At 56.0% G+C, this 57,671-nt stretch carries 54 protein-coding genes and 1 riboswitch (1 of these 55 running past the window's edge); of the genes, 35 read left to right on the top strand and 19 right to left on the bottom strand.

From position 1 onward, the window contains the following. Together VV869_RS21190 and rarD are read right to left on the bottom strand one after the other, a co-directional pair. Positions 1-423, bottom strand: partial view of an AraC family transcriptional regulator gene (locus tag VV869_RS21190; RefSeq protein WP_337736932.1) — the 5' portion only. 366 nt of this gene lie to the left of the window's left edge; the window shows 423 of its 789 coding nt (coding positions 1-423); it begins with the start codon at positions 421-423; its stop codon lies beyond the left edge, outside the window. A 108-nt stretch (positions 424-531) separates the two neighbouring features. Continuing rightward, positions 532-1,440 (bottom strand): EamA family transporter RarD, encoded by a 909-nt coding sequence (gene rarD / locus VV869_RS21185; RefSeq protein WP_337736931.1) that lies wholly within the window; start codon positions 1,438-1,440, stop codon positions 532-534. Positions 1,441-1,695: 255 nt separating this feature from the next. Between rarD and recQ the strand changes: the two genes are divergently transcribed. The 4 genes from recQ (at position 1,696) to VV869_RS21165 (ending at position 5,281) form a co-directional block, all read left to right on the top strand. Beyond that, entirely contained in the window at positions 1,696-3,543 is a 1,848-nt protein-coding gene (gene recQ / locus VV869_RS21180) for an ATP-dependent DNA helicase RecQ (protein WP_337736930.1), read from the top strand. Positions 3,544-3,618: 75 nt separating this feature from the next. Continuing rightward, positions 3,619-3,927 (top strand): DUF3630 family protein, encoded by a 309-nt coding sequence (locus tag VV869_RS21175; protein ID WP_337736929.1) that lies wholly within the window; start codon positions 3,619-3,621, stop codon positions 3,925-3,927. Positions 3,928-4,083: 156 nt separating this feature from the next. Beyond that, positions 4,084-4,761 carry a 7-cyano-7-deazaguanine/7-aminomethyl-7-deazaguanine transporter gene (locus VV869_RS21170; protein ID WP_337736928.1) on the top strand — a complete coding sequence of 226 codons (678 nt, stop codon included), beginning with the start codon at positions 4,084-4,086 and terminating at the stop codon, positions 4,759-4,761. Positions 4,762-4,837: 76 nt separating this feature from the next. Then, positions 4,838-5,281, top strand: a complete 444-nt coding sequence (locus VV869_RS21165; RefSeq protein ID WP_337736926.1) for a GNAT family N-acetyltransferase — start codon at positions 4,838-4,840, stop codon at positions 5,279-5,281. A 343-nt stretch (positions 5,282-5,624) separates the two neighbouring features. Here the strand turns inward: VV869_RS21165 and elbB are convergent, their stop codons facing one another. Continuing rightward, complete coding sequence (gene elbB / locus VV869_RS21160; protein WP_337736924.1) at positions 5,625-6,275, bottom strand: isoprenoid biosynthesis glyoxalase ElbB; 651 nt, start codon at positions 6,273-6,275, stop codon at positions 5,625-5,627. Between the two features lie 324 nt (positions 6,276-6,599). On the opposite strand from elbB, the gene polA reads away from it, so the two are divergent. After that, positions 6,600-9,371, top strand: coding sequence for a DNA polymerase I (polA, locus tag VV869_RS21155; RefSeq protein WP_337736922.1), 2,772 nt, complete (start codon positions 6,600-6,602; stop codon positions 9,369-9,371). 194 nt (positions 9,372-9,565) lie between these two features. Beyond that, positions 9,566-9,613 carry a hypothetical protein gene (locus VV869_RS24445; RefSeq protein WP_438616993.1) on the top strand — a complete coding sequence of 16 codons (48 nt, stop codon included), beginning with the start codon at positions 9,566-9,568 and terminating at the stop codon, positions 9,611-9,613. 792 nt (positions 9,614-10,405) lie between these two features. Here the strand turns inward: VV869_RS24445 and yihA are convergent. Next, positions 10,406-11,071 (bottom strand): ribosome biogenesis GTP-binding protein YihA/YsxC, encoded by a 666-nt coding sequence (gene yihA, locus VV869_RS21150; RefSeq protein WP_261601249.1) that lies wholly within the window; start codon positions 11,069-11,071, stop codon positions 10,406-10,408. A gap of 156 nt (positions 11,072-11,227) precedes the next feature. Between yihA and VV869_RS21145 the strand changes: the two genes are divergently transcribed. From VV869_RS21145 to hemN, 5 genes are all read left to right on the top strand, one after another. After that, positions 11,228-11,845 carry a c-type cytochrome gene (locus tag VV869_RS21145; RefSeq protein WP_337736921.1) on the top strand — a complete coding sequence of 206 codons (618 nt, stop codon included), beginning with the start codon at positions 11,228-11,230 and terminating at the stop codon, positions 11,843-11,845. A 187-nt stretch (positions 11,846-12,032) separates the two neighbouring features. Next, a complete protein-coding gene (locus tag VV869_RS21140) occupies positions 12,033-12,674 on the top strand; it encodes a class I SAM-dependent methyltransferase (RefSeq protein WP_337736920.1) in 642 nt (213 codons plus the stop codon). Then, positions 12,674-13,207, top strand: coding sequence for a Der GTPase-activating protein YihI (gene yihI / locus VV869_RS21135; protein ID WP_337736919.1), 534 nt, complete (start codon positions 12,674-12,676; stop codon positions 13,205-13,207). The genes VV869_RS21140 and yihI overlap by 1 nt, the downstream gene beginning before the upstream one ends. Before the next feature lie 3 nt (positions 13,208-13,210). Further along, entirely contained in the window at positions 13,211-13,690 is a 480-nt protein-coding gene (locus VV869_RS21130; RefSeq protein ID WP_337736918.1) for a DUF2489 domain-containing protein, read from the top strand. Between the two features lie 205 nt (positions 13,691-13,895). Continuing rightward, the gene (hemN, locus tag VV869_RS21125; protein ID WP_337736917.1) at positions 13,896-15,269 is read left to right on the top strand and encodes an oxygen-independent coproporphyrinogen III oxidase; all 1,374 of its coding nucleotides are present in this window, start codon (positions 13,896-13,898) and stop codon (positions 15,267-15,269) included. An 82-nt stretch (positions 15,270-15,351) separates the two neighbouring features. Here hemN and VV869_RS21120 read toward each other — a convergent pair whose 3' ends face one another. The 7 genes from VV869_RS21120 to glnA form a co-directional block, all read right to left on the bottom strand. Then, complete coding sequence (locus VV869_RS21120) at positions 15,352-15,480, bottom strand: hypothetical protein (protein ID WP_337736915.1); 129 nt, start codon at positions 15,478-15,480, stop codon at positions 15,352-15,354. Positions 15,481-15,671: 191 nt separating this feature from the next. Further along, the gene (gene add, locus VV869_RS21115; protein WP_337736914.1) at positions 15,672-16,673 is read right to left on the bottom strand and encodes an adenosine deaminase; all 1,002 of its coding nucleotides are present in this window, start codon (positions 16,671-16,673) and stop codon (positions 15,672-15,674) included. A 67-nt stretch (positions 16,674-16,740) separates the two neighbouring features. Beyond that, positions 16,741-19,299, bottom strand: a complete 2,559-nt coding sequence (locus VV869_RS21110; protein WP_337736913.1) for a bifunctional diguanylate cyclase/phosphodiesterase — start codon at positions 19,297-19,299, stop codon at positions 16,741-16,743. Positions 19,300-19,484: 185 nt separating this feature from the next. Further along, positions 19,485-20,900: a nitrogen regulation protein NR(I) gene (gene glnG, locus VV869_RS21105; protein ID WP_337736912.1), complete on the bottom strand. Its 1,416-nt coding sequence runs from the start codon at positions 20,898-20,900 to the stop codon at positions 19,485-19,487. Between the two features lie 51 nt (positions 20,901-20,951). Beyond that, entirely contained in the window at positions 20,952-22,001 is a 1,050-nt protein-coding gene (gene glnL, locus VV869_RS21100; protein ID WP_337736966.1) for a nitrogen regulation protein NR(II), read from the bottom strand. Between the two features lie 122 nt (positions 22,002-22,123). Further along, positions 22,124-22,657, bottom strand: a complete 534-nt coding sequence (locus tag VV869_RS21095; protein ID WP_337736911.1) for a DUF4124 domain-containing protein — start codon at positions 22,655-22,657, stop codon at positions 22,124-22,126. A 146-nt stretch (positions 22,658-22,803) separates the two neighbouring features. Further along, positions 22,804-24,213 (bottom strand): glutamate--ammonia ligase, encoded by a 1,410-nt coding sequence (gene glnA, locus VV869_RS21090; protein ID WP_337736909.1) that lies wholly within the window; start codon positions 24,211-24,213, stop codon positions 22,804-22,806. A gap of 474 nt (positions 24,214-24,687) precedes the next feature. Here glnA and typA point away from each other — a divergent pair, with 474 nt between their 5' ends. Both typA and VV869_RS21080 read left to right on the top strand, forming a co-directional pair. Further along, positions 24,688-26,517: a translational GTPase TypA gene (typA, locus tag VV869_RS21085; protein WP_337736907.1), complete on the top strand. Its 1,830-nt coding sequence runs from the start codon at positions 24,688-24,690 to the stop codon at positions 26,515-26,517. Between the two features lie 128 nt (positions 26,518-26,645). Continuing rightward, positions 26,646-27,176: an AAA family ATPase gene (locus VV869_RS21080; RefSeq protein ID WP_337736906.1), complete on the top strand. Its 531-nt coding sequence runs from the start codon at positions 26,646-26,648 to the stop codon at positions 27,174-27,176. Here the strand turns inward: VV869_RS21080 and VV869_RS21075 are convergent. Then, positions 27,173-27,814 (bottom strand): DUF2959 domain-containing protein, encoded by a 642-nt coding sequence (locus VV869_RS21075; RefSeq protein ID WP_337736905.1) that lies wholly within the window; start codon positions 27,812-27,814, stop codon positions 27,173-27,175. The two genes, VV869_RS21080 and VV869_RS21075, sit on opposite strands and share 4 nt — an antisense overlap. A gap of 102 nt (positions 27,815-27,916) precedes the next feature. On the opposite strand from VV869_RS21075, the gene VV869_RS21070 reads away from it, so the two are divergent. From VV869_RS21070 to VV869_RS21060, 3 genes are all read left to right on the top strand, one after another. Further along, positions 27,917-28,897, top strand: coding sequence for a virulence factor BrkB family protein (locus tag VV869_RS21070; protein WP_337736904.1), 981 nt, complete (start codon positions 27,917-27,919; stop codon positions 28,895-28,897). Continuing rightward, on the top strand, positions 28,869-29,306 hold the full coding sequence (dtd, locus tag VV869_RS21065; RefSeq protein ID WP_337736903.1) for a D-aminoacyl-tRNA deacylase: 438 nt from the start codon (positions 28,869-28,871) through the stop codon (positions 29,304-29,306). The genes VV869_RS21070 and dtd overlap by 29 nt, the downstream gene beginning before the upstream one ends. A gap of 92 nt (positions 29,307-29,398) precedes the next feature. Continuing rightward, positions 29,399-30,319, top strand: a complete 921-nt coding sequence (locus VV869_RS21060; protein ID WP_337736902.1) for a bifunctional GNAT family N-acetyltransferase/hotdog fold thioesterase — start codon at positions 29,399-29,401, stop codon at positions 30,317-30,319. Here VV869_RS21060 and VV869_RS21055 read toward each other — a convergent pair. The 4 genes from VV869_RS21055 to hslR form a co-directional block, all read right to left on the bottom strand. After that, complete coding sequence (locus VV869_RS21055) at positions 30,274-32,364, bottom strand: AsmA family protein (RefSeq protein ID WP_337736901.1); 2,091 nt, start codon at positions 32,362-32,364, stop codon at positions 30,274-30,276. The two genes, VV869_RS21060 and VV869_RS21055, sit on opposite strands and share 46 nt — an antisense overlap. A 168-nt stretch (positions 32,365-32,532) precedes the next feature. After that, positions 32,533-34,164, bottom strand: a complete 1,632-nt coding sequence (gene pckA / locus VV869_RS21050; RefSeq protein WP_337736900.1) for a phosphoenolpyruvate carboxykinase (ATP) — start codon at positions 34,162-34,164, stop codon at positions 32,533-32,535. A gap of 318 nt (positions 34,165-34,482) precedes the next feature. Beyond that, entirely contained in the window at positions 34,483-35,358 is an 876-nt protein-coding gene (hslO, locus tag VV869_RS21045) for an Hsp33 family molecular chaperone HslO (protein ID WP_337736899.1), read from the bottom strand. Positions 35,359-35,384: 26 nt separating this feature from the next. Further along, a complete protein-coding gene (gene hslR / locus VV869_RS21040; protein WP_337736898.1) occupies positions 35,385-35,792 on the bottom strand; it encodes a ribosome-associated heat shock protein Hsp15 in 408 nt (135 codons plus the stop codon). A gap of 287 nt (positions 35,793-36,079) precedes the next feature. On the opposite strand from hslR, the gene gspC reads away from it, so the two are divergent. The 14 genes from gspC (at position 36,080) to cysQ (ending at position 48,907) form a co-directional block, all read left to right on the top strand. Next, positions 36,080-36,964: a type II secretion system protein GspC gene (gene gspC, locus VV869_RS21035; RefSeq protein WP_337736897.1), complete on the top strand. Its 885-nt coding sequence runs from the start codon at positions 36,080-36,082 to the stop codon at positions 36,962-36,964. 28 nt (positions 36,965-36,992) lie between these two features. Beyond that, positions 36,993-39,002, top strand: coding sequence for a type II secretion system secretin GspD (gspD, locus tag VV869_RS21030; protein ID WP_337736896.1), 2,010 nt, complete (start codon positions 36,993-36,995; stop codon positions 39,000-39,002). A 5-nt stretch (positions 39,003-39,007) separates the two neighbouring features. Then, entirely contained in the window at positions 39,008-40,513 is a 1,506-nt protein-coding gene (gspE, locus tag VV869_RS21025; protein ID WP_443147351.1) for a type II secretion system ATPase GspE, read from the top strand. Beyond that, entirely contained in the window at positions 40,514-41,734 is a 1,221-nt protein-coding gene (gene gspF, locus VV869_RS21020; protein ID WP_337736894.1) for a type II secretion system inner membrane protein GspF, read from the top strand. Positions 41,735-41,758: 24 nt separating this feature from the next. Then, the gene (gene gspG, locus VV869_RS21015) at positions 41,759-42,193 is read left to right on the top strand and encodes a type II secretion system major pseudopilin GspG (protein ID WP_337736893.1); all 435 of its coding nucleotides are present in this window, start codon (positions 41,759-41,761) and stop codon (positions 42,191-42,193) included. Positions 42,194-42,217: 24 nt separating this feature from the next. Then, positions 42,218-42,805 carry a type II secretion system minor pseudopilin GspH gene (gene gspH / locus VV869_RS21010; RefSeq protein WP_337736892.1) on the top strand — a complete coding sequence of 196 codons (588 nt, stop codon included), beginning with the start codon at positions 42,218-42,220 and terminating at the stop codon, positions 42,803-42,805. After that, positions 42,805-43,164 (top strand): type II secretion system minor pseudopilin GspI, encoded by a 360-nt coding sequence (gene gspI, locus VV869_RS21005; protein ID WP_337736891.1) that lies wholly within the window; start codon positions 42,805-42,807, stop codon positions 43,162-43,164. Before gspH ends, gspI begins: the two co-directional genes overlap by 1 nt. Then, a complete protein-coding gene (gene gspJ / locus VV869_RS21000) occupies positions 43,151-43,846 on the top strand; it encodes a type II secretion system minor pseudopilin GspJ (RefSeq protein ID WP_337736890.1) in 696 nt (231 codons plus the stop codon). Before gspI ends, gspJ begins: the two co-directional genes overlap by 14 nt. Further along, the gene (gene gspK / locus VV869_RS20995; RefSeq protein WP_337736889.1) at positions 43,846-44,853 is read left to right on the top strand and encodes a type II secretion system minor pseudopilin GspK; all 1,008 of its coding nucleotides are present in this window, start codon (positions 43,846-43,848) and stop codon (positions 44,851-44,853) included. Before gspJ ends, gspK begins: the two co-directional genes overlap by 1 nt. Then, positions 44,822-46,123 (top strand): type II secretion system protein GspL, encoded by a 1,302-nt coding sequence (gspL, locus tag VV869_RS20990; RefSeq protein ID WP_337736888.1) that lies wholly within the window; start codon positions 44,822-44,824, stop codon positions 46,121-46,123. Before gspK ends, gspL begins: the two co-directional genes overlap by 32 nt. Beyond that, the gene (locus tag VV869_RS20985; protein WP_337736887.1) at positions 46,120-46,596 is read left to right on the top strand and encodes a type II secretion system protein M; all 477 of its coding nucleotides are present in this window, start codon (positions 46,120-46,122) and stop codon (positions 46,594-46,596) included. Before gspL ends, VV869_RS20985 begins: the two co-directional genes overlap by 4 nt. 2 nt (positions 46,597-46,598) lie before the next feature. Further along, the gene (locus VV869_RS20980; protein ID WP_337736886.1) at positions 46,599-47,357 is read left to right on the top strand and encodes a type II secretion system protein N; all 759 of its coding nucleotides are present in this window, start codon (positions 46,599-46,601) and stop codon (positions 47,355-47,357) included. A 158-nt stretch (positions 47,358-47,515) separates the two neighbouring features. Further along, a complete protein-coding gene (gene nudE, locus VV869_RS20975; RefSeq protein WP_337736885.1) occupies positions 47,516-48,067 on the top strand; it encodes an ADP compounds hydrolase NudE in 552 nt (183 codons plus the stop codon). 9 nt (positions 48,068-48,076) lie between these two features. Beyond that, positions 48,077-48,907: a 3'(2'),5'-bisphosphate nucleotidase CysQ gene (gene cysQ / locus VV869_RS20970; protein ID WP_337736965.1), complete on the top strand. Its 831-nt coding sequence runs from the start codon at positions 48,077-48,079 to the stop codon at positions 48,905-48,907. 95 nt (positions 48,908-49,002) lie between these two features. Here cysQ and sthA read toward each other — a convergent pair whose 3' ends face one another. Beyond that, complete coding sequence (sthA, locus tag VV869_RS20965) at positions 49,003-50,418, bottom strand: Si-specific NAD(P)(+) transhydrogenase (RefSeq protein WP_337736884.1); 1,416 nt, start codon at positions 50,416-50,418, stop codon at positions 49,003-49,005. Between the two features lie 278 nt (positions 50,419-50,696). On the opposite strand from sthA, the gene fabR reads away from it, so the two are divergent. Both fabR and VV869_RS20955 read left to right on the top strand, forming a co-directional pair. Beyond that, positions 50,697-51,329 (top strand): HTH-type transcriptional repressor FabR, encoded by a 633-nt coding sequence (gene fabR / locus VV869_RS20960; protein WP_261601213.1) that lies wholly within the window; start codon positions 50,697-50,699, stop codon positions 51,327-51,329. Between the two features lie 22 nt (positions 51,330-51,351). Continuing rightward, positions 51,352-51,735: a YijD family membrane protein gene (locus VV869_RS20955; RefSeq protein WP_337736883.1), complete on the top strand. Its 384-nt coding sequence runs from the start codon at positions 51,352-51,354 to the stop codon at positions 51,733-51,735. A gap of 75 nt (positions 51,736-51,810) precedes the next feature. Here the strand turns inward: VV869_RS20955 and trmA are convergent, their stop codons facing one another. Then, positions 51,811-52,917: a tRNA (uridine(54)-C5)-methyltransferase TrmA gene (gene trmA / locus VV869_RS20950; protein WP_337736882.1), complete on the bottom strand. Its 1,107-nt coding sequence runs from the start codon at positions 52,915-52,917 to the stop codon at positions 51,811-51,813. A 149-nt stretch (positions 52,918-53,066) separates the two neighbouring features. Next, positions 53,067-53,290: riboswitch (cobalamin riboswitch) on the top strand. A gap of 39 nt (positions 53,291-53,329) precedes the next feature. Here trmA and VV869_RS20945 point away from each other — a divergent pair. From VV869_RS20945 to murI, 3 genes are read left to right on the top strand one after another with little or no spacing between them, the layout of a single operon-like run. Next, positions 53,330-55,147 (top strand): TonB-dependent receptor domain-containing protein, encoded by a 1,818-nt coding sequence (locus VV869_RS20945; protein WP_337736881.1) that lies wholly within the window; start codon positions 53,330-53,332, stop codon positions 55,145-55,147. A 54-nt stretch (positions 55,148-55,201) separates the two neighbouring features. Next, complete coding sequence (locus tag VV869_RS20940) at positions 55,202-55,897, top strand: ATPase (protein WP_337736964.1); 696 nt, start codon at positions 55,202-55,204, stop codon at positions 55,895-55,897. A gap of 59 nt (positions 55,898-55,956) precedes the next feature. Then, positions 55,957-56,751, top strand: a complete 795-nt coding sequence (murI, locus tag VV869_RS20935) for a glutamate racemase (RefSeq protein ID WP_337736880.1) — start codon at positions 55,957-55,959, stop codon at positions 56,749-56,751. Here murI and VV869_RS20930 read toward each other — a convergent pair. Further along, on the bottom strand, positions 56,732-57,178 hold the full coding sequence (locus tag VV869_RS20930) for an RNA recognition motif domain-containing protein (protein ID WP_337736879.1): 447 nt from the start codon (positions 57,176-57,178) through the stop codon (positions 56,732-56,734). The genes murI and VV869_RS20930 overlap by 20 nt on opposite strands. Between the last annotated feature and the right edge of the window lie 493 nt (positions 57,179-57,671).

Raw genomic sequence — 57,671 nt, 5'->3', positions numbered from 1 at the left:
CAGCGGCATGCTTTCCTTGGCGAGTTGCGGGAAGTGCGGATTGCTGAGCTGGTCGTGCAGCTGGCTCAGTTGGCGAAACAACTGCGGGTCGGTGATCAGGTTGCGCGGAAAATGGATCGGCTGCGGACCGGCCAATTCATACGCCTGGTGATCCAGCCAGTCCGGGGTGATGCTGAACACTTTGACTTTATAGCCGCGCGCATGCGGCTGGCCGTCATGGATTTCATCCGGCGGCATCATCACCATCTGCCCGGCTCCGGCGAGGTGGCGGGCGCCGTGGAAATGATACTCCTGCTCCCCTTCGGTGATCAGCCCGAGGTGGTAATTGAGGTGGTAGTGTCGTTTGAAGGCAAAGCTCTGGTAGTGGGCATCAATCAGATTGATGTCCGCGATGCAGGATTTGCGGTGGTTGACTGTGTTCATCCTGAACCTCGCCCGGGTGATTGTACGCTGACAGCCATTCAGTAGAGCATAAAGCAGCGGGGTGTGCTTGTAAAAAACTGACACCCCGCGGGGAACAAATTGCTCGGCTTAGCTGGTGCGCAGCTGTTTTCTGGCCTGGCGATGGCCTTTGATGCCGTCAAAGCTGAACAGGATCAGCGCCGCCCAGATAAAGGCGAAGGTGTAGCCTTTGTCGAGGCTGAAGCTTTCGCCGTAGACCAGGATCGCCAGCAGGAACATCAGGCTCGGGCCGAGATACTGGAAAAAGCCCAGGGTGGAGAGCTTGAGTTTGGTCGCGGCGCCGGTAAAGCACAGCAGCGGCAGGGTGGTGACGATCCCGGCAGCCATCAGCAGCAGGTTGGTACCGGCCGGATTGGCGGTCCAGTCCGCGGTCGGGCTGTCGGCAAACACCAGCACGTAGACGGCCGCCAGCGGCATCAAGATGCTGGTTTCCATAAAGAGCCCGGTCTGGGCATCTAAGTTAACTTTCTTGCGCACCAGGCCGTATACCCCGAAGCTGCTGGCCAGCGCCAGGGCAATCCACGGCAGCGAGCCGAACTGGATCAGCTGCACCGCCACGCCGCAGGCCGCGAGAGCCACGGCCAGCCATTGCAATGGTCGCAGTCGCTCACCGAGAAACAGCATGCCGAGGAGTACATTGAGCAGAGGATTGATGAAATAGCCGAGGCTGGCATCAAGCATGTAGTTGTGATTCACCGCCCAGATAAAAATCAGCCAGTTGCCGCCAATCAGTACTGAGGAGGCACTCAGCATCAGCAGGGTCTTGCGTTGGCCCAGCACGGTCCGGACCTTGCCCCAGTTTTTCCCCAGCGCAATCAGGCCGGCGAGGAAGAAAAAAGACCAGATCACCCGGTGGCTGAGAATTTCCAGCGGGCTGACCTGTTGCAGGGCTTTGAAATAAATGGGCGCAATGCCCCACATGGTATAGGCAGCCAGGGCCAGGACGACGCCACGCTGCGTCTGTTGTTGTTCGTTCATCGGTACCCAGAATGTTAAGGAAAAGGAGTGGTCGCGTTAAAACGATTTTCTAACTTGTGATGTCCCGGCAGTATAAAACGTGATCCAGAACCATGTCACCCGGAACTTTTTTCGGCAAATGCCGGGCCGGGCAGGGGCAATGATGCCGGGGGATGGCGAAAAACGGGCCGTCGGCCGGGGTGCCGGTGCCGCGACGTTCACATCCATGATCCGAATGGTATAGAATAGCCCGCTCGTTCATCAAAGAGTCCTCTTATGTCATCCAGCAGCGCCGCCGTTTGCCAGCCGGCTTCACTTTCCGCCAGTGCGCAGATCCTCCGGGATGTGTTCGGCTACCAGGCTTTCCGTACCGGACAGCAGGACGTGATTGACGCGGCGTCCGGGGGGCAGGACTGTCTGGTGATCATGCCGACCGGAGGCGGGAAGTCGCTGTGTTACCAGATCCCGGCCCTGATCCGTGACGGGCTGACGCTGGTGATTTCGCCGCTGATCTCGCTGATGAAAGATCAGGTCGACCAGCTCAATGCCAACGGGGTGGCGGCTGCCTGTATCAATTCCACCCTCTCGCGCGAGGCCATCCAGGACACCTTCCGCCAGATGCAGGACGGTGAAATCAAACTGGTGTATGTCTCGCCGGAGCGGGCCCTGAGCCGGGATTTTCTCGAGCGCCTGCCCGAGTTGCCGCTCAGCCTGCTGGCGGTGGATGAAGCGCACTGCATTTCCCAGTGGGGGCATGATTTCCGTCCGGAATATGCGTCGCTGGGGGCACTCAAGCAATATGTCCCGGAGCTGCCGATCATGGCCCTGACGGCGACGGCGGATGAAACCACCCGGCAGGATATTCTTTCCCGGCTGGCCCTGAGCGAGCCGCATGTCTACCTCGGCAGTTTCGACCGGCCCAATATCCGCTATACCCTGCAGGAAAAATACAAGCCGATGTCGCAGCTGACCCGCTATCTGGGGACGATGCGCGGCCAGTGCGGGATTGTGTATTGCAACAGCCGCAAGCGGGTGGAGCAGATCACCGAGAAGTTGTGCGAGAGCGGGATCCGGGCCGCGGCCTATCATGCCGGGATGGCGCACGACGAGCGGTCGCAGGTGCAGGAAAGCTTCCAGCGCGATGATATTCATATCGTGGTGGCGACGGTGGCCTTCGGGATGGGGATCAACAAGCCCAATGTCCGCTTTGTGGTCCATTATGATATTCCGCGTAATATCGAATCGTATTACCAGGAAACCGGCCGTGCCGGGCGCGACGGCCTGCCGGCGGAAGCGGTGATGCTGTACGACCCGTCTGATCTGGCCTGGCTGCGCCGCTGTCTGGATGAAAAGGCCGACGGGGCCCAGAAGCAGGTCGAAGGCCACAAGCTCAACGCCATGGGCGCGTTTGCCGAAGCCCAGACCTGCCGCCGCCAGGTGCTGCTGAATTATTTCGGCGAGTCCCGGGAAGAGCCGTGCGGCAACTGTGATATCTGCCTTGACCCGCCCAAACACTTTGCGGCGCTGGAAGTGGCCCAGAAAGCCCTGTCCTGTGTCTACCGGGTCAATCAGCGTTTCGGCGTCAACCATGTGGTGGACGTGCTGCGCGGGATGCAGAATCAGCGGATCCGCGAGCTCGGCCACGACAAGCTGACGACCTATGGCATCGGTCGCGAGCACAGCCATGAGTTCTGGGTCAGCATCCTGCGCCAGCTGATCCACCGTGGCTACCTGATCCAGAGTATTGTCCACAGCTCGACGCTGCAGCTGACGGAAAAAGCCCGTGCGATCCTGCGCGCGGAAGTGGCGCTGGAGCTGGCGGTGCCGCGGCTTGATATCGCCGCCCGCAGTGCCAAGAACGATAAGCTGGCCAACCGTCATTACGACAAGAAGCTGTTTGCCAAGCTGCGCAAATTGCGCAAGGCGATTGCCGATGAAGAAGACTTGCCGCCGTATGTGGTGTTCAATGATGCCAGCCTGATGGAAATGGCAGAGATGCTGCCGACATCCTCCGGCGAGCTGCTGGCCGTGAATGGCGTCGGCCATCGCAAGCTGGAGAAATACGGTGAGGCCTTTTTGACTCTGATTGAAGAGCACCTGACCGTCGGCGACGGCACCTATTAACGTATCAGTATTAGCGTATCGATAGTTACGAATCGATAGATTCACGCAAGATCACCCATCAACCCAGGAGCCCATATGACCCGTTCGACACCTGACTTTACTTGCCGCGAACTTGACCTTGAGCAGGGGCTGCTGCTGATTGATGGCCCGCAGTTTGATTTTGATGATTTCCCGGGGATTGTCGAGCAATTGCTGCAACAGCTGGATGCAACCGTGATTGAACGCGAGTGTAATGCCGATCTGCACCTCTGGCTGGTGGACTTCGAAGGCTGTCGGTTGATGCTCAAGGGCGAGCACTACAGCGGGGCGCTATGGCTCGAAGGCATGGCTGGCGATGCGGCAGACACCCTGCAATTTCTCGCCACCTGGCTGGGGCGCCGATAGTCCACGGCGGGCTTGAATCGATTACATCGGATGCCGGGCGGATCCGGGGCTAGGCAATCGAAATGGTTAAGGTATAATCGCCCGCCTGGTTGCCGCGGCACAGTGTGCCGACGGTGTTTTGGGTTCCCTCTCCCCCAATGACAAAAAGGTCTCAGTATGACTGCGTCTCAATTTTCTCTCGCGCAACAGCGCAAAGCGCTCCTGTTTCTGGTTGCCTTCCACCTGCTGATCATTGCGTCGAGCAACTATCTGGTCCAGCTGCCGTTTACCGTGTTGGGTTTCCATACCACCTGGGGCGCTTTTTCGTTCCCGTTTATTTTCCTGGCCACCGATCTGACGGTGCGGATTTTCGGCGCCGCGATGGCGCGCAAAATCATCCTGCGGGTGATGGTGCCATCGCTGGCCATTTCCTATGGGCTGTCGGTGCTTTTCTATCAGGGAGAGTATCAGGGTATGGCGCAACTGGGGGAATTTAACCTGTTTGTCGCCCGGATCGCGATTGCCAGCTTCATGGCTTACCTGCTGGGGCAGATCCTTGATGTCTCGGTCTTTAACCGCCTGCGTCAAAGCAAACAGTGGTGGGTGGCCCCGAGCTGCTCGACCCTGTTCGGCAACGCGCTCGATACCGTGGCGTTCTTCGCAATTGCCTTCTACCACAGCCCGGATCCGTTCATGGCCGAGCACTGGGTGGAAATCGCGCTGGTGGATTATGGCTTCAAGCTGATCATCAGTCTGGGCCTGTTTGTGCCGATGTACGGTGTGTTGCTCAATTATCTGATCAAGCGCCTGACCTCCTTAGCGCCACAGTCCGTTCCCCACCGGGAGCTGGTCTAAATTACACTCAAGCCGACGAATGTCGGCTTTTTTATCGATATCCCCCTTGTCTGATGGTCACTGAAAGGAGCATGACATGAAGATCCGCCAGGCCAGTGTGGCAGAAGCTGCCGCAGTGTTGACTCAAATTGAAGAGTTCGCCTATCCGACCGATGAAGCGGGATTGCAGTCCCGGCTCCGGGGCCATACGTCGTTAATCCTGATCGCGGAGGTTGAAGGGCAGCCGGTGGGGATTAAAATTGGTTACGCCCTGTCGGAGACCTGTTTTTACAGCTGGCTGGGCGGGGTGACCGCCGGGGCACGCGGCCATGGGGTGGCGCAGGCCTTGCTGGCCGCTCAGGAAACCTGGATGCGTGAGCAGGGCTATGTTGAAGTGCGGGTGAAGTCCCGCAACCGTTTTTCGGCGATGCTGCGGTTATTGCTCCGCAACGGCTATCAAATCGAACATCTTGAGAAAAAAGACGGGCTGGAAGATTACCGCATTCACTTTGTGAAAGATCTTTCTGTATCAGAAGGTTAGATTTAAATTTGCCTTTGTGGCAGTCGGAGGCCCGGACGGTGTGCGGCGATGAGTGAAATAAATGACAATAATTCTCAATAAAAAGCTTGCATCTCAAATGAGAATGGTTATTATTAACTTGCACTCAGCGAGAGGGAAGGACAAACACTCTCTTGTTTGAAGGCACGACATTGCTCACATTGCTTCCAGTGTACTTCAGCGACGGTTGGGTTTTTAGTGTAGGGCTGAGAACCAATCACCAATTCTGCTGAGCGGCGCATCCGGTTGGACGACCAACCATCAGGAGCGCCGCCTTTTCTTTTTCAGGGACCCGGAAAATTGCATCCGGATCCGCGTTGCCCGCTTACGCCAGCTTGACCAGCTCTTTCACCAGCTTATTGATCCCGCTTGCGGCTTCCGAAATGCTGCCGGCCAGCATATAGGCCGGAGTGGTGAGGATCTTCCGCTGTTGATCCAGCACATAATCATCCACAGGGCAGATCACATGCTCGCCGCCCATCTTGGTAAAGGCGTTGGCGGTGTCCGGATCGTTGCCGATCGTCCCCCGGGCACCTTCACCATAGATCGTCGGGATCAACGTCGGCGCAATGCAGAGATAGGCTGCCGGCTTTTCTTCCCGGGCAAACTCCTGACACACTCGCTTGACCTCGCTGTTGACCTGGCAGTTTGCACCGGCCAGGGCAAAATCAGACAGGTTCTTGGCGACCCCGAACCCGCCTGGCAGCAGCAGGGCATCATAGTCAACGGCTCTGAGGTTGACGATATCATCGATGTTGCCGCGGGCGATCCGGGCCGCTTCGACCAGCACGTTGCGGGTCTCCGGCATCTCTTCCCCGGTGATATGGTTAATCACATGGTGTTGGGAGATATTCGGTGCGAAGCAGTGCCAGCTGGCACCGGCTTGCTCAATGGCGAGGAGCGCCAGGACGGATTCGTGGATTTCTGCACCGTCAAAGACGCCTGAGCCGCTTAAAATAACTGCTATTTTCTTCATGCTGGTCTCCTTTATCATCAATTTTGCCGCTTTCTGCTCTAAGATATGCTTATTTCAGATCGATCTGTTAACTTTTTCCACAATTAATGATCATTTTAGGATCGAGGATCCATTTTATGATGATCTCTTAACGTGATGATTTAAAAGGCTTTGTTTGGAAGTGTATGATTTCATGCCGAATTTGATCCACTCGGCCATTTTAAATACTAACAAAGTTATCCACAGGATGGCGGGGGCGCGTGGACAACAACAGTTAACAGTTGACGGCTGTCGTGGCATTCTAAGGCCCTAACTCTTTCATCCCCCGGATATAAGAATCTCTTTATGGCAACTATTCCAGAAAATCCACTGATCCTGATTGACGGATCCTCGTATCTCTATCGTGCCTATCACGCGGCACCGAACCTCACTAACTCTGACGGTGAGCCGACCGGCGCTGTGTACGGGGTGGTGAACATGTTGCGCAGCCTGTTGCGCCAGTTTTCCACAGAGCATATTGCCGTGGTGTTTGATGCCAAAGGCAAAACTTTCCGTGATGAAATCTACCCGGAATACAAGGCTCACCGACCGCCGATGCCGGATGATTTACGCGGTCAGATTGAGCCGCTGTATGCGATTATCCGGGCCATGGGCTTGCCGCTGATTGCCGTCCCCGGGGTGGAAGCCGATGACGTGATCGGAACCCTGGCGACTCAGGCGTCCAAAGCCAATATGCCGGTGCTGATCAGTACCGGGGATAAAGATATGGCCCAGCTGGTGGACCAGAATGTCACGCTGATCAATACCATGACCGGGGTGGTGATGGACCCGGAAGGGGTGGTGGAAAAATTCGGCATCGGCCCTGAGCTGATCATCGATTACCTGGCGCTGATGGGCGATAAAGTCGATAACATTCCTGGCGTCCCTGGTGTGGGTGAGAAGACGGCGAAGGCGCTGCTGACCGGCGTTGGTGGTCTGGATGCGCTGTATGCCAACCTGGAAGCGATCCCGGCGCTCGGTTTTCGCGGCTCGAAAACCATGCCGCAGAAACTTGCGGATCATAAAGACGCCGCCTATCTCTCTTATGAGCTGGCGACCATCAAGCTGGATGTCGAGCTGGATGTGACGCCGGATGAGCTGCGCAAGGGCGAGCCGGATGCTGACGAGCTGACCCGCCTGTTCGGCAAGTTGCAGTTCCGCCGCTGGCTGGAAGAGATGCTGAGCGGCAGCGATGGCCGAATTGCAGCGGACGAGAAAGTCGCCGCCGCGGTCCCGGAAACCCAGGCAGTGGCACCGGTGATTGATCGCAGCGGCTATGAGACCGTGCTGGATGAAGCCACATTTAACGGCTGGCTGGAGACCCTGAAGTCGGCGGAAGTCGTTGCCTTTGATACCGAAACCGATGGCCTGGATTACATGACGGCCAACCTGATCGGGGTATCGTTCGCGGTGGAAGAAGGCAAGGCGGCCTATGTGCCGGTGGCCCATGACTACCTGGATGCCCCGGCCCAGCTCGATCGCGACTGGGTGCTGGCCCAGCTCAAACCGCTGCTGGAAGATCCGAACCAGGCCAAGGTCGGCCAGAACCTGAAGTTTGATGCCTCGATCCTGGCTCGCTATGACATCGAGATGAAGGGGATCGCCTTTGATACCATGCTGGAATCCTACGTGTTTAACAGCGTGATCGGCCGCCACGATATGGACAGCCTGGCGCTGCGCTACCTCGAGCACAAGACGATCAGCTTTGAAGAGATTGCCGGGAAAGGGAAGAAGCAGCTGACGTTTAACCAGATCGAGCTGGAGCAGGCCGGGCCGTATGCCGCAGAAGATGCCGATATCACCCTGCGTCTGCACAACCTGCTGATCGAGAAAATCAATGCCGACGCCAAGCTCAAATCGGTGTTTGAAACCATTGAAATGCCGCTGGTGCCGGTCCTGTCACGGATGGAGCGTACCGGGGTGCTAATTGACAGCATGAAGCTGAACACCCAGTCGGTTGAAATTGCTGCCCGCCTTGATGAGCTGGAGAAACAGGCATACGAGGTGGCCGGGGAAGAGTTTAACCTCAGCTCGCCGAAGCAGTTGCAGGCGATTTTGTTTGAGAAAATGGGCCTGCCGGTGGTGAAAAAGACTCCGTCCGGAACGCCGTCGACCAATGAGGAAGTGTTGCAAGAGCTGGCGCTGGATTACCCGCTGCCGAAGCTGATCCTCGAATATCGCGGTCTGGCGAAACTGAAATCGACCTACACTGACAAGTTGCCGAAGATGATTAACCCGGCCACCGGACGGGTGCATACTTCGTATCATCAGGCCGTGACGGCCACCGGGCGCCTGTCGTCGAGCGATCCAAACCTGCAAAACATCCCGGTTCGTAACGAAGAGGGCCGCCGGATCCGTCAGGCCTTTACCGCACCGAGCGGCTACAAGATCCTGGCGGTCGACTACTCGCAGATTGAATTGCGGATCATGGCCCATCTGTCGGGCGATCAGGCGCTGCTGGATGCCTTCCGCCACGGCAAGGATATCCACGCAGCCACTGCCGCAGAGATCCTGGGTTTGCCGATCGACTCCGTTACCAGCGAGCAGCGTCGCCGCGCCAAGGCGATTAACTTCGGCCTGATCTACGGCATGAGTGCGTTCGGTCTGGCCAAACAGCTGGATATGGGCCGTAACGAAGCTCAGGAGTATATGAATGTGTACTTCGACCGTTATCCGGGCGTGCTGGAATATATGGAAAGCACCCGAACCACGGCGAGCGAGAAAGGGTATGTGGAAACCCTGTTCGGCCGCCGCCTCTACTTGCCGGATATCAAGTCGCGGAACGGCATGCGCCGCAAGGCCGCCGAGCGTGCTGCAATCAATGCCCCGATGCAGGGCACGGCGGCGGATATCATCAAGCGGGCGATGGTGCTGGTCGATCAGTGGATCCGTGAGCAGCCGGCCGACCGGGTTCGCCTGCTGATGCAAGTACATGACGAACTTGTTTTTGAAGTACAGGAATCTGAGCTGGAAAGTGTCTCCGACAGTATTCGTCAGTTGATGGAATCCGCGGCGGAACTGGCGGTGCCGTTGATCGCAGATGCCGGCCACGGTGACAACTGGGAGCAGGCCCACTAAGGGATGATGCGCCGGGTGAGTACCGAAAATCCTGATAGCTGGCCATAGGCCAGCTATTTTTTTAGGCGAATTAATTGCTGATAAAGTTTCCTGTCATTTAAGTTAGTTACGATATGGTGAAAAAAAACTACAAAAAGGGCTTTTCAAATCTGCGCAATTGATATACAGTTATCGGCGTAGGGTACAGAGGTAAGATGTTCTATCTTTCAGACCTTTTGTTTCACGTTATTGGATTTGGCTGATTCAGCAGCCCTGGTCAATTGGCCGGGGCGTTTTTTATTTCAGCGCCGGAAAAATCCATCCCCACCTGTTTTGACGATCCGTTTGATTTCCCCACCCACGTTTCCGCTGCGCACGGTCATATGCCGTTCCGCTTGATACCGCCGGTATACGTCGATTTTATCACCCATAATTCGAAAGTTGTCGGGAAATAAAGCACCATGTGCTCCCGGGAAGATCCGCTGGAAGATAATGGACTGAGTAAGGGACGAAGCCTCGTGTTGCAGAGCCCTGCCAACTCTGTCGCAGCTTCTTTGAAACAATGTGCAACAAATGTTTAGAGTATTTACTTTAAATATGAGTCCGGATCGGTATAATCATGGTTGCTTCTTGTTCATATTTGTTATTTGCCAGCGGGCTTGAACGCCGGCTGCCAAGCACATCCATGACATGGCCACCTTCTGTTGAGGTGGCTTTTTTTTATCCACTCATTGTCTGTTCCGCTCACCAGAATGTAATAAACTTCCAGCCAAAGGTGACTTACGGCTATCTTAATTTGTGTGATAAAAGAAAGGGCCTTGATGGCATGAACGGGGCAGGGCATGAGTAAGGGTGTTCGGAAAACCGGATCATCGCGGTCGTCGGGTGGTGTCACTGAGTCGGTCGTGGGGGAAAAGAAACGGCGGAGCAGGGCGAAAAACTTGCGCTGGGTGGGGAACTCGACAATCCTTTTGGGACAACAATAAAAACCTTCTATTTCTCTCCGGTTACCCCACCGGTCGGTGGGGTATTTTTCAGACCGGTCGTGGCTCGGGTTATTCCCCGTGTTCCTCGCTGTCGATTGCTTCCATATCCAGCAGTGCCTGCTGGCGTTCCAGCTCCGGGGCGAACCAGTCGTCGAGTTTGCGGCGGACCTGATCGACGCCAATGCCTTTGAGTGATGAGAAGGCTTCAACCTGAACATCACCGCCAAAGGTTTTCACCGTTTCGCGTACTTTCATCAGTTGTTGCTTGCGGGCCCCGCTTTTCAGTTTATCGGCCTTGGTCAGCAGCACCAGCACCGGCAGGCGGCTCTCAATCGCCCACATGATCATCTGCTGATCGAGATCTTTGAGCGGATGGCGGATATCCATCAGCACCACCAGGCCCTCCAGGCACTCACGCTTTTGCAGGTATTCACCCAGCGACTGCTGCCATTTGATCTTCATTTCCAGGGGAACCTGCGCATAGCCGTACCCCGGCAGGTCGATCAGGTTACAACCCGGGATCACTTCAAACATGTTGATTAACTGGGTCCGCCCCGGGGTTTTGGAGGTCCGGGCCAGGCTCTTCTGATCGGTAATTCGGTTCAGGGCACTTGACTTACCTGCATTGGAGCGGCCAGCAAATGCGATCTCAACGCCTGTGTCGTTTGGCAAGTGACGAATAGTCGGTGCACTTGTGATAAAGCCGGTATTTCTATAGTTGAGAGTTTGATTCACTGTTAACTCCGTCAAGTCTTCATGTAGTCGACTGATTACTTTTATGTGAAATGGTGTAAAATGTGCGAAACCGTGCTCGCTATGTGGTCTTATTGTATACCATGTAACTGAGCATTACTTGTGGTACTGGAAGCTCAATAATTATAACGGAATGTCATGAAGAAATTAGCACTGATATTGACTCTTCTTGCCAGTTGCTCAGCCTGGGCCCAGGGAGATGTGGAAGCTGGAAAAGCAAAAGCCGCGACATGTGCCGCTTGTCATGGAGCAGATGGCAACAGCATTATGGCGCAATACCCGAAAATCGCAGGTCAGCATGCTGGCTATCTGGAAAAACAGCTGAAGGATTTTAAGCTGGCGATGAGTACCGGTGGAAAGCAAGGCCGTAACGATCCGGTTATGGGCGGAATGGCGATGCCATTGAGTGAGCAGGATATGGCTGATCTGGCAGCTTACTTCTCTTCGTTGCCTATTTCTGACAATACGACGCCGGAATCTGCGATTGCAATCGGTCAGACCCTGTACCGTGCCGGTGATGCTGAGCGTGGGATTGCGGCTTGTACGGCCTGTCACGGTCCGCGCGGAAATGGCACCAGCCTGTCGGGCTTCCCTAAAATTTCCGGTCAGAATGCTGAGTATGTCAAACTGCAGCTGGAGAAATTCCGTGCCGGCGATCGCAGCAACGACATGAATGCCATGATGCGCGCCGTGGCAGCGAAGCTGACTGATAAAGAAATTGCCGCTCTGTCCCAATACGTTGGTGGCCTACACTAATCCATCCGTTTCCAGTATTCGTGAAATAAGGGCAGCCTCGGCTGCCTTTTTTCATACCTGCCCGGTTTGGCGGGAGGGCGGCGCAAATATGCGCATTTCGTATTCGGATCTGCTATGATACGCGGCTTCATTTTTAAGTCGGATGACGGGCGCGCCGTGTTGTCCGAAGCGTAGGAGAGAGTAAGCCATGCAGACCTGCCCGCTGTGTCATCATCAGTCGGCTGATGTGTTTGTTGAAGATCGGCTTCGTGCTTATTTCCGCTGTCAGGCATGTGCGCTGATCTTTGCGGATCCGGCGGCATTGCTGGCCCCGGAGGACGAAAAGGCGGTCTATGATCAGCATGAGAACAACCCGACCGATCAGGGCTACCGACGCTTTCTCAACCGCCTGGCCGAGCCGCTGAGCGAGCGGTTGGGACCGGCGCCGCTGGATGGGCTGGATTTTGGCTGCGGTCCGGGTCCGACCTTGTCTGTTATGCTGGCAGAAATGGGGCATCGGATGGCGATCTATGACCCGTATTTTGCCGATGAGCCAGCGGTCCTGGAGACAACGTATGATTTTGTCACCTGTACCGAAGCGATTGAACACTTTTATACACCGGCCAGGGAATGGTCGCGGTTACTCAACATGGTCAAGCCCGGCGGATGGCTGGGGCTGATGACCAAGCTGGCGACGGATGCCGAGGCATTTGCTCGCTGGCACTATAAGAACGACCCAACCCACGTGAGCTTTTTCAGCCGCGAAACGTTCTGCTTTCTGGCCCGGCGAGATGGCCTGAGTGTGGAATTTGTTGGAAATGATGTAATTTTGCTGAGGAAAACCCAGTAATGACCCGTAAGAAAAAGAGCCGTAAGCCGGGCTCAGAAGGCCCGGCAGTATATACCCAGAAATCAAGCAACCAGCTGGAGCAGGAAGGGCGTCTGCGCAAGAAAGCACGTAAGCGTAAAGGCCTGAAGACCGGCAGCCGTCATTCCGACGGGTCGGTGGCCGGCAGCCGCGGCCAGGCCCGCGCGAAAGATCCGCGCCATGGCAGTAAGAAGCCGGTGCCGCTGATCGTCGAGGCGAAGAAGCCGATGACCAAGAAAGAGCGTCGTCTCAGCGCCGAGCAGGAGCTGGCCATGCTGGAAAATGACAGCCAGCTGATGGTGCTGCTTGATCGGATTGATGCCGGTGAAAACCTGGGCGCAGGTCTGCAAAAACAGGTCGACCAGAAACTGGATCGCATTGAGCAGTTGATGAATCAGCTGGGTCTGCTGGAAGACGACGAGGTTGAAGTTGCTGCTGCGGCACCGTCCGACGACGATGACGACCTGCTGGATAAGTTCGAAAACATGGATTTTGACGATTTCGACAAGGAGTAAGCCTTGCAGAATTTGACGTTGTGGTTTGGATTGGCCAGCGCGGTGGTTGCCGTGCTGGCGGGGTACGCCGGTTATCTGCTGTTCAAGCTGTATCAGCAGAACCAACGCCATAAGGCCTTTTTGGCCCGGGCGCAGCGGCTGGAAGCCGAGGGCATCAAACAGCGCAATGCCAATATTATGGAAAGCGTGTTGATTATTGCTCAGGCCGGAAAGCAGGATGAGTGCGATGTGTCGGAAGTGACCATCCGCTTGTACAAGCTGATGGAAGTGCTGCAAGGCGATCATCAGGTTGATTTTGCCGATCAGTACCCGGCGATGCATGCGTTGTATCAGGTGGTCAAAGAAATGCCGCGGGGCGAAGCGCGCAAAACGCTGGAAAAGCGTGAGCGCATGCAGCTCGACATGACGCGGATGAAAGCCGAAGCCCGGTTGATGGACGACATCAAACGCGAGCTGGACTTAGTCTTGACCCTGAAAGCCTGAGTCTCCCGCCTCAATGCTGCCCCCCCCGGCAGCACTCGGCCTTATCTATACTGTATGCTGGTACCCGGCGCAGGAAGATAAGGCCGTAAACTCTGAGCGAGTCATCATTTCCGCGCACTGTAATAAGTAAAACATCTACATCTTTATCAAGTTGTGGCACACTTGGCCTTTGCAATTAACCCCAGAACAGTAGTGGAAATACGTCATGTCAAATGAGCAGATAATTTGGGATCAGGCGCTGATAGAAAAGTACAATTATTCAGGTCCCCGCTACACCTCCTACCCGACCGCCCTGGAGTTCCATGAAGCCTTCACGTCGGCGGAGTTTGATATGGCGTGTGCGCAGTATCCGGAGCGTCCGTTGTCGCTGTATGTGCACATCCCGTTCTGTCACAAGCTGTGTTACTACTGTGGTTGCAACAAAATCATTACCCGTCACCAGCACAAGGCGGATCAGTACCTCGACGCCCTGGAGCAGGAAATCCGCCAACGCGCCGGGTTGCTCGGCGAGCGGACTGTCACCCAGCTGCACTGGGGCGGTGGTACGCCGACGTTTCTGACCAAGGCGCAGATCAGCCGTCTGGTCGGCCTGCTGCGCGAGCAGTTTGATTTTGCGCCGGATGCGGAAATCAGCATTGAGATCGACCCGCGTGAGATTGAACTTGATATGCTCGATCACCTGCACAGCGAAGGGTTTAACCGCTTGAGCATCGGGGTACAGGACTTCAATAAAGAAGTGCAAAAGCTGGTGAACCGCGAGCAGGATGAAGCCTTTATTTTTGCGCTGGTGGCACGTGCCAAAGAGCTGGGGTTCCGTTCGACCAACCTGGATCTGATCTACGGGCTGCCGAAACAGGATCAGGCGAGTTTTGCCAAGACCCTGCAACAGGTGCTGACCATGAAACCGGGCCGCCTGTCGGTGTTTAATTACGCCCATATGCCGAGCCTGTTTGCCGCGCAGCGGAAAATTCTGGAAGCCGACCTACCGGCCGCCAACGAGAAGCTGGCGATTTTGCAAGATACCATCGCCACCCTGACCGGCGCCGGCTATCAGTTTATCGGTATGGATCACTTTGCCCTGCCGGATGACGAACTGGCGGTGGCGCAGCGCAACGGCATTCTGCATCGTAACTTCCAGGGGTACACCACCCAGGGCGAGTGCGACCTGCTGGGGCTGGGGGTGTCGGCGATTTCGATGATTGGTGACTGTTACGCCCAGAACCAGAAAGAGCTGAAGAAGTATTACGCCAGTGTCGGCGAGAAACGGGAAGCACTGTGGAAAGGGGTGTCGTTGGATGGCGACGACTTGCTGCGCCGCGAGGTGATTAAAGCGCTGATTTGTAATTTTCAGCTGGATAAAACCGACATTGCCTCCCGCTTTGACCTGGATTTTGACCAGTACTTTGCCGAAGATTTGCAATTATTGCAGACCTTTATCAATGACGGACTGGTGAGCGTGGATGAGCGCACCATCCGGGTGACGCTGAAAGGCCGGTTGTTGATCCGCAATATCTGTATGTGTTTCGACAAATACCTGCGCGATCGGGCCCGGCAGCAGCAATTCTCCCGGGTGATCTAACCGTATTCGCAGTGGTTCGGGCCGGAAACGGCCCTGACGAAAAAGCCCTCATGCTGAATGTTCAGCATGAGGGCTTTTGCGATCAGTTGCCAAATAAATTAAAGGCGGCTAACAGCGCCAGCACACCGGCAGCAAAATGGCCCGGGCCATTGGCTGCCACTTCACTGACGGCAGGAAGCGCCATACTGATAGAAAGAAAACTGTCCAGCATGTGTGTGTCCTGAATCGGGTGGTGGATCGTGAAGTTCTCCCGCAACCTAAAGGTCAGCGCTGAAACCAGTGCAGATCAAAAATGGGTTGGCGGCGGGGAGAAAGTGGGCGTATTTTACGCAAAATCAGCCGGAATGAAATTGCATTTGCGCAAAAAATGCCCAGCTGATTGCGTTTTTTTGAGGGGTGGGATTAGCGTTGTGCTACTTTGTCCCGAAGTGCTTGTTTTTCGGTATCGGACAGGAAGGCGAGCTCCAGGCCGTTGATCTGCGCCTGGCGGATCTGGGCGTCGGTCAGTCCGGCTTTCGGTGCGGCAACTTCGTACTCGTATGGCAGCTCAATCCCTTCGACCGCCGGGTCATCGGTGTTCAGACAGGCCAGGATGCCGTGATCCAGGAATTGCTTCACCGGGTGGGTCGCCAGCGAGGCCACGGTGCTGGTCTGGATGTTGGAGGTCAGGCATGACTCAATCCCGATCTTGTGCTCCGCCAGATAGTCCATCAGGGCTGGGTCTTCGATCGCTTTGACCCCATGGCCAATGCGTACCGCGCCCAGTTCGCGAATGGCCTGCCACATGCTCTCCGGACCGGCCGCTTCACCGGCGTGGACCGTCACCTGCAGGCCGGCATCGCGTACTTGCGTGAAGTGGGAGACAAACTGAACGCCAGGCTGGCCCAACTCATCCCCGGCCAGGTCGATGGCGACCAGGTGGTCCTTCTGGGTCAGCAGCGCATCCAGCTCCTGCTGGCAGGCCTGGGTGCCGAAGGTGCGGCTCATGATCCCGATCAGGTTAGCCTGGATGCCGAAGTCACGGCAACCGGCGCGGACACCATCCACCACTGCTTCAACCACGCCTGCCACCGGCAGCTGGTGCTTCATCGCCATGTAGTACGGCGAAAAGCGCAGCTCGGCATAGTCAATTTGGGCATTGAGTGCGTCTTCAACATTCTCGTAGGCCACGCGGCGGCAGGCGTCCAGATCGCCCAGGACGGCAACGCCCCAGTCAAGCTTGGACAGAAAAGCGACCAGGCTTGGCTCCGCTTCGACAATCTGCACATGCGGGCGCAGGGACTCGACATCATGACCGGGTAAAGCCATGCCAAATTGCTGTCCCAGCTCAAGGATCGTCTGGATACGGATATTGCCATCAAGATGGCGGTGCAAATCGGTTAAAGGAAGGTGCTTGGTAATCATGATACGCGTCATCCCGCTGAAAATTGGTGCGTCAGTATACGCAAAGAACGATTCTCGATCATTATAGTTAGCGCACGGATGATTCGGTGTCGGCAGAATCTGCCGCGACGCTTACCTGAGCTGTTGACCAATCGCTGAGCGGCATGGGTTTGGCGTAGTAATAGCCCTGAGCGTAATGGCACCCGAGTGTTTTCAGCCGCTCGGCCTGTTCGAGGGTTTCCACGCCTTCGGCCACGATCTCGGCCTGAAAATGGCGGGCCAGGGTAATGATGGCGGTGATCACCGGGGTGTAGTTGGTACTGGCGCTCATCTGGCTGACAAAGGCCCGATCGATTTTCAGGCTGTCAAACGGCAGATCGGCCAGGTAGGCCAGCGAGGAGTAACCGGTGCCGAAATCATCAATGGCAATGTGGATCCCGAGCCGACGCAATTGGCGCAGGGTCTGGGTCACTTGCTGCGGCTGGCTGATCAGCCGGGATTCGGTGATTTCCAGCGTCAGGTTGCTCGTGCACAGGCCGGTGTCGGCCAGGATCGATTTGAGCTGCAGCACGAAGTCGGGCTGTTGCAGTTGGCGGACCGACAGGTTGACATGCAGCATGAAGCTGGCCGGCCAGGCGCCGCGCGTGATCATGCCCTGGGTCTCCCGGCAGGCTTGGCGCAGGATCTGATCGCCCAGCTCGTTAATCATGCCGTTCTCTTCCGCCAGCGGAATAAACTGAAACGGCGGGACCAGTCCCCGGCTTGGGCTACGCCAGCGGACCAGGGCTTCGGCGCCGCACAGGGTGCCGCTGTCCAGGGCGATCAGCGGTTGGTAGTGTACCTCGAACTCCTGGTTTTCCAGGGCACGATTGAGCTCGGCCGCCAGCCGGGTTTTTTCCTGGGAGGCTTCAAGCAGCGCCGGGGTGAAATACTGGATCGGGTGGTCGTCCTGCCGCTTGGCAGCATTGAGCGCCAGGCTGGCATTGCGCAACCACTCGGCCATGCCGTGTTGCTGCAAGATACCGTCGATCACCCCGATGCGTGCCGAGACGATGATTTCGATATCGTTGACCCGGTACGGCATCGAGAACGAGGTCAGCAGCAGGTCGGCGATCGATTCGGCATCGTGGTCCGGTCCCAGATCGGGAATGAACACCGCAAACTCGTAGCGGTCGATCCGGCAGAGCAGGGCGGCTCCGGGCAGGTTGCGCTGCAGGCGCTGGGCGATCAGCCGCAGCAGCCGATCGCCGTTGAGGTGGCCGATACTGTCATTGATGTTACTGAACGCCTTGAGGCCGATGATCATCAGGGTGGCCTGTTGCCCGGCGTGGGGCGCTTTGGTCGCTTCCAGCAGCCCTTCCCGGCTCAGGAGCCCGGTCAGGGTATCGTAGAGGACCTGCTTGCGCAGGGTATTGAAAGAGTGCTGCAGTCGCGCCGACATCGCGGTGAAGGCCGAGGTCAGCTGGTCGGTTTCCTGGAGCCGGAACGTCGGGCGCACGTCGACTTGCCAGTGGGTTTCGCTGATTTGTTGCGAGGCCCGGGCAATGTCGGTGATCGGCTGGGTGATTTTCTTCAGGATGAACAATCCGGCGATGAGCCCGCAGCCGGCCAGCAGCATCGCGGCCAGCAACCCGGTTTCCTGCAGTTGCGGCAACTGACCGAGCAACTCGCTTTCGGGCATGATCACCACAATGTGCCAGTTCAGGTTGTATTCGTCATGGTAGGGGGTGATCCGGCTGAAATAGCGGACTTTGTCATGGGTAAATTCAAATGAGCGGGCGCTGTCGCGGCCGGTCAGGCTGGACTTGGCCATAAACTGCTGGCTGGCCGTGATCAGCGCATCGGGCCGTGGCAGATTGGTGATTAACTGCGAATTGCCGGACTGGGCCGAGCTGGCAATCAGCCGATCATGCTGGTCAATAATATAGGTACTGCCGGAAAAATTGCGGCTTTCCCGGTGCAGGAACTGGTTGATCCGGCTGAGATTGATATCGGTGACCATCATGCCGAGCAGCTGCTGGTCGGCGTCGTCAATTACCGGGCTCACGGCGGAGATGGTCAGCGACTGGGTATCATCCTGGTTGGTATAGACGTCGGCCCAGCCCGGCGTTCGGGTCCGGGTAAACGGCAGGTACCAGGGCCGGATGGTCGGGTCGTAATCGCTCACCTGGTAGCGGAGATCGCTGTAATGACTGTCTCCCCGGTAGATGTGTAGCTCGTTGTCCGTGCGCCGATCTTTGAGCATCAGCGACAACTGGCGCTGCTCCTGCTTGCGAAAGCCGATGAAATAACCGTCCTTGCTGCCAAAGCCGATGGTGGTAATTTGCGGCTGGTGGCCATACAGGCTGGCAATGGCATCTTTGAGGTAGGCTTCGAGGCCGGTCAGCCGTGGCGGCTGGTATAGCCGGTGGCGCTGGATACTGTCGGCAATGGTCAGGTTGGTGTTAAAGGGATCGCCGAGAAACACGCGTAAATCATTGCTGATACTGCGGGTGTAGGAGCCCAGCAGCTTGCCGCTGACTTCCTCGAGCATGCGCTCGTAGCTGTGCTGCTGGGCCAGGGCAATAATCCCGACCGTTAACAACAACAGCGCGGTAAAGGGAGCCATTACCGCTAAACGCAATGTCAGCAGACGATGTTTCAGCATTGATTTATAAATGAATAAAAGTTACGCAAATTATATTGAGCAAATAGTCGATGAAATAGCGCGAACATGCAAACGTTATCTCCCGGGAATGTTATTTCAATGCCGATAATCAAATCCCTGACAGGCAGCCTGCGCGGGCTGCGCATCAGGGTATGTTGTAGGGGCATATCTCACCACGTGGCGCGTTAGTCCGCGGTGACATTCAGCTCCTTGAGTTTGCGGGTCAGGGTATTGCGTCCCCAACCGAGCAAGCGGGCGGCTTCCTGTTTATGGCCGTGGGTATGGGCCAGGGCGGTTTCCAGCAGGATTTTCTCAAACGCCGGCAGGGCTTCACCCAGCAGGTTCTGGCTGCCCTGCTGCAGGGTCTCGCGCGCCCAGCGCTCCAGCGCCTGCTCCCAGTGCCCGTCGGCGCTGTCTTCGCTGAGCCGGGGCTCGGCCTGGAGCAGCTCCGGCGGCAGATCGGCCGGCAGGATTTCGTTGCCGCTGGCCATCACCGTCAGCCAACGACAGGTATTTTCCAGCTGGCGGACATTGCCCGGCCAGTCAAGCTCGGTCAGCACTGCCTCGGCGGACGGATGCAGGGTTTTGACTTCAACCCCGAGCTCATCCGAGGCCCGCTGGAGGAAGTGGCGGGTGAGCTGGGCAATATCCTGGCGCCGATCTTTCAGGGCCGGAAGGTGGACCCGGATCACGTTGAGGCGGTGGAACAGATCTTCACGGAAATCGCCCTGGGCGACCAGCCGCTCCAGATTCTGGTGGGTGGCGGCGATGATCCGCACATCGACATTGACCGGCGAATGGCCGCCGACCCGGTAAAACTGGCCGTCGGCCAGTACCCGCAGCAACCGGGTCTGGATATCGAGCGGCATATCCCCAATTTCATCCAGAAACAGGGTGCCGCCGTTTGCCTGCTCGAAGCGGCCCTGGCGGACGCTGTTGGCACCGGTAAACGCGCCCTTTTCATGGCCGAACAGCTCGGACTCGATCAAATCTTTCGGAATCGCGGCCATATTGAGGGCAATGAATTCTTTGTGGCTGCGCGGACTGTGGCGGTGCAGGGCGTGGGCGACCAGCTCTTTGCCGGTGCCGGACTCCCCATTGATCAGCACGGAAATGGAGGAGCGGGACAGGCGGCCGATGGCGCGGAAGACTTCCTGCATCGCCGGGGCTTCGCCGATGATTTCCGGTGCGCTTTTGGTTTCCGTGTCCGGTTGTTGCTGGCGTTTTTGCTCCTGGCTGTGGCTCACGGCGCGCTCAACCAGATTCACTGCCTCGTCAATATCGAACGGCTTGGGCAGGTATTCAAAGGCCCCTTCCTGATAAGCATTGACGGCCGCATCGAGGTCGGAGTGGGCGGTCATGATGATCACCGGCAGCGACGGGTAATCCCGGTGCAGGGTGCGAAGCAGGGCCAGGCCGTCGGTCCCCGGCATCCGGATATCGGAAACCAGGACGTCCGGGACATTGCGCTCGAGGGCATCCAGGACGCTGTCGGCGTCGGCAAAGGTGTCACATTTTAGCCCGGCGGCCGTGAGGGTTCGCTCTAGTACCCAGCGAATTGAGCTGTCATCGTCGACCACCCAAATTAGTCCTTTGCTCATATCACGTCCTCTCTTCATTGTCGTTAAGCACTGCGTCTTGTTGCGGCCGGGTTATTTGATCGGCAGGTAAATTGAAAACTCGGTATGGCCCGGCCAGCTGACCACCTCGATTTTGCCGTGATGTTGATCGACCAGGTTCTGGGCAATCGACAGCCCCAGTCCGGTGCCCCCTTCTCGCCCGGTAACCATGGGGTAGAACAGGGTGTCCTGGATATCGCCCGGGATCCCCGGGCCGTCATCGATGATGTCGATTTTGGCCGCCACCCGGTGGCGGGTACCCTGGATCAGCGTCTGGTGATCGGTGCGGGTTTTCAGGGTGATATTGCCGCCGCCGTGTTGCTGCAATGCCTGGGCGGCATTGCTGACGATATTGAGAATCGCCTGTTCCAGCTGCTCCGGATCCATGGTGAAGTCGGGCAGGCTGGGGTCATAGTCACGGTGAAAGTGGATCTGGCTGGTGCAATCGAGGGCCACCAACTGGCGGACTTTTTCCAGCACCACGTGAATATTGTCAACTTTCCGGGCCCCGGGGCGCTGGGGGCCCAGCAGGCGGTCGACCAGATTGCGCAGCCGGTCGGCCTGCGCGATGATCATCTGGGTGTATTCGGTGTAGCTGGGATCGGGCAGGGTTTTTTCCAGCAGTTGCGCCGCGCCGCGCAGGCCGCCGAGCGGATTCTTGATTTCATGGGCTAGCCCGCGTACCAGCTCCCGGGCGGCTTGTTGCTGGGCATGCTGGCTCAGCTCCTGGCTGATCCGGCGCTGCTGATCGATGGGTTTGAGCTCGAGCAGGATCAGCAGCTCTTTTTGCCACGACAGCGGGCTGGCGTTGACCTCCAGTGTGTAATGGCGACCGTCGATCACAAAGGTGACGTCACTGTCTGCCAGGCCCTGCCCGCTTTGCAGTGTTGCCTGGATCAGCCCGAGGTCCAGCGAGGAGTGCTGGAGCAACGCCGGGAAGTGGGCATGATGGAGCCGGCGCTTACTGTACGACAGCAGCTGCTCGGCCGCCGGGTTGACATAGCGGATCGTCAGCCCTTCATCGAGCAGGAGTATCGCCGTGACCATGTTATCCAGGATCAGCGGTGTAAATGAGGCAGTCACTGTATTCATCCTTGTCAATCCAGTTCTGTTGCGTGCAATGAACTGACATTGCACCATGTTGGTGCAATTAAGTGTAACCTGCCTGTCTGCAATCGTGCACGGAAAATTGTGCGGCGGCGAGTTTATTTGGGCTCAGGCCGGGGTGTGGTTTGCTGGCGCACAGATGCACGATGCAAAAAGACAGTGATGTCTTGAGATGATGCAATAACCTTGCCGTCTTTGAGCACTTGTGCCCGGAGGCGGTGACTGCCGCGATCGATATTGTGCAGTTGCCAGTTCAACGTGGCTTGGGGCGCAGTATAGGGCGCACCATCAAGCAGCACCTGAACTTGCTCACCGGGGGCGAGCGGTCGGTTAGCTGACAGCGTGATCGCGATGATGCCGCGGTTGTCGCGCAGGGTTTGCTGATCGGCTGGCGAATTCAGCGTCAGGGCCAGCGGCGGTAATGCGGTTGGCTCGGGTTGTTCGGGGGGCAGTGCCGGGGCCGGTTGGCTCAGGGTCAGGATTGCCGGTGGGTCGAGGGTGAAGGTCGTTGCACCTGGTTGGGGCAGATCGGAGAAATGGGTGACTCCCTTTGCATCTTGCCAGGTATAGACGGGCATGGCGGCCAGACTGGCAGGCAGACAGAGCAGCATCGCGGCCGTGATGGCTTTCATACAGCAGGCTCCCTGAGTGATGGTTTCCGGGTTGGGATGTGGCGTCTCATGGGCAGGGTGGGGGATTTGGCCGAACCGGGCAAGTATAAAAAGGCCGGCTTGTGAAGCCGGCCTAAAAGTCATGCTGTGGTTACACTGCGTATTGCTTACACAGAGTAGTACATTTCGAATTCCAGTGGGTGCGTGGCCACGTTGATCTTCTGAACGTCCTGAGATTTCAGAGCGATGTAAGAATCGATGAAGTCATCAGAGAACACGCCGCCTGAAGTCAGGAACTCACGGTCTTCGTCCAGTGCTTTCAGTGCGACTTCAAGGGATTCTGCCACTTTTGGAATCTCTGCCGCTTCTTCAGCTGGCAGGTCGTACAGGTCTTTATCCATTGCTTCCCCTGGGTGGATCTTGTTCTTGATCCCGTCCAGACCCGCCATCAGCATGGCTGCAAACGCCAGGTATGGGTTAGCTGCTGGATCCGGGAAGCGAACTTCGATACGACGCGCTTTCGGGCTTGGGACCACAGGGATACGGATAGAAGCTGAACGGTTACGCGCTGAGTAAGCCAGCATCACTGGTGCTTCGTAATGAGGAACCAGACGCTTGTACGAGTTGGTTGATGGGTTCGTCAGTGCGTTCAGTGCACGTGCGTGCTTGATGATACCACCGATGTAGTACAGCGCCATTTCAGACAGACCGCCGTATTTGTCGCCCGCAAACAGGTTCTGGCCGTCTTTAGCCAGAGACTGGTGCACGTGCATGCCAGAACCGTTGTCACCAACCAGTGGCTTCGGCATGAAGGTTGCCGTTTTGCCGAAGGCGTGTGCGACGTTGTGAACAACGTATTTGTAGATCTGGATTTCGTCCGCTTTGGTGGTCAGGGTGTTGAAGCGCGTAGCGATCTCGTTCTGACCCGCAGTCGCGACTTCGTGGTGGTGTGCTTCAACCACCAGGCCCATTTCTTCCATGATCAGACACATGGCTGAACGGATGTCCTGAGAAGAGTCAACCGGTGCAACTGGGAAGTAACCGCCTTTCACACCAGGACGGTGACCTTTGTTACCACCTTCGATATCAGAACCTGTGTTCCATGCCGCTTCGATGTCGTCAATTTTGAAGAAAGAACCAGACATATCGGTTGAGAATTTCACGTCATCGAACAGGAAGAATTCTGGCTCCGGGCCAACCAGTACCGTGTCTGCAATGCCGGTTGAGCGCATGTAGTCTTCTGCACGCTTGGCAATCGAACGAGGGTCGCGATCGTAGCCTTGCATGGTTGCAGGCTCAAGGATGTCACAGCGGATGTTCAGGGTCGCATCTTCTGTGAATGGGTCTAATACCGCGCTAGAGGCATCCGGCATCATCACCATGTCGGATTCGTTAATGCCTTTCCAGCCAGCAACCGAAGAGCCATCGAACATCTTGCCTTCTTCGAAGAAGTCAGCATCAATTTGGTGGGCAGGAATAGAGATGTGTTGCTCTTTACCTTTGGTATCGGTAAAGCGTAGGTCAACAAACTTAACTTCGTTTTCCTGGATCAGCGCGAGTACGTTTTCAACTGACATCTTAAGTAACCTCCGGTGTTAGATTGGGCAACTGGCCGCAATAATAGATGGTGAACCTGAGTGTGTTCACTTGAAACTAGTATAGCGAGAACCGTGCCAACTTTTTAAAGCCCCAAAATCGCCCATTTAGCGTCATTCCGGGTCTCGAAAATCCATTTATTGCACCAATATGGTGATATTGCGCACCAGTATGGTGCAATTATGGATGTCTGGCACCTGTATGGTGCGCGCTTCTACTATTAGCCTACGGCGCAGGCTTGTCAATCGGATGACATCGGGATGACGGTGGTTTGTCCGGGAAATCAGTTGGTCAGCCGGAGGGAGTGACGTCGATGGTCCGGCCGAATCAAAATGCCGGTGATATAAATCACATAATAGGTGGGTTTTGACGTAAAATCTGTTAGATTATGAGCCGTTTTTTTAACCACGTGGCAACCTTCCGGTCGCTGCATGTTCTGAGTGAATGTAAAACACATGTCAAATCCACAGATCGATAACTTAAGAAATATCGCAATCATTGCGCACGTTGACCACGGTAAAACGACCCTGGTTGACAAACTGCTTCAGCAGTCTGGCACGTTAGAGTCTCGCGGCGAAGTTGAAGAACGCGTAATGGATTCCAACGACATCGAAAAAGAGCGTGGTATTACCATTCTGGCTAAGAACACAGCAATTAACTGGAACGACTACCGCATCAACATCGTTGATACTCCGGGACACGCCGACTTCGGTGGTGAGGTTGAGCGGATCATGTCGATGGTTGACTCAGTACTGCTGATCGTTGATGCCGTTGACGGCCCGATGCCACAGACGCGTTTCGTAACGCAGAAAGCATTTGCTCACGGCCTGAAGCCAATCGTGGTCATTAACAAGATTGACCGTCCGGGCGCCCGTCCTGACTGGGTGATGGATCAGGTGTTTGACCTGTTCGACAACCTGGGTGCGACCGACGAGCAGCTGGACTTCCAAGTGGTTTACGCTTCTGCGCTGAACGGCTGGGCGACGCTGGAAGAAGGCGAAACGGGCGAGAACATGGAACCGCTGTTCCAGGCGATCGTCGACAACGTTGCTGCGCCAAACGTCGATGTTGAGGGTGCGCTGCAAATGCAAATCTCTCAGCTGGACTACAGCTCTTATGTGGGCGTAATCGGTGTGGGCCGTGTGACCCGTGGTTCAGTGAAACCAAACCAGCAGGTCACGGTGGTTGGCGCTGACGGCAAAACCCGCAACGGTAAAGTGGGGACGGTTCTGGGTTACATGGGCCTTGAGCGTCATGACGTTGATCAGGCCGCTGCCGGCGATATCATCGCGATCACCGGTCTGGGCGAGCTGAAAATTTCTGACACCATTTGTGACGTGAACACGGTTGAAGCGCTGCCGGCACTGTCAGTTGACGAGCCGACTGTGACCATGACCTTCCAGGTCAACACCTCGCCGTTTGCCGGTAAAGAAGGCAAGTACGTGACGTCACGGAACATTCTTGAGCGTCTGCAAAAAGAGCTGGTTCACAACGTTGCTCTGCGCGTTGAAGAAACGGATGACCCGGACAAATTCCGCGTTTCTGGTCGTGGTGAGCTACACCTGTCGATCCTGATCGAAAATATGCGTCGTGAAGGCTTCGAGCTGGCGGTATCACGTCCTGAAGTCATCATCAAAGAAGAAAACGGCCAGCTGATGGAACCGTTTGAGACGGTGACCATCGACGTGCAAGAAGAGCACCAGGGCGGCATCATGGAGAAAATCGGCCTGCGTAAAGGTGAGCTGAAAGACATGTCTCCAGACGGTAAAGGCCGTGTGCGCATGGACTTCGTCATGCCATCACGTGGTCTGATCGGTTTCCAAACTGAGTTCATGACCCTGACTTCAGGTTCTGGTCTGATGTACCACACGTTTGATCACTACGGCCCACACAAAGGCGGTAACATCGGTCAACGTAACAACGGTGTTCTGATTGCAAACGCAGCAGGTAAAGCACTGACGAACGCCCTGTTCAACCTGCAGGAGCGCGGTCGTCTGTTCATCGGTCACGGTGTTGAAGTTTACGAAGGGATGGTGATCGGTATCCACAGCCGTGACAACGACCTGACTGTGAACGCCCTGAAAGGTAAACAGCTGACGAACGTACGTGCATCCGGTACTGATGATGCGCAGGTACTGACCACGCCAATCAAGTACACCCTTGAGCAAGCGCTGGAATTCATCGATGACGATGAACTGGTAGAAGTAACGCCGGAAAGCATCCGTATCCGTAAGAAACTGCTGACGGAAACGGATCGTAAGCGTGCGAGCCGTGGTGCTAAATAAAATCAGCGCACTGAAAGGGTAACCCTTTACAGAACGTTATGAAACTATCCCCTCATTGGTGCTACCATGAGGGGATAGTTGTATCTGGGCCCTGATCGGCGCGGTTCAATCAACAGAGCGTGAACGTTATGCAACCGATTATTATCACCGGGGGACCCGGTGCCGGAAAAACAGCGTTGCTGGAGGCCATTGCGCGCAAAGGCTATCTGGTTTTTCCGGAAGTTTCCCGTCAGCTGATCCGTGAACAGCAACAGTTGGCGCAGGGGATTTTACCCTGGACCGATTTGCCGGCCTTTGCGGCGCTGTGCCTGTCGGCCATGAGCGAGCACCGCCGGTTGGCGGCAGAAGGCACCATGCCGGCGTTTGTTGATCGGGCGATTGGGGATATTTGTGCCTATCTGGCGATTGGCGGCGCGCCGATCCCGGCAGATTACCACCAGGCAGCACGGGGCTATCACCCGAGGGTGTTTTGCTGTGCGCCGCAGCGTGAGATTTACGTTCAGGATGAGGAGCGGCCGCACAGCTTTACGGAAGCCGAGCAAATTCACTGGCAACTGGTCGAGACATATCAGGCGCTGGGCTATCAGGTGGTTGAGGTGCCCTGGGGCTGTGTGAATGAGCGGGCCGGCTGGGTGCTGGCCCGGATCCGGTTGGTTTAGCTGCGCTTGAGCTGGGCAATAAAGCGCTCAGACTCGGCAATCGCCGTTTCCATGTCCTGAATCGCACGCTGGATATCGCGCTGGAGCGATTGGAACTCGCCCTGCAGAGAGCCGATGGCGGCTGCATTGAGGTTGTGTTTCAGATACAGGGTGTTGTCACGCAGGGTATTGAGCACCGGCGTCATCTTTTGCTCGGCGCGGTGCATGGCACTCAGCATCCGCTGGTAGGATGTACGGGTTTGCTTGAGTTTTTGCTCACTGTCGCGTCGCAGGTTGGTGCTGGTGTAGAGAGAGAGTTCATTTTCCCACTCGTCAAACAGGGCATCGGCAACATCTTCAATGGCTGCGATCCGGCTGCGCACCTTGTCGGCGGCGTCACTGCTGGCTTCGTACTGATCGTTGATGGTGTCGTAAGCATCCTCCAGATCCCCGCCGTCGAACTGATGGATCGCCTTCAGGGCATCCAGCGCACTGGTAAACTGGGTCTGGGCATCTTGCTGGGCTTCGGTGGCCTCGGAGACGCGGTCGACCATGATCTCACGCTTATGGACCCCGACCTGTTCCATGGCCGAGTAATAGGCACTCTGGCAGCCCGGCAGGATGGATAAGCTGAGCAAGGCGACGAGCAAATAGGGCATAAATGGGCTCCTGCACGGTTGGGCAGACGGCAGTCGTAGTTGTCATCTGCGGGCTGACCAACTATTTTGACTATAAAAACAGATAAATAGAATTCACAGACTATGGCTGACAAACATCTAACTGGCAAGGGGAATTGGCCGCAGCAATTCCCGGTGGTGCTGGCTTATTTTAAATACCTGTTGCGGCGGATCGGGCATGACCGGCTGACGGTTGCGGCGGGCTCGATGGCTTATGTGACCTTGCTGTCGCTGGTCCCGCTGGTGACCGTGGTGCTGTCGGCGCTGTCGACCTTTCCGGTCTTTGCCGGCTTGGGGGAGATCCTGCAAAATTTCGTGATTGAGAATTTTGTTCCGGCGGCAGGCGAGGTGGTGAAGCAGTACCTCAATGAGTTTGTCGCCAATGCCGGCAAAATGACCGCAGTGGGGATCGGGGCGTTGTTTGTGGTTGCCCTGATGCTGATTTCTGCCGTCGATACCACCCTCAATTATATCTGGCGGGTACATGAGAAACGCCGGCTGGTGATTTCGTTTTCGATTTACTGGATGGTACTGACGCTCGGACCGATTTTGCTCGGAACCAGTATCGCGGTCAGCTCGTATCTCGGTTCACTCAATCTGCTCGGCAGTGATGCGGTCAATGGCGCCCTGCAGCAGTTTTTGCGCGGTCTGCCGGTGATCATGTCGACCAGTGCCTTTCTTGGCCTCTACTTGCTGGTGCCCAATACCAAGGTGCGTTTCCGCCATGCCCTGGTCGGTGCCCTGATGGCGAGCATCCTGTTTGAACTGAGCAAAAAAGGTTTCGCCCTTTATATTACCAACTTCCCGTCTTATCAGTTGATTTACGGCGCCCTCGCGGTGGTGCCCATCCTGTTTGTCTGGGTCTATCTGGTTTGGTGCATTGTCTTGTTCGGGGCGGAGATTACCGCCAGCCTGGGAGAAGGTGTACACTGGCATCCGGTAGCGCGGCAAAAAGCCAAAGAAGCGGCGGCCCAGCCACAGGCGGATGCGCAGGCATCCGGTAATGACAGTCGTGACGATGTAAAGGAGCAACAGCATGATTGCGCTGATCCAACGGGTAAGTGAAGCCAGTGTCACCGTTGAGGGCAAGACCACAGGTACAATCGGCAAAGGGTTGTTGGTTTTGCTGGGGGTGGAAAAAGGCGACGATGAAGCCAAAGCGCAACGTTTACGGGATAAAGTTTTAGGGTACCGGGTGTTTGAAGATGACGCCGGGAAAATGAACCTCAATGTGCAACAAGCGGGCGGCAGCGTGCTGGTGGTATCGCAGTTTACCCTGGCGGCGGATACCAAGAGCGGGATGCGGCCGAGCTTTTCTGCCGGTGCGGCACCGGCGGATGCTGAGTGTTTGTATGACTATTTTGTATCGTGCTGCAAGGCAAAGGACATCAACACCCAAACCGGTATTTTTGCGGCGGACATGAAAGTCGCGCTGCTCAATGACGGGCCGGTGACCTTCTGGTTACAGGTGTAGCCGGTCCGGATGGATCGGTGGTGTGCCTTGCGCAGACCAGACTCGGCAGCTCCGGGATGAGCGCCGACAGGGAATTGTTGGAGAGGGATAGCATGTTTCGATTGATCACCCCGGCGACGGACGGGGAGTTAACACAGTATTACGATTTTCGCTGGCGGATGCTGCGCGAGCCCTGGCATATGCCGGTCGGCTCGGAGCGGGACGCTTATGACGAGCTCAGTCATCACCGGATGATTGTCGATGATCACGGCGAGCCGATTGCGATTGGCCGCCTGTATATGACCCCAGATAATGAAGGCCAGGTCCGGTTTATGGCGGTGCATCCGGATTATCGCCATAAAGGCATGGGGGCGCTGGTGCTGATGGCGTTGGAATCGTTGGCCCGCCAGGAAGGTGCCAAGCGACTGGTGTGTAATGCCCGCGAAGATGCGATTTCCTTCTACGCCCGCAACGGGTTTGTCAATCAGGGCGAATTGAGCGAAGAGCGCGGACCGGTCCGCCATCAGCAGATGATCAAGCACCTCAAGCCGCTCAACGAAATCGTACGCAATCCCGATTGGTGCCAGGCCCTGCAAGAGCTGTGGCAGTACCAGATCCCGATCAGTGACAAGATGGGGATCGCCATCACGCAATATACCGGTTACCGGTTTGAAGTCAGCGCAAGCCTCAATGCCAACCTGAATCCCAGCCAGAGTATGTTTGCCGGCAGTATTTTTACCATGGCGACGCTGGCCGGGTGGGGTTTTGTCTGGATGCTGCTGAAAGAACGCAACTTGCAGGCAGACATTGTGCTGGCTGACAGCAAGATCCGCTACAGCGCGCCGGTGAAAACACGGCCCCGGGCGGTGGCTGCGGTTGAAAGCCTGCGCGGCGATCTCGACCGCCTGGCCGGAGGCCGTAAAGGTCGGGTGGTGGTGGATGTGGAAATCTACAGCGGCGAGCAGCAGGCTGCCACCTTCACCGGGACTTATATGTTGTTGCCCGCACAGGAAGACAGCGACACCGATTGCTGATCCCCCTGCCAGCGCCGCTCCAGGCGCTCGCAGCCTTGCTCGGCCTTGAGCTCCAGTTGTTGGGCGTCGGGCCGGGCCAGATCCCACTGGCCACGTAGGGTGGCTGACCAGCTCTCTCCTTTGATTTGAAACGGGTTTATTCGGATCCGGCCGCGATCGGCCCGGAGCCGGATCGGTGTGGCCTGCAATACGCCGGTCGACACTGTGGACAGTGGCTCCCCGGATTGCTGCGCCGTGCCTGGTTGCAGGCTGCGCAAGGTGGTGTCAGGGCCGGGGTCAGGATCAGGGCGCGGGGCTGCCGTCAGCGTCGGTGAAGGCTGTTGCCACTGGTGCCAGAGCTGGGCCGGGGTTTGTCGGCTGAGCCGGAGCTGGCGCAGGTTGGCCGTGAGTTCGCCTTCCAGGCTGTAGGCCAGACCGGTTGGGTGCTGGCCCAGTCCCTGCGCGTCAAGGGTAACATCGAGCTGGCCGTCGAACGCAATCGGCAGTTGCAGCCAGCGGGGCAGGACGGCGAGCGGCAGGCTGTCACCGTTCAGGATCAGTTGCCACGGCATGCCTTCCCGGTGCAGTGCGACATTTCCCTGCGCCTCTAGCAGGCCATGCTCAAACGACAGGGCCAGTCGGTCCAGTTGCCATTGACCGGCCCGGCCCGTCATATCGATCATTGACTCTGCCACGGGCACGCCGTTGAGCCCGGCACTGCTGGCGCTGGCCGTCAGGCTCCCCTGCCACAAACCGGAAGACCCGCGGCGTTTGAGATGCAAATCATGCCCGCTGGCATTGAGTCCGTTGAGATGAAACGGCCAGGTGGGGTCGGCTGCGGTAAACGCGGAATAGCCGATATTAAGCTCCTGCACGCTGATATCGGTAAACGTCGCGGCAAGTTGGCGCAGCTTGCTTGCCCAGGCCGTTGGCAGATCCCACTGAATATTGCGGGCGGTAAACTGGTTGAGGGCCAGGGAGTCCGGAGTGATCGTCCCGTCAGTGGTGAGGTAGCCGCCCAGTAGTCGGGTCGACAAGGCGCTCAGCTGGATTTGCTGCGGGCGGAAGTGGAGCTCGGCCAGGGGCTCGTCCAGCAATATCTCCCGCCATTGCAGGCTGTCAGCACCGAAGGACAGGGTGGCTTCCTGTTGTTGCCAGAGGACTTCTTCGGGAGTGTACCCGTCATCAAGGCGCCAGTCCCGCAGGGACAGGTTGGCGTTGTTCAGGGTCAGTCCCGGCAGCTCGAGACTGCTGTTGAGAATATCCAGGCGCTGAAGCTCGATTTGGGGGCGCGTGGTACTCAGGTAGCGCTGCCATTGCGATTCCAGACCGCGGGCCAGTACCTGATCCTGGAAGGTCAGATCGGCCAGGCTCAGCTGGTGGATGCGCCACTGCGGGCGGGCGTCGGGCGGGGCCTGATACTCGGCCTGGCCGCTCAGCGTTGCCCCGTGCCAGTGAAATGAAAAACCGTGGAAGGTCCATTGATGACTGTCGCGTTGCCCGTCGATCAGGACGTTGCCGAATTCCTGTTGCTGCCAGCGAACCGACGCTGCGGCCAGCCGGATGTTCCCCTGATAGGCATAGGGGGCTGTCGGATCGCTTTGCCAGCGGTTGAGCTGGAGGTGGCTGTCCGTCAGGGTCAGGGGGCCGGCCTCCCAGTTGAAATGGGTCAGAGCCAGGTGGCTGGCTTCAATTGCCGGGAAGGCGTCCAGTGGCGGCGTGCCGGTCAGGGTCAGTCCGTCAATTAGCAGGGTGTCGAACGACCAGCCCGGCTGCAGCAGGCGTGTCGGGTTGAGCCAGAGCTCCAGGCGGGGCACGGTGATTGACTCGGGGATTTGCGCGTCGGCGGTGGGGAATTGGAGCGTCAGTTTGTCGATCCGCAGATGCCAGGGATCCAAGATGTGGTAGCGCACCGAAGTCGCCTGGACGTGATACGGGGTCAGGGTATTGACGAGGTAGCTGATCAGCGGCGTGGCATGTCGGGTGTGCAGCAGGGCCAGCAGAATGGTGATCCCCAGCAGGCAGATGATGATAACAGTGGCGATAAGCTTCCCGACCAGACGCATGACACTCTCCTATGGCATGGCATCAGATTGGCCGAAAATCCGGGTTGCTGCAAGCCGGATGGTGCCAGAACGTGGCTTAGTTTTTGTTTTATTTCAGCGACTTTTGCGGCAGACATAAAAAACGCCCCTCACATGAGGGGCGTCGACATTGCTCGAGGTGTTTGTCCGTTAGTCTAGCTGAGGGCCAGCGGCAACCAGTGCGGCACCTTCTTCATTGTCGGTGTACTTGTCGAAGTTGTTGATAAAGCGCTCGGCCAGATCTTTCGCCTTGCTTTCCCACTGGAGTGGATCGGTGTAGGTATCGCGTGGGTCCAGAATGCCCGCATCGACGCCCGGCAGGGCGGTTGGGACTTCCAGGTTGAAGATCGGGATGTGCTTGGTCTCGGCCTGCTCAATTGAGCCGTCCAGGATCGCATCAATGATACCGCGGGTGTCCTGAATCGAGATCCGCTTGCCGGTGCCGTTCCAGCCGGTATTGACCAGGTAAGCTTCCGCGCCGGCGGCTTCCATACGTTTGACCAGTACTTCTGCGTACTTCGTTGGGTGCAGCGTCAGGAAGGCATTGCCGAAACACGCCGAGAAGGTTGGCGTTGGCTCGGTGATCCCACGCTCGGTTCCGGCCAGTTTGGCGGTAAAGCCGGACAGGAAGTGGTACTTGGTTTGCTCCGGTGTCAGTTTCGAGACCGGTGGCAGCACACCGAAGGCATCGGCCGACAGGAAGATCACCTTGTTGGCATGGCCGCCCTTGGAGACCGGCTTGACGATATTTTCGATGTGGTAGATCGGGTAGGAAACACGGGTGTTCTCGGTTTTCGAGTTGTCGTCGAAGTCGATGGCACCGTCACTGCGCACGGTGACGTTTTCCAGCAGGGCATCACGACGGATCGCGTTGTAGATATCCGGCTCGGCTTCTTTCGACAGGTTGATGGTCTTGGCGTAGCAGCCACCTTCGAAGTTGAAGACCCCATTATCGTCCCAGCCGTGCTCGTCATCACCAATCAGGGCACGTTTCGGATCGGTCGACAGGGTGGTTTTGCCGGTGCCGGACAGGCCGAAGAAGACTGCGACGTCGCCGTCTTTGCCCAGGTTGGCCGAGCAGTGCATGGAGGCGATATCTTGCAGCGGCAGGAAGTAGTTCATCATGGCGAACATGCCTTTCTTCATTTCGCCGCCGTACCAGGTACCGCCGATCAGTTGCATTTTCTCGGTCAGGTTGAACACGGTGAAGTTCTCAGAGTTCAGACCTTGCTCCTGCCACTTATCGTTGGTGCACTTGGCGCCGTTCATGACCACGAAATCAGGCTCGAAGGTGGCCAGCTCTTCTTCACTCGGACGGATGAACATATTTTTCACGAAGTGGGCCTGCCAGGCGACTTCCGTGATCACGCGGATACACAGGCGGGTATCCGGGTTGGCACCGCAGTAGCCGTCAATGACAAACAGGCGCTTGCCGGAAAGTTGCTCGGTGACCAGTGCTTTCAGATCGTTCCAGACGGTTTGATCAATGGCCTTGTTGTCGTTTTGGCCTTGATCGGCCCACCAGAGGGTATCTTTGGTGGTGTCATCTTTGACGATGAACTTATCTTTGGGTGAACGGCCGGTGAAAATACCGGTATCCACAGCCACGGCGCCCAGTTCAGTAACAATCCCTTTCTCGTAGCCTTCCAGCCCCGGTTTAGTCTCTTCTTCGAACAGCAGTTCGTAAGACGGGTTGCGAACAATTTCGGTAACATTGGTGATACCGTATTGAGATAGATCCATATTTTTTGCAACCTTTTTTTCGACGTTCATGACGGTCATAGGTGCTCCTTGGGTAAGATGATGTTTAACTGTTGACCATGCTAGCAACCCTAAAGGGGTAATTCAGGGAGGTTTATCAAAAAATAACCACTTTAAAGTTACGGACTGGTAAAAGTTATTATTGTCTTTGAGGGGGGATTTTACAGTGTTGTGAAACGTTTGCGCTAGGGCTTCGGATTAATATTTCTATTGAAAAAAGCGAGACTTAAGTCGTAGGTGAATTTCAGGGGGGCGGGAGAAACTGTGCTTCAGTTAAAAGAAAAGCCGGCAGAATGCCGGCTCCTGTAATTCACTTTCAGGGTTATTACGAAAGAATAATTAATGCACCTGATTTGATGGGTTGGCTGCTGCTTTGTTGAACAGTGCCGCCACATCAACGCTGTCAAAGGCGTAGGTGGTGCCGCAGTAGTCACAGTGCAGGGCAATCTGACCTTCTTCGGCCACAATCCGCTCCACTTCGTTTCGTTCAATTGAGCAAATGGCCGAGGCGCTGCGCTCACGGGAGCAACCGCAGTGGAAGGAAACATCTTGCGGGTCAAACAGCTTCACGGTTTCCTGGTGGTACAGGCGGTACAACACGTCCTGGGCCGGCAGGGTGAACAGCTCGTCGTCCTTCACGGTTCCGGTCAGTTGCTCCAGGTGCTCGAAGTCGGTGTCGTGACCCTGGCCGTCCGGCAGGATTTGCAGCAGCATGCCAGCGGCTTTGGCCTGACCTTCGACTTCGCCGGTGCGTAGCCAGATACGGGTTTTCAGCTGCTCGGAGCTGGCAAAGTAATTTTCCAGGCAGGCCGCCAGGTTGTCCCCTTCCAGGCCGACCACGCCCTGGTAGCGCTCACCCTGGTTCGGGGTAATGGTGATCACCATGTGGCCTTTGCCGATCAGATCGGTGATGGTCCCGGCAGGAACGTCGCCGTCCCAGCGTGCCACGCCACGCATCTGCTGGTTGTGGTCGCCATTGATCACAGCGAGCTTCACCGGGCCGTCCCCTTGCAGTTGAACGGTGATCGAGCCTTCAAACTTCAGGGTTGCCGTCAGCAGGCTGGTGGCCACAAGCAGTTCACCCAACAGGTGCTGAATTGGTGCCGGATATTCCTTGCTGGAAATGATTTGCTGATAAGTGTCGCTTAGCTGAACAAGCTCACCACGTACAGATACACCGTCAAACAGGTAACGGTACAGACTATCGTTTGTCATTTTACTTTCTACTCCAGCAGGTAAAATCAGTTACTGCTTTTAAACTTAATTATATCGCGCCGCTGTTTTTTATCAGGACGCTTGTCGGGACTTGGGCTGTGATAGGCATTGAGTTTGCGCATTTGGGCCTGGGCTTCGCGTTGCTCGATGCTCTGCGCTGTTTCCTGGTACAGGGTTTGCGCTTCCGGGGCCCCCCGGCGGGTGCCGGACAATTTCATGATGGTGACAGTTATTTCATCATTGCCTTGTCGCAGACGCACTTCGGCGCCGACTTCCACCAGTTTGCTGGGTTTGGAGCGTTGGCCGTTATAGTGCACCTTGCCGCCGTCGATCATATTGCGGGCAATCGAGCGGGTTTTGTAAAACCGTGCAGCCCACAGCCATTTATCGAGGCGAATCTGGCCGGTGTCGGAATCAGGGGATTGCTGGCCCATAACGTGCTCCTTCTCCCAAAGGGGACTAAAAATACCATATTGCGATGACAGCGTCAGCCTTACTTAATGGTGCCGGGGCGGTGCAATTTCAACGCTCGGGAAGGAATAATTGGTCGGCAATGTCTAGTCTGTTGATAGTAGATATGTTTTTTACGTGATCTGTTTTGATATATTTAGTCTTTTTACGATGAAAAAACTGCTGTATTTTTCATGAAACGGTATGCTATCTGATTCGGGCGCCTAAATGGCACTCGTTCGGCTTACAGCAACAGGAAGATGGTTGAGCAATGGTTGCAGCAAATTGGTTGGAAACGCTTCAGGCTAAGCGGCCGATGTCAGTGGCGACACTGACCCGAATTGCCACATGGCTGCTGGTCGTGATGCTGGCGTGGATATTAGGACGGCTGGTGTGGTCGTTGATGCAGCCCACGGCTGCGCCTGCGACCTGGCAGGCGAAACCCGTCGCGGTCGCGCAAGCGAACCGGGAGGGTTTTCAGGTGTCCGATGTATTAGGCATGAATCTGTTTGGTCGCTATCAGCAAACTGCACCGGTGGTAGAGAAAAAGCCGGTGACTCAGGATGCGCCGGAAACCCGGCTGAGCCTGACGCTGGTCGGTGTGGTGGCCAGCACCAAACCGGGGACCAGTCTGGCGGTGATCGCCAATCGGGGTCGCCAGAATACTTATGGATTGAATGAAGCGATTGAAGGCACCCGGGCGACCTTGCAGGCGGTGTATGTGGATCGGGTGATTATTCGCAATAGCGGCCGGGATGAAACCCTGATGCTGGACGGCGTGAAGTTCAGTAAGTCACAGCCGCAACCTCAGCCGACATCGGCCACGACGCCGAAGCCTGCGGCGGCCAATAATTTAAGCCAAATCAAGCAGGAAATTCTGGATAAACCCCAGACGCTGTTTAATTACATTCGCCTGTCGCAGGTGAAAAAAGACGGCGCGTTGATTGGCTACCGGGTGAACCCGGGCAGTGAGCGGGCCTTGTTTGATGCGGTGGGGTTACAGCCCGATGATCTGGCGGTGAGCCTCAATGGCAATGATTTAACGGATCCGGCCGTGATGGCCCGGCTGTGGACAGAATTGTCCGAGGCCTCTGAATTTATGTTAACGGTCGAGCGGGAAGGCCAGTTACACGATATTTATATTGAGTTGCGCTAACGCACGCGACAACGAGCAGGAGTTTTTTGTGAAAAAATGGATGGGGAAAAGTGCCCTGTGGCTGGCCGGAAGTTTGCTGTGCAGCTCAGCACTTGCCAATGAATTCAGCGCCAGCTTCAAAGGAACGGATATTCAGGAATTCATTAATATTGTCGGGCGTAATTTGCAGAAAACCATCATTGTCGATCCGGCGGTGCGTGGCCAGGTCAATGTGCGCAGTTATGATTTGCTGAACGATGAGCAGTACTACCAGTTCTTCTTAAATGTGCTGTCCGTTTATGGGTTTGCCGTGGTTGAGATGGAAAACGGCGTACTCAAAGTGATCCGCGATAAAGATGCGAAAATCTCGGCCATTCCTGTGGTTGATGGCTCTGATCGTGTGCAGGGCGACGAAGTCGTCACTCGCGTGATTGCGGTGCGGAATGTCTCGGTCCGGGAGCTGTCGCCGCTGCTGCGTCAGCTCAATGATAACGCCGGAGCCGGGAACGTGGTGCACTATGATCCGGCCAACATCATTATGATCACCGGGCGGGCCGCGGTGGTGAATCGCCTGGCGGAAATCATCGAGCGGGTCGATCGCGCCGGGGATAAAGAAATTGATGTCGTTGAGCTCAACAATGCGTCGGCGGCAGAAATGGTGCGGATTGTCGAAGCGCTGAACAAGTCGGCGGACGCCAAATCGACGCCGGAGTTCCTGCAACCCAAACTGGTCGCCGATGAACGGACCAATGCGGTGCTGCTGTCCGGAGACCCGCAGGTGCGTAATCGCCTGAAACGCCTGATTCGCCAGCTCGACAAAGAGATGGCGACCTCGGGGAATAACCGGGTGATTTACCTCAAATACGCCAATGCCGAAGACTTGGTCGAGGTGCTGAAGGGGGTTTCCGAGAACCTGCAGGCCGAAAAACAGGGCGGCAGCAAGAATCCCGTGGGCGGCAAGTCAGAGGTGATGATCTCTGCGCACGTCGATACCAACGCCCTGATCCTGACGGCGCCGCCCGATATTATGCGCGCGCTGGAAAACATTATTGCCCAGCTGGACATTCGCCGGGCCCAGGTGCTGATTGAGGCGATGATCGTTGAGCTGTCCGAAGGCGATGGCATCAATTTCGGTGTGCAGTGGGGCTCGCTCGATGGCGGGGTGGTCCAGTTCGGCAACTCCGGGGTGCCGATCAGCCAGTTCGCGATTGGCTTGGAAGAAGCCAAAGATGTGCCGGGCTCGACAGTGATTAATTCTGACGGCACACGAACTGTGAATGAACCGACCCAGGGGGATTTCAGTACCTTGGGCAGTGTCCTGGGGGGCGTCAACGGTGCCGCGCTAGGGATCGTGATGGGCGACTGGACCGCGCTGGTCAATGCCGTGGCTTCCGATCGCAACTCCAACATTCTGTCCTCGCCGAGCATTACCGTGATGGACAACGGCGAAGCCTCGTTCATTGTTGGTGAAGAAGTGCCGGTGGTGACGGGCTCAACGTCCAGCTCGAACAACGACAACCCGTTCCAAACCGTTGAGCGCAAGGAAGTGGGGATCAAGCTCAATGTGACGCCGCAGATCAACGAAGGGGATTCGGTGCAGCTGAAGATCGAGCAGGAAGTGTCGAATGTCCTGGGGGCCGACGGTGCGGTAGATGTGCGCTTCTCCAAGCGTCAGCTGACCACCTCGGTGCTGGTTCAGGATGGCCAGATGATCGCCCTGGGCGGATTGATCCAGGAGCAGGTTGACGAAAGCGAGCAGAAAATTCCGCTGCTGGGGGACATCCCAATCCTGGGCCACCTGTTCAAATCGACCAATACCACCAAGGCCAAGACCAACCTGATGGTGTTCATCAAGCCGACCATCATTCGCGATGGCGTGACGGCGGATGGCATCACCCAGCGCAAATATAACTACATCCGGGCCGAGCAGCTGTTCCGTGCGGATAAAGGCCTGCGCCTGATGCCGGATGCCCAGACGCCGGTGTTGCCGAAATACGGTGAAGATATTTCGCTGCCGCCGGAAGTGCGGGCCTTTGTGGCGCAGCTGGAGACAGAGTAATGGATATGGATAGCGCGCAGGCATTCACACCACTGCAGCCCCTGTTCCGGTTACCTTTTTCCTTTGCCCGCCGTCATCAGGTGGTGCTGGAATCCAGCGATCAGGGCCGAACCCTGTTTTATTGCGGCGTGCTGAGTGCACCGGTCCTGGCGGAAATCCGCCGGGTCAGCGGCGGCGGATTTACCCCGCAGGCGCTGGATGAGAAGGCATTTGAGCAGAAGCTGACGGAAGCGTATCAGCGTGATTCGTCGGAAGCGCGCCAGCTGATGGAAGATTTGGGTTCGGACAGCGATGATTTCTTCTCGCTGGCCGAGGAGTTGCCGGAGACCGAAGATCTGCTCGAGTCGGAAGACGATGCGCCGATCATCAAGCTGATCAACGCCATGCTGGCTGAAGCGATCAAAGAAGCGGCGTCTGATATCCATATCGAAACATTCGAGAAAGTGCTGTCGATCCGTTTCCGGGTCGACGGGGTGCTGCGGGAAGTGCTGCAGCCGAGCCGGAAACTGGCCCCGCTGCTGGTCTCGCGGATCAAGGTCATGGCCCGGTTGGATATCGCGGAAAAGCGGGTGCCGCAGGATGGCCGGATCTCCCTGCGGATCGGGGGCCGGGCGGTGGATGTGCGGGTCTCAACCATGCCTTCCTCGCACGGCGAGCGGGTGGTGCTGCGTCTGCTCGATAAGAATGCCACCCGGCTGGATCTCCATAGCCTGGGGATGACTGCAGGGAACCACAAAAACTTTCAGCGAATTATCCAGCGCCCGCACGGGATTATCCTGGTCACCGGCCCGACCGGCTCGGGGAAATCAACTACCTTGTATGCCGGATTGCAGGAGCTCAACGGCAAAGAGCGCAACATTCTGACCGTAGAAGACCCCATCGAATTTGATATCGACGGGATCGGCCAGACGCAGGTCAATACCAAGGTGGATATGACCTTTGCCCGGGGGCTGCGGGCAATCCTGCGTCAGGATCCGGATGTGGTGATGGTCGGGGAAATCCGGGACCTGGAAACGGCCTCGATTGCTGTCCAGGCCTCGCTGACCGGTCACATGGTGATGTCGACCCTGCACACCAATACCGCGGTGGGGGCGATCACCCGACTGCGTGATATGGGGATTGAGCCGTTCCTGATCTCTTCTTCATTGCTGGGCGTGCTGGCCCAGCGCCTGGTGCGTACCTTGTGCAAATCGTGCCGGGAGCCGTATGAAGCGGATGCCGAGCAGAAGAAACTGTTCGGCCTGCGTGCCGACGAGCCGCTGACCCTGTACCGGGCGGTCGGATGTGACGCCTGTAATCACAAGGGCTATCGCGGACGGACCGGGATCCACGAGCTGTTGCTGGTGGATGACAACGTGCAGGAGCTGATCCACGCCGAAGTCGGAGAGATGGCGATTGAGAAAGCTATTCGCGGCCATACCCCGAGTATTCGCGACGACGGACTGACCAAAGTCCGGGCCGGTGTGACTACGCTGGAAGAAGTGATGCGTGTCACCAAAGAGGGGAGCTAAATGGCGGCGTTCCAATACAAGGCGCTCGATGCCCGGGGCCGGCAGAAAAAAGGCGTGCTGGAAGGTGATACTGCCCGTCAGATCCGCCAGCAGCTGCGTGAGCAGGGGTTGATCCCGGTCGAAGTGGTGCAGAGCCTGGCGCAGGAGAAGAAAAAAGCCGGCGGCGGCTTTCACCTGCGCCGGGGGATCAGTACCGCAGAGCTGTCGCTGATCACCCGCCAGCTGGCGACGCTGGTTCAGGCGTCGATGCCGCTGGAAGAGTGCCTCAAGGCGGTGGCTGAGCAGAGCGAAAAACCGCGGCTGAAGAACATGCTGCTGGCGGTGCGCTCGCGGGTCGTGGAAGGCTACACCCTGGCCGACAGCATGGCCGAGTATCCGCATATTTTTGACCAGCTGTTCCGGGCCATGGTGGCGGCCGGCGAAAAGTCGGGCCATCTCGATACGGTCCTGAACCGGCTGGCCGATTACACCGAAAATCGCCAGCAGATGCGCAGCAAGCTGCAACAGGCGATGATCTACCCGACCATGCTGACCCTGGTGGCGATTGCCGTCGTAGCCTTTTTGCTGGCGACGGTGGTGCCGAAAATTGTCGACCAGTTTGTCCAGATGGGGCAGGAGCTGCCGACCATCACCGAGATACTGCTGGCGGCCAGTAATTTTGTGCAGAACTGGGGTGTCCTGGTGCTGATTGTGGTGCTGGGCACGCTGTTGCTGGTCAAGGCAGCGCTGCGAAAACCGGATGTGCGTCTGCGCTGGGATCGCTGGGTGATGGGGATGCCGGTGATCGGCAAGGTGGCCCGGGGCCTCAATACCTCGCGATTTGCCCGGACCCTGTCGATTTGTACCTCCAGCGCGATCCCGTTGCTGGAGGGGATGAAGGTGGCCTCAGAAGTGATGACCAATACCTGGGTGAACCGTCAGGTGCTGGAAGCTGCCGATAAGGTGCGTGAAGGGGCCAGCCTGCGAGTCTCGCTCGAGCAGACCAAGCTGTTTCCGCCGATGATGCTGCATATGATTGCCAGTGGGGAACGCAGTGGTGAGCTGGAGCAGATGCTGACGCGGGCAGCCGATAACCAGGATCGGGATTTTGAATCGCTGGTGAATATGGCGCTGGGGATTTTTGAACCGTTGCTGATTGTGGCAATGGCAGGCATTGTGATGTTTATCGTGGTTGCCACGTTGATGCCGATTATTGCGCTCAATAACATGGTTGGCATGTAAGTTTTATTTTTTGGAGGTTTTTCAATGCAACGCAAACAACGCGGCTTTACGCTGCTCGAAGTAATGGTCGTGATCGTGATCCTGGGTGTGCTGGCCAGTCTGGTGGTGCCGAATCTGCTCGGGAACAAAGAGAAGGCCGATCAGCAGAAAGTCGTTACGGACATCAGTGCGCTGGAGCAGGCACTGGATATGTATAAGCTGGATAACAGCGTCTACCCGACCACGGATCAGGGGCTGGATGCGCTGGTCTCGATGCCGTCCTCCAGTCCGGAGCCGCGCAACTACCGTAACGGTGGTTACATCAAGCGCTTGCCGCAGGACCCTTGGGGCAATGAATACCAGTATGTGATGCCGGGTGAACATGGTCCGGTGGATATCTTCAGCCTGGGTGCCGACGGCCAGGAAGGCGGTGAAGGGGTCAATACTGACATCGGCAACTGGAACATGCTGGACTACTAAGCCGGCTGTGCACCGAGAGAGATTGTGATGAAACGTGCGGCAGGCTTTACCCTGATCGAACTGATGCTGGTGCTGGTGTTACTGGCCACCAGTGCGGTGGCGGTGATTGCGACCTTCCCTGAAAAGCAGGAAGACCGGGTGAAAGAAGAAGCCACACGTTTTCATCATCTGGTGCAGTTGCTGGGTGAAGATGCCCTGCTCAACGGGCTCGATTACGGGATCCGGGTCGAGCGGGGCAGTTACCAGTTTCTTCAGCTAACCGGTCAGCAATGGAAACCGCTGGAGTCCTCCCGTTATTTTACCCGGGTCGAGATGGATGATGATATCCGGCTGCGGGTGGAAATCGGCAGTTACTCCTGGCAGGACAAAGACCGGCTGTTCAAGCCGGGCTCGTTGTTTGATGAAGACCTGTTCGCTGAACAAACTGACAAAGACAAAGTAAAACCACCGCAGGTGGTGGTGATGGCGAGCGGGGAGTACACCCCGTTTACCCTGGAATTTGAAGTCACGGGTGAGAATCAGTTCTGGCGGGTTCAGGCCGATGAAATCGGCCAGTTGCATTTGCTGCCGCCGGGAGAAACCGTGGACAGTCTGGCAGAGCGGAGGCGCTGATGAGAACCGGTCGTGGCATGACCTTGCTGGAAGTGCTGGTCGCCCTGGCGGTATTCGCCACGGCGGCGCTGAGCGTGATGAAAGCCGTCAGCCAGCACCTTAATACGCTGGGCTACCTGGAAGAGAAAACCTTTGCGGCCATGGTGGCCGATAACGAGTTGGCCAAAGTCCGGCTGTCGGGCGAGATCCCGACTTCGGAGAAGAAAGGCAAGTCTGAGCTGGCCGGCCGGGAATGGTACTGGTCGATTAAAAGCAGCAAGACCGCCGATGGATTTCTGCGGGCACTGGATGTGACGGTTGCGACCGATGCAGCCCGTAAGCAGTCGGTGGTCACCCTGAGAACTTATGTTGAAAACTAATCGTATCATCGCAGCCCGCAGCCGCCGGGGTTCATCGCACCCGGGCTTATTGCGCCCGGGTCAAAAGGGATTCACGCTGCTGGAAGTGCTGGTCGCCATCGCGGTGTTTGCAATGCTGAGTTTGTCGGCCTATCAGGTGATGAACGGGGTGCAGATCAGCGATCAGCAGTCGCGTGAACACAACGAGCGGCTGCAGCAGATCCAACGTGCCGTGGTGATGATGGATAATGATTTTCGTCAGATAGTCGCCCGCCAGAGCCGGAATCAGGGTGAGGAGCCCAGCGGGAAGTTGTTGCTGAGCGGGGAATACCTGCTCGATTCGTCCAGCGACGGGATCATGTTCACCCGCGCCGGATGGCAGAACCCGCAGCAGATGTTTCCCCGTGGCGAGAATGTCCGGGTCGGGTATCGCATTGTGGACGATACTCTGGAGCGGGTCTGGTTCCGCTACCCGGATACGGTGGTCGGTGCCGAGCCGTTGGTCCGCCCGATCCTGCCCAAAGTCACTAAGCTGGAAGTGCGCTTCTACCATGACAAGAAGTGGCTGGAGAGCTGGGGGCAGGATGCCACCTTGCCGGAAGGGGTCCGGATCCGGCTGACGCTGGAAGATTTTGGCGACATCGAACGGGTGTACATGCTGCCGGTCTCGGCCCTGGCGCCGAAAGCCAAGGAGGAGAGCTGATGAAGCAGCAGCGTGGGGTGGCCCTGATTGTCGTGCTGATGCTTCTGGCACTGATGACGCTCCTGGCCGCCCAGATGAGTGAACGCTTACAATTGAATTTTTACCGGGTGGAAAACCAGCTGCAGAACCAGCAGGCCTACTGGTATGCGCTGGGGATGGAAGAGCTGGCAAAAGTTGCTGTTGATCAGAGCCTGAAAGACAGCGACACCGTGAATTTGAGCCAGGTGTGGGCGACCCGGGGACAGCGTTATCCGCTGGACGGTGGGGAGGCGCTGGGGAATATCTACGATCGTCAGGCCTGTTTTAATCTCAATGCCCTGTCGGAGCTCCCCCTGCCGGATGATCGCAGCCAGAAGCCGTTTCTGGTGCGAACGCTGCAAAGTATTCTGGAAGAGAGCGGGATTGACAGCTATGAAGCCGAAGTGGTCGCTGACTCCAGTTGGGAATACGTGGATCCGGCCGAACCGGTGAATGCGCCGTTCGGGGCCGGGGACAGCACCTATGAAGGGTTTCAGCCGCCTTACCTGCCGCCGATGGGGTTGATGGCCGATGTCAGTGAATTCCGGGCGGTCAACGGGGTCAGCGCCCAGATTTATCAAAAAGCCCAAGCGTTGCTGTGTGCGTTACCCAGCCGGGATCTGGTCATTAACGTCAATACGCTTGAAGAGGCCCAGGCCGCTTTGCTGGTAGGGCTGTTTGCGCCTGAGTTACCGATGTCCGACGCCGCCACGCTGATCAGTAATCGTCCCCATGACGGCTGGCAGACGGTGGATGTCTTTATGGGCGAGTCGGCGATTAGCCGCCTCAGCAGTGATGCCCAGAAGCGCGCCAAGGAGCACCTGGCGGTCAGCAGTAATTATTTCCAGCTGGATACTGAGATCCGAGTGGATCGATCCAGAGTAAGACTTGTGGCCCTGATGAAACGTGAGGGTCAGGACAAGGTGACAGTCGTTCGTCGCCGTTATGGAGGAATCAGTGAGCGAGTTTCTGACGATAAGGCTCAGTAGTCGACCGGAGCAGCCGGTGCAATGGCTGGTCTGGTCGCGACAGCAGAAAGAAGTGATAGCGTCGGGTCAGCTGGCCGGTCTGGACCAGCTGAGTGAGCTGGAAGAGTATGCCGCCCAGCGTCCGGTGTTTGCACTGATCCCTGCCAGTGATGTGTTGCTGACGGAAGTGGTGATCCCGTCCGGCAGTAGCCGGCAGTTGGCGACCGTATTGCCGTACCTGCTGGAAGAAGAGTTGGCGCAGGATGTGGATGCGCTGCATGTGCACCTGCTCAAGCGGGAAGGACAGACCGCCCATGTGGCGGTGGTTGAGCATCGCAAGATCCAGACCTGGCTGGCGGCATTGGCCGATGCCGGGATGGATGTGAAGAAGCTGGTTCCCGACTGCCTGTGTCTGCCCTTGTTCCGGGACAGCTATACCGCGGCGGAGTTGGAAGATCAGTGGCTGATCCGTCAGTCGGAAACCCTGGGCATTTGTGCTGAATCCTCCTGGCTTTCGGCCTGGTTACTGGCGCAGAAAGCACCGATCACGGCAGAAGTGGCTGATGAGGAGGAAGAGGAGGCGGCGCGTGAATCGGTGGAACCTCCGGCTTCTCAGCCGGTTGATGCCGGGGAAGCTGTGGACAGCAGCGCGGTGTTGATCCGTCATTATACCCCGGCACCGGCAGGTGCCCCGGGTCAGTGGCAGGCCGAAACCCCGGAGTTGGTGATGCAGTTGTTGGCGCTGGGGGCAGATGACAGCGGGACCAACCTGCTGTCAGGGCCGTATAAGCGGCAACCGGCCTGGCGTAAATATCTCAAGCCTTGGCGTAAAGTGGCCATCGCAGCCGGTTTGGTGCTGGTGGCGATGGTGGCCGAGCACCTGATGTCGATCCAGCAGATGGAACAACAGGCGCTGGCCTATAAATCCGAAAGCGAGCGGATCTTCCGCCAGGTGCTTCCGCAGTTTAACCGGATCCCGTCGCAGAGTTACCTCAAGCGTCAGATGAACAGTGAACTGGCCCGTCTGGGCGGCGCGGGAAGCAATGAAGGATTGCTGCCGTGGCTGGCGCAACTGCAGCCGGCGCTGAGCAAAGTGCCGCAACTCAATATTCTGAACGTGAAATATGATCAGAATCGTGCCGAATTGCGGTTGCAGGCGAGCTCGGCAGAGTTCCAGCATTTCGAACAATTGCGCCTGTTGTTGACCGAGCAGTTTGAGGTCGAGCAGGGGCAGCTCAATAAAGTGGAAAATCAGGTAACCGGCGCAGTCGTGTTAAGGAGAAAATCATGAATGCGTGGTGGAAATCCCTGAGTGGCCGCGAACAGCGTCTGGTGCTGGGCGGGGGGATCGCCTTGGTGCTTGCCGTGCTGTATTGGGGGATCTGGCAGCCGCTGTCCAGCCGGGCTGATCTGGCCGCGCAACAGTTGCAGACGGAGCGCCAGCTGCTCAATTGGGTTAGTGGCAAGGCAGATGAAATTACGGCCCTGCGTGCCCGTTCCGGGAGCAGCGGTATGGTCAGTGACCAGGGACTGAACCAGGTCGTGAATGAAACCACCCGCCGGTTCCGGATTGAGCTGATCCGGATGCAGCCCCGTGATGATGCGGTTCAGGTCTGGGTACAGCCGTTGCCGTTCAATACCCTGGTCAACTGGCTGGCGTTTTTGAAAGACGAGCATGGCATTGAAGCGCAGTTTCTGGATGTCTCGAAAGGAGACCGTGCCGGTGTAGTAGAAGTCAGTCGTTTACAGTTGGGCCGGGGATAGTTGTGAAGTATAAGTTACTCGTCAGTGTTTCATTTCTCGTGGTGTTGGTCGCCAGTATGGTGGCGCATGTGCCGATCAGCTGGGTGTGGCAACAAGTACCGCCGGTCCGGGGTCTGGCGTTGTCCGGGCTCAGTGGCACACCCTGGCAGGGAAGCGCTGATCAAGTGGCCTGGCAGGGCCAGAATCTGGGGCGCGTGCAGTGGCAGATGGATCTGGCTGCACTGTTTTCGGCTCAGGCGGCGTTCGATGTCCGCTTCGGGCAGGGCAGTGACATGAATCTGGTTGGGCGGGGCCGGGTTGGTTACCGTGCCCAGGGACCTTTTGCGGAAAATCTGCTGGTCTCGTTGCCGGCGCAGCAGGTGATGGCGCGTGCCAAGGTTCCGGTCCCGATCACGCTGGCCGGCAATCTGGAGCTGACGGTACGGGATTATCAGTTTCAGGCACCTTTCTGCGCGGAGCTAAACGGCACCCTGGCTTGGACGTCGGGCGCTGTCAGCACGCCGATGGGAGGATTGAATCCGGGCTCGGCGATTGCCGATCTGTCTTGTGCCCAGGGGAAGGTGGTTGCGGTTGCGAACCAGTCGTCGACTGACGTTTCGAGTGAATGGCAGGCTGAGCTGACGCCGAACCGTCAATACGCCCTGAACGGCTGGTTCAAACCGGGCGCGGCGTTTCCGGCACAACTGGGCCAGCAACTGAAGTGGTTGGGTAACCCGGACTCGCAAGGGCGTTACCCGCTCAACTACCGTGGTCGGCTCTAGCAGAAGCGGAAATCACCGATTCAACTTAACGCTTTTGCGATCATTTGCTTTATTTCATTCGGCTATTGACCTTAAATAGCCCATATTCAGTGGCACGGTAAAGTCGCATCAGACACGGCCGGCCACGGGTCAATGCGACGGTAATACAGGATAACGTCATGGCGGCGGACAACAACAAACCTGAAATTCTGGCGACCAAAGTGGTCGCACAATCCCGGCTTTTTAAGATTGAATCGCTGGATTTACGGTTTTCCAACGGCGTTGAGCGCACCTACGAGCGGATGAAGCCCAGCGGCCGACATGCCGTGCTGGTGGTGCCGGTTACGGCCGAAGGCGATTTGCTGCTGATCCGCGAGTATGCCGCCGGAACCGATCGTTACGAGCTGGGCTTCCCGAAAGGCCTGGTGGATCCGGGCGAAAGCGCAGAAGTGGCGGCAGACCGGGAGCTGAAAGAAGAGATTGGGTTTGGGGCCCGTCAGCTTCGCCCACTGAAAGAAGTGGTACTGGCACCGTCGTATTTTTCCAGCCGAATGACCCTGTTTCTGGCCGAGGATCTCTATCCGGAGCGACTGGCCGGGGATGAGCCGGAGCCGCTGGAAATCGTGCGCTGGCCGCTGAGTCAGGCGGAAGAGCTGCTCACTCATGTCGATTTTGCCGAATCGCGCAGCATTACGGCCTTATTCCTGGCCTTACAACAACTTTCCCGATAGGAGCGAATGATGGATTTATCGAACCTATTACCGTCGGTTATCGACATTGCCCGGGCTTCCGGTCAGGTGATCCTGGATATTTACCAGCACGGCCAGTTCGAAAAGCAGGTCAAAAATGACAACACCCCGGTGACCAGTGCCGATCTGGCGGCGCATAAGCTGGTGGTTGAGCGCCTGACCGAGCTGACCCCGGATATTCCGGTCTTGTCAGAGGAAGATGCCGGGATCCCGCTGTCGGAGCGCAGCCAGTGGCAGCGTTACTGGTTGGTCGATCCGCTTGACGGGACCCAGGAGTTTATTGCCGGTAGCGGTGATTTTGCGACGATTATTGCTTTAGTGGCAGATAACCAACCGGTGATGGGGGTGGTGTACGCGCCGATCTCCGGGGTCGCGTATTACGCTTATCACGGCAAAGGGGCCTGGAAGATCACGCCGGAGGGCGAGGCGGTCCGGATCTCAACCCATAAACATGAGCTGCCAACCCAGTCGATTGCCGTGGCGATCAGCCGTCGCCAGGATATTCAGGCGATCACCAATCGCCTGGATCCGTCGCTGAACTATGATTTGGTGCCGCTGGGCTCGGCAGCGCTGAAATCGTGTCTGGTCGCCGAAGGCGCGGTGGATTGCTACCTGCGCCTGGGTCCGACCGGGGAGTGGGACACGGCGGCAACGCAATGTATTGTTGAAGAAGCCGGCGGTCGGATCCTCAATACGCACCTGACGCCGCTGTCTTACAACGAGCGCGATACGCTGGAGAACCCGAATTTCATTACGCTGGGCGATGAGTCGCTGCCGTGGTCGACGATTCTGACGCCGGATAATCGGATGATGGAAGTGTGAGGATTGCCTGTCAGGCAGGATAAAAACGGAGCTGCGGCTCCGTTTTTTGTTGGGGGTTACGCCATGTGCGACGAGACCCCTCGTTTCCGGCCGGCTCAGAACAGGCGGTTCAAGCCGTTCAATGCTGCTACCCGGTAGGCTTCGGCCATGGTCGGGTAGTTGAAGGTGGTATTGGCGAAGTAGTCGATGGTATTGCCTTCGCCTTTTTGCTCCATGATCGCCTGGCCGATGTGGATGATCTCGGCTGCCCGTTCACCGAAGCAGTGGATCCCGAGGATCTCTTTGGTTTCGCGATGGAACAGGATTTTCAGGCTGCCCACTTCGGTCCCGGCAATCTGGGCGCGGGCCAGATGTTTGAACTGCGAGCGGCCGACTTCGTACGGGATTTTCTCTGCGGTCAGCTCCTGCTCGGTTTTGCCGACGGAGCTGATCTCCGGGATGGTGTAGATCCCGGTCGGGATATGCTCGATCAAACAGCCTTCCGCTTCCCCGTTGCTGATGGCTTGGGCCACGAACCGGCCCTGGTCGTAAGCGGCGCTGGCGAGGCTCGGGTAGCCAATGACATCCCCCACGGCGTAGATATGTTCGACATCGGTTTGATAGTTGTTGTTGACCTTGAGCTGGCCGCGCGAGTCCGGCACCAGACCGACATTCTCGAGCTTCAGGCGATCGGTGTTCCCGGTCCGGCCATTGGCATACAGCAGGCAGTCGGCACGCATTTTCTTGCCCGATTGCAGGTGAAGGATCACGCCATCGTTGGTTCCTTCGATCCGCTCGTAGGTTTCGCCGTTGCGGATCATCGCGCCGCTGTTCCACAGGTGGTAGGAGAGCGAGTCGGAAATTTCGTTGTCGAGAAATTCCAGCAGGCGCTCCCGGGTATTGATCAGGTCGACCTTCACGCCCAGGCCGCGGAAAATCGAGGCATATTCACTGCCGATCACCCCGGCACCATAAATCAGGATATGACGAGGGTCGTGCTTGAGCCGCAGGATCGAGTCGCTGTCGTAAATCCGGCTGTGGTCAAAGTTGACATCTGCCGGGTGGTAAGGGCGAGAGCCGGTGGCGATGACAAACTGGTCGGCAGAATAGCGGTCGAAGCTGCCGTCTGCGGTTTTCACGGCGACGGTGTGGTTGTCGACAAAGCTGGCTTCGCCGTGGATGATGGTGCAGTGGTTGCGATCGTAAAACCCCTGGCGCATCCGGGTCTGTTTGCTGACTACATCCTGGGCGTGGCCGAGGATCTGGCTGAAGGTACTGTGGAGGCTGGAGTTGTTCTTGCAGTAGAGCGGGTTTTGGTTAAATTCGATGATCCGGCTGACGGCATGGCGCAGGGCTTTGGACGGAATGGTCCCCCAGTGGGTACATCCGCCGCCGACGCTGTTCTCCCGCTCGATAATCGCAACATTAAAGCCTGCTTTGGTGAGCCCCATCGCAGCCCCTTCGCCCCCCGGGCCGCTGCCAATAATAATGGCATCAAAATGCTGGGCATGTGGTTGTTTCGACTTAGTCATTGTTCAGGCCTTTCTTATCATCCTTGCAACATTGCTTACGTGATAGTTTAACTTTTTCCTGAAGTCGGTAAAATCAGGGGGCTGTGATAGATAGGTGGCGATCACGTTGTGGGGCCGTAACTCTGTGAGCTGGCTGTTAAAAGTGACAAATACTGCTTTAATTCAGCTGCGGTCGGGAATTACTATGTTCTGATTGCCGTGAAAAGGGCAATTTTCGCTGAACCGGCGAACAAAAGCGCGTATAGTTGCAAAAAAGGTTACAGAGAAACAACAAGTTCATGGGAATCAGGGCTCAGCAAAAAGAAAAAACCCGTCGCTCACTGATTGATGCTGCATTTAATCAGCTCAGTGCCGAGCGCAGCTTTTCGAGTCTCAGTCTACGTGAAGTCGCTCGGGAAGCCGGGATTGCGCCCACCTCGTTTTATCGCCATTTCAAGGATATGGATGAGCTGGGTCTGACCATGGTGGATGAAGGCGGTTTGATCCTTCGTCAGTTGATGCGCCAGGCGCGTCAGCGCATTGCCAAAGAAGGCAGTGTGATCCGTACCTCTGTAGAAACATTTATGGAATTTATTGAAAGCAGCCCGAATGTGTTTCGGTTGCTTTTGCGCGAGCGCTCCGGCACTTCGCCGGCGTTTCGCGCCGCTGTCGCTCGGGAAATTCAGCACTTCGTTGCGGAGCTGACCGAGTATCTGGAAGCGAAAACTGGTGTGACGCACGATGAAGCCTATACTCAGGCGGAGGCGTCGGTCACGCTGGTGTTCAGCTCGGGGGCGGAGGCGCTGGATCTGGACAACCACGCGCGTGCGGAGCATGCGGAAAGATTGATTATGCAATTGCGAATGATTGCAAAAGGTGCCTATTGGTATCGTAAAGAGCGTGAGCGTCGAGAGCTCAGGCAGAAACTCTAACTTTATTGTGTTGGTGAAGGATATGAACAAGGAACAAGTAAAAGCTGAACGTAAAACACTGCTGCTGTCTTTTCTGGCAGGTCTGTGCGGCAATGCGACGTTGGCTGTATTCACATCAAGTGCTGTACCGTTTTCTATTTTTCCTGTTATTGCGTTTGGCCTGGCAGCGTACTGCCTGTATCAGGAATACCTGAGCAAGCCGATGACAGAAGGGACACCGGCGATCGCCTTCGCCTGCTTCCTGGCAGGTGCGTTTGGCTACTCCGGCTTCATGCGGGCACAGTTCCCGGACATGGGCTCTAACTTCCTGCCGCTGATGATCACGCTGGGTCTGCTGCTGTGGGTTGCTTACAAGCTGGGGATCATGTTGCCAAAGAAGATCGAAAGCACTGAAGCGCAAGTGTAATTTGCACTTTCAGTTGGATGATAAAAAAGGCGCCGAGGGCGCCTTTTTTATGGTCTGTGATTGCCGGAGCTCGGGTTATTTCCGCTCCAGCAGCACGCCCGCTTCCATGTGGTGGGTATACGGGAACTGATCAAACAAAGCAAAGCGGGTAATGCGGTGTGTTTCGCCCAGAATCGCCAGGTTCTCTTTCAGGGTTTCTGGATTACATGAGATATACATGATGCGATCGTAAGCCTGCACCATCCGGCAGGTGCCTTCATCCATCCCCGCACGTGGCGGATCAACAAAGATGGTGTTGCAATTGTAGCTGCTGAGATCGATGCCGGCATTTTTCAGGCGGCGGAACTCGCGCTTACCTTCCATCGCTTCGGTAAACTCTTCTGCCGACATTCGAATGATTTGGACATTGTCGATGTGATTGGCGGCAATGTTGTACTGAGCAGAATCCACGGAGGGTTTTGCCAGCTCTGTCGCCAGAACCCGCTCAAAGTTCTTGGCCAGTGCCAGGGAGAAGTTGCCGTTGCCACAGTAGAGTTCCAGCAAATCGCCGGCGCTGTCTTCGGTACAGTCGACGGCCCACTCCAGCATCTTCTGCGCCACTACGCCGTTCGGTTGGGTAAAGCTGTTTTCAACCTGCTGGTAGGTCAGGGTGCGATCATGAACGGTGAGTTTTTCAATCACGTGTTCCTGATCCAGGACAATCTTCTGCTTGCGGGCCCGGCCAATGAAGTTCAGGTTAAACCCTTCATCATTCAGGCGTTGCTTGAGGGCTTTGGCCTCGCGAACCCATTCTTCGTCCAGTTGGCGGTGATACAGCAGCGACACCAGGATCTCACCGCTCAGGGTCGACAGGAAATCAACCTGGAACAGTTTATGACGCAGGGTTTTGACTGGTTTGAGCGCATCAACCAGCAGTGGCATCAGATCGTTGATCAGACGGCTGGCGGCCGGGAACTGATCCACACGGTATTTCTGACGGGTTTCCTGGTTGAACATGATGTAGTAGAGATTATCGCCTTCGTGCCACACACGAAATTCGGCGCGCATCCGGTAATGCTCGGCAGGTGAGGCAAACACCTCAAGTTCAGGGGTTTCAAAATCCGCGAAGATATTTTGAATACGCGCTGCCTTTTCATCTAGCTGTGCCTGGTACTCAGCCGGATTGATGTCGGTGGATGCCATGTTGGGTGCCTCAAACTGCTCAAAATAAGAGCGCAGATTTTATTGCATTGTTGACTGATGTCCAGTGTTGAGACGGATAAAAGTGTTGCTCGAAGCGTATTGTCATATTCCATAACAAACAAAACTAGACATTCATCATGAGGATAACTAGCATTCGCCCTGCACGGGTTTGCCTGAATTCAGGTAGGGAACACGGTGAAATTCCGTGACTGACGCGCAGCGGTGAGAGAGAACGAAAGCACATGGACGTTAGTTCCGAACACTGCTTCGAAAGACGGTGCAAAGCCGTTGATAAAGAAGTGGGAAGTTGTTGCCTAGGTGGTTGTTCAACCATGCTCTTAAGTCCGAAGACCGACTCGTGTACTGAGCAAGAGTTTGCTTTGTAATTAACGCGACTTAAGGTATCTAAATAATGAAGAAAACGCTTTTAGCAGTGGCGTTGGCACCTGTGTGCCTGTCGTCTTTTTCTGTTGCCGCCCAGGACGAGGATGTCATGGTGGTAACAGCCAACCGATTTGAGCAATCCGTCAAAAATGTGATTGCCCCTGTCTCTGTGATCACCAAAGAAGAAATTGACGCAATTCAGGCCAAATCCCTGGCGGAAGTGTTACGGCGTCTGCCGGGTGTGCAAGTAGCAAACCAAGGGGGGCCGGGTCAGAACGCTGAACTATATATTCGCGGTATGTCCTCGAAGAATGTTCTTGTCTTAATCAATGGGGTTCGTTTTGGCAGTGCGACATTAGGGTACGCGAACTTTTCAGCCATTCCTCTTTCAGGTGTAGAGCGAATTGAGTTTGTTCGTGGCCCAAGAGCCGCGGTTTATGGCTCTGATGCTGTGAGTGGTGTGATTAACATTATTACGACCTATCAGGGTAATGATGGTATTACTGTGGATGCAGGCGTTGGCAGCGAGAACTACTATCGTGCAGGTGTCAGTGCTGCAGGTGAGGCTGCAAATGGAGCCTGGGGCAAAATTGCAGCAACCTATGAAACAAGTGACGGCTATGACGTTCAACCAACCAGTGCTAACTCATTCGATAAAGATGATGATGGCTATCGTAACAAGTATGTCGTGGCAGATACGGGTAAGCAGCTCAATGACCATTGGATGGTAAAACTGAATGGTTATTACCAAAATAAATACACTGAATTTGATAACCCTTGGTCAGGCGTTGATCAAAGTAAGAGTGATTTGTATAACGTTGCGGGAGTGCTGCAGTATCAAGGCAATGCACTTTTTTCGACATTCACTCTGGCAAACAACTCAGATGAAGCGGAATCGTATGGACAAGGAACAGACCCGAGTACGATTGAAACGCAACGCACAACAGCATCTTGGGCAAATATTTACCAACTGAACAGCCAGGTACAGTTGGGTGGTGGACTGGATTGGTATACCGAGGACGTAACCAACAGTGCAACGCAATACACAGAAACGAAGCGTGATAATACTGCTGTTTATCTCATGGCGCTTTATGACCGTATGCCCTTCCAGCTCGAGGGGAATGTGCGTCATGATGACCATGAGGCATATGGTGGAGAAACTACTTGGCAAGCTGGAGCCGGTTGGTCTTTTGTAGAAAATATGCGGGTAACTGCTTCAGCAGGAACTGCATTTAAAGCACCGACGTTTAATGAATTGTATTGGCCTTTACAGTGTTCTTCATGGGGGTGCTATTCTGGAAACCCCAATTTGAAACCTGAAGAATCAGAGCACTATGAGGTGGCGTTAGAAGGAGAGTATAGTCATATTGGTTGGCGTGTTGCTGGGTATCAGAGTGACATTAAGAATCTCATTTCATCCAATAGCGTTACTAATGTGAATGTGGGTAAAGCCGAAATCAAAGGTGTTGAGCTCACAGCAAACTTTGCCACAGGTCCTCTGTATCATGATGTCTCAATGGATTTTATTGATACTGAAGATAAAGACACAGGGAAGGAGCTGCAACGACGAGCAAAAGAAGTTGGTAAATGGAATGTTTATTACTTACTTGATCAGTGGCAGTTTGACCTGAGTTACTTGTATCAGGGTAAGCGTTATGATGATGCGGCGAATACAAAGCGATTGAGTTCGTATTCATTAGTTGATTTGGCGGCGAGCTATTTCGTGACTGACTCACTGACTGTGCGTGGACGAGTGGCGAACCTGTTTGATAAGGACTACGAGACGGTGCGTAATTATCAAGCCCCTGAGCGTGCATACTATTTGAATGCATCCTACGAGTTTTAATGATGAAAACCGCCTTCGGGCGGTTTTTTCGTCTCATGGACATCCAAACGATTGATGAAAACCAAAGTGATTGTCAGCTGGTCTTCCGGGAAAGACTCAACGCTGACCTTAATCAAGCTGCTCGACGATCCCACTGTTGAGGTTGTTGGGTTATATACGACTTACCTGGAAGATGAAGTGCCGTTCCAGGCGACGCCGATTGAAGTACTCAAACAGCAAGTGGCATTAACGGGGCTGCCGTTGGTGCTGATCCCCTTGCCGGAAGTTTTTCCGCCCAATACGGTCTATCAGGCGCGGGTGATCGATGGGCTGCGTCGCAGCGGCCTGGATATCGATGCGGTGGCGTTCGGCGATATGTTTTGCAATGGTATTGCTGAGTACCGGCGTAGCTATATTGAACCGGCGGGTTGGCAATGTTTGTTTCCGTTACTGGGGCGCGATAGTCGGGAGTTGGCTGAGGAAATTCTTCATAGCGGTATTCAAACGCTAATCACCACCGTCGATACGCATCAGCTCGATGGTGAATATTGCGGCCAATGGTACAACGCAGACCTACTGGCCCGGTTGCCACCACATGTCGATCCATGCGGGGAAAACGGGGAGTTTCACACCCTGGTGGTTCAGGCGCCGTGTTTTCAGGAAGCATTGAAAATTCAACGGCTGGAGTGCGAGCGGCAGGCGCGCTTTCACTATCAGCGTTATCAGCTGATTGAACCCGATGGAGAGATATCCACAGAGGGGGATTTCTGATCTGGCAACGAACGCAGTATGATGTGCATCCTGAAATGATGTCTGGTTTGTGGTGAACAGTGAAACGGGTGCTTATTTTTGATTCAGGGGTCGGGGGATTATCCGTCTATCAGGAAATCTATACCCAGCTTCCTTCCCTTCAATATATCTATGCGTTCGATGATGCCGGTTTTCCTTATGGTGAATTACCGGAAACGGTACTGATCAAGCGTACCCGGCATATCGTTTCGCTGTTAGTAGAGCGCCACCACATCGATCTGGTGGTGATTGCCTGTAATACAGCCAGCACTGTGGTATTGCCGACTTTGCGCGCCGAGCTCACGATTCCTGTGGTTGGTGTCGTGCCGGCTATCAAACCCGCAGCATTAATGAGTAAACAAAAAGCGGTGGGCCTGTTGGCAACACCGGCGACGGTAGAGCGGGAATATACCCATCAGCTGATTGCGCAGTTTGCCAGTGATTGTGATGTTTACCGGATTGGTTCGACACGCTTGGTGGAGATGGCTGAAGAGAAGTTGCGGGGAAAAAGTGTTTCTCTTGATGAGCTGGCAGGGATCTTAACGCCATGGCAGGGGAAAGTAGATAGCATCGTGTTGGGCTGCACGCATTTTCCGCTGATCAAGGCCGAGATTGCACAGGCTTTCGGTACTCCGGTTAATATTGTTGACTCCGGGCTGGCGATTGCGAATCGGGTAAAATCTTTGCTGGGGGAGTTGGAGGCGGGAGAGCAATCTGCGTTGGTTTCCAACTATACATACAATAGTGCCGCAGACCCTCATACTGCGGCACTCAATCTTAGTTTAAAATCCTTGAACCTCGGTGCAGTTCAATCGCTTAACTATCCAGGTTTTTAGGTTCGTTAGCTTCACGGACTTTCAGCGTCCGTTGCCCAAACTCTTTATTATTGAGTTGGCTGATAGCTGTGTCGGCATCACCGTTATTCATCACCACAAAACCAAATCCGCGTCGTTTGCCGGTTCGCTTATCTTTCATCAGGCGGACGGCAAAGACTTCACCGTATTCGGCAAAAAGCTTCTTGACCTCACTTTCATTCGCGCGATAAGGCAAGTTTCCGATATAGATGGTTTTGCTGCCTGCTGGTGCTGCCTCTGAACTTGTGGTCGATTCCGGTATTTCAGGCAGGTAGTTCAGCGCAGCGATTGCGGCGATCATACCGAGGATAAAGGCAATGGCTGGTGGGAAAGAAAGCAAGCTAATGATGAGTGCCCCGAGAATGGCAATAGCCCCGAGGGCCATCATGGTTTGTTTGGAAAATTTCATATTAAAAACTACATCGTCATAATGATTATTAAAGGAAGGCTGTGATTGGTTATTTTAACAACAGAGTCACATTGATATTACTTTCATCAGGTTGTAATTACTAGTTGGTGAGTGTGATGATCCTCTAATGTTGAAATTTGAGGCGTCTAGATCAAATTAGTTGAAATAATGACCGAGTGGTAATTTTTTTCAAAAAAACGCTTGTCAGGTATCGCGAACTCTCTATAATGCCGCCTCACCGACACGGAGAGCGGCTTCTTAAAGCAAGAAAGCAAGCAGCGAGTCGGGATGGTGAAAGCCTTCAAAAATAAAGTTTCAAAAAGTGTTTGACACTTCCCTTTGAATCCTTAGAATGGCGCACCTCCTCTGAGCAAAAGCGAATGAGGAAATGTTCTTTAACAATTTGACCATGCAATCTGTGTGGGCACTCGTGAAATGATAGTCAAAAGATTTATCAGTGAACTGAGTGACCAATACGACATAGCTTCGGCTA

The organism is Photobacterium sp. MCCC 1A19761 (assembly GCF_037389125.1).
GTDB lineage: Bacteria > Pseudomonadota > Gammaproteobacteria > Enterobacterales > Vibrionaceae > Photobacterium.
The sequence above is the reverse complement of the archived record's forward strand: the minus strand, read 5'-3'. Positions and strand labels throughout refer to the sequence as shown.

Bases quoted from the DNA above. Each gene is read 5' to 3' on its own strand.
- typA (WP_337736907.1), top strand. From the start codon at position 24,688: ATGTCAAATCCACAGATCGATAACTTAAGAAATATCGCAATCATTGCG.
- gspF (WP_337736894.1), top strand. From the start codon at position 40,514: ATGGCGGCGTTCCAATACAAGGCGCTCGATGCCCGGGGCCGGCAGAAA.
- elbB (WP_337736924.1), bottom strand. From the start codon at position 6,275: ATGAAGAAAATAGCAGTTATTTTAAGCGGCTCAGGCGTCTTTGACGGT.
- VV869_RS21140 (WP_337736920.1), top strand. From the start codon at position 12,033: ATGCAGACCTGCCCGCTGTGTCATCATCAGTCGGCTGATGTGTTTGTT.
- gspG (WP_337736893.1), top strand. From the start codon at position 41,759: ATGCAACGCAAACAACGCGGCTTTACGCTGCTCGAAGTAATGGTCGTG.
- VV869_RS20945 (WP_337736881.1), top strand. From the start codon at position 53,330: ATGAAGAAAACGCTTTTAGCAGTGGCGTTGGCACCTGTGTGCCTGTCG.
- hemN (WP_337736917.1), top strand. From the start codon at position 13,896: ATGTCAAATGAGCAGATAATTTGGGATCAGGCGCTGATAGAAAAGTAC.
- VV869_RS20940 (WP_337736964.1), top strand. From the start codon at position 55,202: ATGAAAACCAAAGTGATTGTCAGCTGGTCTTCCGGGAAAGACTCAACG.
- VV869_RS21060 (WP_337736902.1), top strand. From the start codon at position 29,399: ATGTTTCGATTGATCACCCCGGCGACGGACGGGGAGTTAACACAGTAT.
- VV869_RS21055 (WP_337736901.1), bottom strand. From the start codon at position 32,364: ATGCGTCTGGTCGGGAAGCTTATCGCCACTGTTATCATCATCTGCCTG.
- nudE (WP_337736885.1), top strand. From the start codon at position 47,516: ATGGCGGCGGACAACAACAAACCTGAAATTCTGGCGACCAAAGTGGTC.
- VV869_RS21165 (WP_337736926.1), top strand. From the start codon at position 4,838: ATGAAGATCCGCCAGGCCAGTGTGGCAGAAGCTGCCGCAGTGTTGACT.
- polA (WP_337736922.1), top strand. From the start codon at position 6,600: ATGGCAACTATTCCAGAAAATCCACTGATCCTGATTGACGGATCCTCG.
- VV869_RS21075 (WP_337736905.1), bottom strand. From the start codon at position 27,814: ATGCCCTATTTGCTCGTCGCCTTGCTCAGCTTATCCATCCTGCCGGGC.
- gspE (WP_443147351.1), top strand. From the start codon at position 39,008: ATGGATAGCGCGCAGGCATTCACACCACTGCAGCCCCTGTTCCGGTTA.
- VV869_RS21120 (WP_337736915.1), bottom strand. From the start codon at position 15,480: ATGCTGGACAGTTTTCTTTCTATCAGTATGGCGCTTCCTGCCGTCAGT.
- fabR (WP_261601213.1), top strand. From the start codon at position 50,697: ATGGGAATCAGGGCTCAGCAAAAAGAAAAAACCCGTCGCTCACTGATT.
- sthA (WP_337736884.1), bottom strand. From the start codon at position 50,418: ATGACTAAGTCGAAACAACCACATGCCCAGCATTTTGATGCCATTATT.
- VV869_RS21145 (WP_337736921.1), top strand. From the start codon at position 11,228: ATGAAGAAATTAGCACTGATATTGACTCTTCTTGCCAGTTGCTCAGCC.
- glnA (WP_337736909.1), bottom strand. From the start codon at position 24,213: ATGTCAGTTGAAAACGTACTCGCGCTGATCCAGGAAAACGAAGTTAAG.
- hslO (WP_337736899.1), bottom strand. From the start codon at position 35,358: ATGACAAACGATAGTCTGTACCGTTACCTGTTTGACGGTGTATCTGTA.
- gspI (WP_337736891.1), top strand. From the start codon at position 42,805: ATGAGAACCGGTCGTGGCATGACCTTGCTGGAAGTGCTGGTCGCCCTG.
- gspK (WP_337736889.1), top strand. From the start codon at position 43,846: ATGAAGCAGCAGCGTGGGGTGGCCCTGATTGTCGTGCTGATGCTTCTG.
- VV869_RS21170 (WP_337736928.1), top strand. From the start codon at position 4,084: ATGACTGCGTCTCAATTTTCTCTCGCGCAACAGCGCAAAGCGCTCCTG.
- VV869_RS21110 (WP_337736913.1), bottom strand. From the start codon at position 19,299: ATGCTGAAACATCGTCTGCTGACATTGCGTTTAGCGGTAATGGCTCCC.
- pckA (WP_337736900.1), bottom strand. From the start codon at position 34,164: ATGACCGTCATGAACGTCGAAAAAAAGGTTGCAAAAAATATGGATCTA.
- add (WP_337736914.1), bottom strand. From the start codon at position 16,673: ATGATTACCAAGCACCTTCCTTTAACCGATTTGCACCGCCATCTTGAT.
- VV869_RS21070 (WP_337736904.1), top strand. From the start codon at position 27,917: ATGGCTGACAAACATCTAACTGGCAAGGGGAATTGGCCGCAGCAATTC.
- trmA (WP_337736882.1), bottom strand. From the start codon at position 52,917: ATGGCATCCACCGACATCAATCCGGCTGAGTACCAGGCACAGCTAGAT.
- VV869_RS20985 (WP_337736887.1), top strand. From the start codon at position 46,120: ATGAATGCGTGGTGGAAATCCCTGAGTGGCCGCGAACAGCGTCTGGTG.
- VV869_RS20930 (WP_337736879.1), bottom strand. From the start codon at position 57,178: ATGAAATTTTCCAAACAAACCATGATGGCCCTCGGGGCTATTGCCATT.
- VV869_RS20955 (WP_337736883.1), top strand. From the start codon at position 51,352: ATGAACAAGGAACAAGTAAAAGCTGAACGTAAAACACTGCTGCTGTCT.
- cysQ (WP_337736965.1), top strand. From the start codon at position 48,077: ATGGATTTATCGAACCTATTACCGTCGGTTATCGACATTGCCCGGGCT.
- hslR (WP_337736898.1), bottom strand. From the start codon at position 35,792: ATGGGCCAGCAATCCCCTGATTCCGACACCGGCCAGATTCGCCTCGAT.
- gspC (WP_337736897.1), top strand. From the start codon at position 36,080: ATGGTTGCAGCAAATTGGTTGGAAACGCTTCAGGCTAAGCGGCCGATG.
- yihI (WP_337736919.1), top strand. From the start codon at position 12,674: ATGACCCGTAAGAAAAAGAGCCGTAAGCCGGGCTCAGAAGGCCCGGCA.
- rarD (WP_337736931.1), bottom strand. From the start codon at position 1,440: ATGAACGAACAACAACAGACGCAGCGTGGCGTCGTCCTGGCCCTGGCT.
- gspJ (WP_337736890.1), top strand. From the start codon at position 43,151: ATGTTGAAAACTAATCGTATCATCGCAGCCCGCAGCCGCCGGGGTTCA.
- VV869_RS21080 (WP_337736906.1), top strand. From the start codon at position 26,646: ATGCAACCGATTATTATCACCGGGGGACCCGGTGCCGGAAAAACAGCG.
- VV869_RS21095 (WP_337736911.1), bottom strand. From the start codon at position 22,657: ATGAAAGCCATCACGGCCGCGATGCTGCTCTGTCTGCCTGCCAGTCTG.
- dtd (WP_337736903.1), top strand. From the start codon at position 28,869: ATGATTGCGCTGATCCAACGGGTAAGTGAAGCCAGTGTCACCGTTGAG.
- glnG (WP_337736912.1), bottom strand. From the start codon at position 20,900: ATGAGCAAAGGACTAATTTGGGTGGTCGACGATGACAGCTCAATTCGC.
- VV869_RS21175 (WP_337736929.1), top strand. From the start codon at position 3,619: ATGACCCGTTCGACACCTGACTTTACTTGCCGCGAACTTGACCTTGAG.
- recQ (WP_337736930.1), top strand. From the start codon at position 1,696: ATGTCATCCAGCAGCGCCGCCGTTTGCCAGCCGGCTTCACTTTCCGCC.